Here is a 42154-nt window from a genome sequence, read left to right on the forward strand (position 1 = left end):
GCGGCGGTGGTTGAATGATGAATTTGACAGAATACCCGGATGGCAGCGCCGCATAGGGCTCGACCGGGCCGATCGGAAAATCGCCATTCCAGATATACGGCACTGACGGGTCGAATTTTGATTTCAGCAAAACGGATGTCGGCATGAACCGATCAGGCAAGGGCAGGAGTGGTAATTTGTAGGAAATACCCGGATCGAAACTCACCAAGTTCAATGGTGCCGATACGTGAATATTTATGTTTGGAAGTCCGACGCCCTCGTCGTATTCGGGGCCCTCGCGTTCAAACGGATCGTGATCGGTGCGCAGCCGGGCTTGCTCGGTAACCTGATTGAATGAACCAATAAAATGGGCAATTGCTTCAGTTGTGAGATCAAAGGCCATCTGATTGCCCCACCCGGTGGACAGTTAAATACACGTGATTGTTTTTGGTTTGACGGTGGCCTGCGCGACCAAGGTCGCGCAGGCTTTTTCTTCATTCGGACAATGACTTACGTCATGTCGTCTTCGCCCACCAAGGTCGAGGAGAGCGAGCCGCCGACAACGGTCATGTCAACCGTGTTGCCCAGGATGTTGGCACCCTGCACGATATCCATGTTGAAGGCCGAGGTATCGACAACGGCGGATGCCTGGGCTTCCGACAGGCCGTTGACGTAGCCGTCATCGCCGTTGTGGGAGCCCCACATCCCGCCGTGGCCGGCTGCACCGCCATCGCCGGAGGTGGCATTGCCGGCTGATCCGCCGCTACCACCAACCGCAAGGGCTTTGCCGCCCATGGCCATGCCGCCACCGGCCATGCCACCGTCGCCGCCCATGGCAAAGGCTTTGCCGCCATGGCCGCCGTCGCCGCCTTCGCCGTAGCCGCCGCCGACACCGATGCCGTGGCCGGCACCAAAGCCGAGGCCTTCGCCACCGGTGGCGTTACCGGTATTGCCGCTGTTGCCGCCGTCGCCGCCAGATCCGGCACCTCCGGCCGCGCCGGCACCGCCTGCGCCACCATCACCGGCATCGCCAGCCGCCGCGTCCGCCGCGGCATCTGCTGCGGCGTCAGCCGCAAATCCGGCCAGGCCGCCGCCGCCGGCTGCAGCGGCCGCTGCAGCACCGTGGGCCGCCGCAGCTCCGCTTCCGCCGGTCGCGCCGGGCGCGCCGTCGCCGCCTTCGGCACCATCACCGCCATCGCCGGTACCACCGGTACCCGTGGAGCTGTGGTTGTTGCCCTCTGCGCCAACGCCGACGCCGACACCCAGGCCGCCAAGGCCTACGCCGGTGCCGCTCCCGGCGCCGCCGTCGTCGCCGTCGCCGCCTTTGGCCATCGTGTGGCCGCCATTGGCACCGTGTCCACCGCCTGCAACGGCACCGCCGGCGAAGGCCGCGGTATGACCGCCATTGCCGCCGTTGGTGGAGGCACCACCGCCACCTTCACCACCTTCCGGCTGGGCTTCGATGCCCTCGTCGGACGTCGCGGTGCCGCCATGGGCACTGCCCTGCTGCTGGAAGTTGGAATTGTTGTGGACCTGCGGGTTGCTGAGCTCGTCATTGTCGTGCAGCGTCGCCGACTGGGCAATGACCGTTCCGGCATCGTTGCCGCTACCGTTCAGCGCACCTTCGAGAACATCCTTCAGGCTGATGTCGTTTCCGGCACCGTTCGAGTAGTTCACCGAACCACCCTTCTGGGCCATCAGGATATCGCCGGTCGAGCTGCCCCCGGACAGATCGAAATCGGCGAAATCGTCGTCAGAAGGCAGCCCATCGAGGCCAACACCCACGTCCACTTTCACGTCAGTTTTCACGTCAGTTTTCACGTCAGTGTCGTTGACGTTTTTCGCGTAATTGTACGCATCATTGTCCGCAGTGTTGTACGCATCATTGTCCGCAGTGTTGTGCGCATCATTGTCCGCAGTGTTGTGCGCATCATTGTCCGCAGTGTTGTGCGCATCGTTGTCGGCGGTGTTGAGCGCATCATTGTCCGCGGTGTTGTTTGCGGTGTTGTCGTTGTCAATGTCGTTGTCAATTTCGTTGTCAATGTCGTTGTCATTGACGTTGTCATTGTCATTGTCATTCTTGTTGACGTTTTTGGAACCCTTGCCGCCACTGACGTTGGGACCGACGCCGACAACGTTGCCGGCACCGAAAAGGATATTGTTGTTTTTGAACACACTCATTGGATTTTCTCCATGTGAGGCATCCGATCGTCACCGCTCTGTTACAAGTGACATGGTTTCGGATGCGATTGGTTTCCAGTTGTTTTCGTGATCGGGCCTCGATGACGAAAACTCGGTCATCGCAAAGCCCGTTGTCTCAAGATGAATCGTCCCTGGTTGCTCCCTTTCCTTTCTCGGGGGCAGGAGCATCCGAAGAGCGTGGTGCTTCAGGCAGGAGCCGGCGGTTTCCAGTTGAGAAATCCGGCAAGGCCCAGCGCGATCCCTTCGGCAATTGCTGTCCCCCGTTTGGGTCTGCACAACTTCGTGCACCTCAAAGGATGAGAGGGAATCAGGCCGCGAAAATAGCCAACACTTCGGAATAGATATGAAAGTGAGGAGAAAGATTATTAATTCCATGAGATTAAATGGGAGCGATTCGTACCTTCGTACTATGCGCTCTGAACCTCAGGAATACCTGGACTAGCCAGATTGGAGGGGGCAGGGACGTACCCAAAAGGATTAGATATACAACTTCCGGATGAATTATATCGATCAATTGGTTAAAAAAACGACGGCGGAAGCCGTTCAATCGTTGTTATGAACCTGCTTCAATGCTACGATCCTCGTTCTCTACCAGATCAATATCGAGATTGATTTCGGCAAAACCCATCGAGCGGTGCAGAGTTTTGTTTGGGGGGCATTGCAATGGGTCAGTTGGATGACGCGTGGGGTCATTCCTCCACCGAGTATCTAAGCGTGGGCCGTTCATCACGGGGCGTCATAGCGCTGGTTTCCGGCAACCAGACGTTTTCGGAGCGGCTTTGCCGCGTGACCGAAGCGGAAGTCGACAAGGTCGAGGTCAGTCGTCACGACTCCGTCGACCAGGTGATCGAAACCTTGCCGATGTGGCGTGAACGATTGCGCCTGGTCGTACTTGACGAAACCGCGGCCGGAAAACTCGACACCGCTGTTTCGAGCTGGGTGCAAGACCAGTCCGCCGCAAGGATTGCCTGCGCCTATTGCGACGTCGACCGGGTCCGGCAAGTGTTTGCCAACGGCTGTTACCCGGCCGCGATTTCGAGCTTCTTTCCGCTCAACCTGAGTTTCGATGCCTGGATCTCGATGCTGAAGCTGTGCCTTTCGCGGCATACCTACGTGGCGACCGAACTGATCGAGGCGCTCTCCACGCTGCCGGGACTCCAGGGCGCACCGCCGAACCGGGCCAAGGCGTTCGCGAATGCAGAATCCGCATCCTGGCCGTCTTCGGGAAACAACCTGAACCGGCTGACACAGCGCGAGATCGAGGTTCTGAAACATGTGGCGGAAGGCTATCAGAACAAGGTGATCGCGGCCAAGCTGGGGCTTTCGGAGAACACGGTGAAACTGCACATGCACCACGTCATTACCAAGCTGGGTGTGCACAACCGGACGGAAGCTGCAATGATCTATGCCACCGCGAAAACCTGAAACCCCGCCGCAAGGCAAGGAAGCGGCCCTGCGGGAAATGTTTCTGCGCGTGGGGCAACTGAACTTCAACTGGACCAATACCGAAAGCCTGTTCATCCACCTGATCGCCGGACTTGCGGACGTCGACAAGGACGTGGCGATTGTCATCTTCCTCACCCTGAACACCACGAGCGCCCGGCTCGACCTGGTTGACCGGCTGGCCAAGTTGTCACGCACACCGCAGGCGCAACGCGACGCAATCCTCGAACTGACAACGCGCTTTCGCAAGGAATCCTCGCTGCGCAACAAGTACAATCACTGTATCTATTCCTTCGATCCCGAAGGTGGCCAGCTGAACACCATCATGATGCGGATCGCCGACCGCAAGAACCGCATCCTGGTCGGCAAGCAGGAAGTGGCGGATGCGCAAGAGGTCGCCAACATCGACGCGACGATCGAACGCCTGAAGCAACTCAACCTCGATATCTGGCAAACGGTCGCCCGTTTCGGATACCCGATCTGACCCGCAGAGGCCCCGAGCGCTGCCGGCAATCAGGGGTTCAGCCGGCTCGTGGCGCTTGGCCGAACATGCCCGCGCCACCAGCTTTGCACCGCTTGCCGGGCAGCGAGGCCACGCCACGACGCGACCCGCGAAACCGGCGCGTATCGGACCGCCCTCCGGGTGGGAACAGGGGAACGCCCTGCCAAACGCGAATGCGATGAAACCTGGCCCGCGCCCTCGTCGCGGTCTCGGTTCTGAATGCTTGGTGGAAATGGAGGCGAGTACCGGAATCGAACCGGTGTGCACGGATTTGCAATCCGCTGCGTAACCACTCCGCCAACTCGCCGAAGTTGGCGCGGATGTAGCCCAAGCGTGGCGGCTTCGCAAGAGCCGTGATCTGTCGCCGGGATGCCTCGGTACCAGGCGCAGGCGACAGGGCGTGTTGCGGGCGGCCCGGAATCGTGGCAAGACAACGTCATCCGCGTCAAAGGCAATCCGGCAGGTTCCGACATGAGCGATTTCCAGGCCCTTCGAACCATGATGGTCGATACTCAGGTGAGGCCTTCGGATGTGACCAGATACCCCGTGATCGGGGCGATGCTGGCGGTGCCTCGCGAGGCTTTTGTGCCGGATGGACTGCGCGCTGCGGCCTATGCCGATACGGCGGTCGATCTTGGTGCCGGCCGTGCCATGCTCGAACCCCGCACCTTCGCCAAGATGCTCGACGCGCTCGAAATCGGCTCCGGGGAACTGGTTCTCGATCTGGGCTGCGGACTTGGCTATTCGGCGGCGGTGATCGCGCGCATGGTGGATTTCGTTGTCGCGCTGGAACAGGACGAGGCGATGGCTGCCGAGGCCGAAACCCGCCTCGGGGCGCAAGGTGTTGACAATGTGGCTGTCATTTCGGGCCGCCTTCGCGATGGCGACGCAAAGCACGGGCCCTATGATGCGATCGTCGTCGAGGGCGGTGTGGAGAGGCTGCCCGCGGGACTCGTCGATCAGCTCAAGGACGGAGGCCGGATCGCGGCGATCTTTGCCGACAACCGGGCCGGCGCATTGCGGATCGGGCAGAAATGGGGCGACCATGTCGATTGGCGCTTTGCCTTCAACGCGACCGCCCCGGTGTTGCCCGGTTTTGAAAAAGTGACGGAATTTGCGCTGTAGCGCGTTAAGCATCGCGTGCGATCAATGCCGGTGCCTGAGGGACGTTTGGAATGCGAAAGACATTGAGACGGATTGCTGCCGCGGCGCTGACATCGGCGCTGCTCCTCGCCCCGGTGGCTTCAAGCGCCGAAAGCCTGTCTGACGCGCTGGTTTCGGCCTACCGCAACTCCGGCCTGCTCGACCAGCAACGCGCGCTCCTGCGGGTGCGCGACGAAGACGTGGCGGTGGCCGTGGCCGCCACCCGCCCGGTGCTGAATTACGCGCTGAGTTCGACCTGGAACCTGAACAACAGCGGGGGCGTGGTGACGACCTCGCTCACCAACAGCCTCACGCTGTCGTCCAGCCTCACGATCTACGATTTCGGCCGTAGCCAGATGCGCATCGACCTCGCGCGTGAAAACGTGCTGATGACGCGCGATGCGCTGGTCGGGGTCGAGCAGAACGTGCTGCTGCGCGCCGTTCGCGCCTTCCTCGATGTGCGCTCGGCGCACGAAACCGCGTTGCTTCAGGCCAACAACGTGCGGCTGATCACCCAGGAACTGCGCGCGGCGCGGGATCGGTTCGAAGTCGGCGAGATCACCCAGACCGACGTGTCGCTGGCCGAAGCCGCCCTGGCGGCGGCAAAAAGCGCCGAGGCGTCGGCCCGCGGCCAACTGATGGTCGCGCGCGAGGAATACAAGGCTGCGATCGGCCATTATCCAGACGGGTTGCAGGTGCCGCCGGCTGCGCCGCTCGCCGCGCGCAGCCTCGACGAAGCCAAGGCGATGGCCCGCAGCCGTCATCCCGATGTGCTCTCGGCCCGCCGTTCGGTCACCGTGGCGGAAATGTCGACCGAGCTTGCCCGCCGCGCGATGCTGCCCACCCTGTCGGCCGAAGCAAGGCTTGGCGCCAGCATCACCGATCCGTTGAACATACCCGGCACGACCGCGTCGCGGACCGCGCAGGCGGGAGTGACCCTGTCGGGGCCGATCTACCAGGGTGGCAAGCTGTCTGCGCTTTTCCGCCAGGCGAAGGCGCAGACCGAGGCTTCCAGGGCCGCGCTGCACATCGCGGCGCAGGGCGTTGAACAGGAGGTTGCCAATGCCTGGGCGCAGCTTGCGGTGGCGCAAGCCAGTCTGCAAGCCTCCGATCAGCAGATCCGCGCCAACCAGGTTGCGCTGCGCGGGGCGCGCGAGGAGCAATCGCTTGGCACCCGCACCACGCTCGACGTTCTGAACTACGAACAGGATCTTCTTGACGCGCAAGCGGCAAGGATCCGCTCTCAGGCCGACCAGTATCTCTCGGTTTACAGCCTGCTCGCGGCAATGGGGATGCTGACCGCCGATCACCTCAAGCTCGGGATCGCCACCTATGATCCGGAGGCATATTTCCGCGCGGTGAAAGATGCGCCGGTGTTCGAGGTGAGCCCGCAGGGCGAGCGTCTCGATTCCGTGCTGGAGGCGCTCGGGCGCAAATAATCCCGGGTTTTCGATACTTGTTAAGGGTTTGTTTGCCAAACCGTTGTGTGATGGCGGGGCTCTGGCTATTGTGCCTGACAAGGTAAACAAGGAATCTGCGATGTCCGAACCCGTCTCTAATGCTGAAATCGAGGATGTCCTGTCGTCGATCCGCCGCCTCGTTTCGGAGAATGCCGGGGCGGCGCGGCGGGAAGCGTCCGGGCAGGATGCACCTGAAAAGCTCGTGCTGACGCCGGCGTTCCGCGTTGACGAAGGCGAAGAAGAAGACAAGCCCGGGGAAGCGCCCCAGCGTGACGCCGACGTGGTGACCTTCGATGGCCACGGCTGGAGCGATGGCGGCCCTGAGGCGGTGGAAGAAATGGTTGCCGCCGTTGTCGAGGATGGCCCCGGCATTCAATTTGAAGACATGGCGCAAGAGGTGGATGATTTGGCGGATGCTTCCGAACAGGCCGGTCCGGCGCCCGCGGGCCCCGAGACGGCAGACACCAGCGTCAAGTCGGAGCTCGAACGCCGGATCGCCGAGCTTGAAGCGGTGATCGCGCGCAGTGCGACCGAGTTCGAACCCGATGGCGGAGAAGATGCGCCCGGGCCCGAAGCCGTGATGTTCCAGCACAATATGAGCCCGAAAGAAGATCCCGTTGCGGTGGATGCGGATGACGCCGGTTCTGGCGCAGACACGCCGGCCGAGGTGTCTGCCGAGCCCGAGGTGTCTGCCGAGCCCGAAGCGACGGCCGCGCCGGAAGCATCGGCAGAGGAGGCGGCACCCCGCGAAGAGGAAGTGCCGGACGCTGCCTGGGCGGCGAAAGCCCCGATCGAGACGGCGGTGTCCCCGGAGGCCGAACCCCCCGCGGACGAACCGATCGACATCGCCGAACCCGCCGTTGCGATGGCCTTCGATGATGCGGCAGACATGGCGGACCCGGCCGATGCCTGGGAGGATGTCGGGACCGATGAGATCGACGCCGATGACGGCGGAGACGAAGAGGCCTTGATTGACGAAGAAGCCTTGCGTGAAATGGTTGCCCGCATGGTGCGCGAGGAATTGCAGGGCTCGGTGGGCGAACGGATCACCCATAACGTGCGCCGCATGGTCCGCCGCGAAATCGCCCGCGCCCTTGCCTTGCAGGACTTCGAGTAAATACGGTCTGGCGCGGCCGCCGTTCTCATCGCGCAAGCCGCCCGGCCGCGTTCATGGCGGTGGGCACGGGTCAAGCACCGAAGCGCGATCTTGGGCCTCGGGTCAGGTTTGCCGCACAAGGTTTGAAGGGTGTGCCGGTTGCGCCGCCGCGGCGCGCCCTGCCGGTTCGACCGAGCCGCGCACCTTGCATCCTGCGGCAACTCTCAGATCTTCCGCGCCAATCCCAGCAGGGCGTCAAGATCGAGATGCGCCTCGAGGTGATCGGCAAGCTCATCGAGCGTGAGATCGAGCGTTTCGGAATAGGCGAAGTCCGAGGCTCCCGCGCCTAGCCGCGCAAGGAAGGCGCGGCGGAAGGCGTCGGACGCAAAAAGCCCGTGCAGGTATGTGCCCATCACCCGCCCGTTGCTGCTCGCCGCCCCCTCGATGCGCCCGTCGAACCCGAGCCAGCCGCGCGCCCGGTCCGGCCCGTCGGTCTGGCCCAGATGGATCTCGTAACCTTCGACGATATCGCCGGTCGGCAGATAGGTGGCGGTTTTGAGCGCCAGCGTCTTGGCCGGCTCGAGCCGGGTTGCCACATCGAGATGTCCAAGGCCCGGCACATGGCCCGGCGCGCCCTCGATCCCGTCCGGGTCTGCGATCCCGGAGCCAAGCATCTGGTAGCCGCCACAAACCCCCATAACATGCCCGCCGCGCCGGATATGCGCGGCCAGGTCGATGTCCCAGCCGTTGCGGCGGAAATCGGCAAGATCTGAGATCGTGCTTTTCGATCCCGGGATCAGCACCAGATCGGCGTCGCCGGGCAGCGGACGTCCCGGCTCGATGATGGTCACCTGCACTTCGGGCTCGGCGACCAGCGGGTCGAGGTCGTCGAAATTGGCGATCCGGGCGAGCCGCGGCACCGCCACCTTGATCGGTCCACCCCGGCGCAGGCTGGCAAGATCCATTACATCTTCCGCCGGCAACCGCCAGGCTTCGGAAAACCACGGCAGAACGCCGAGATCCTGCCAGCCGGTGCGGCTGACGATCTCGCTGCGCCCATCGTCGAACAGGCTGACGTCGCCGCGAAACTTGTTCACGACGAAGCCGCGAATGCGGTCGCGATCGGTGGCGGGCAGGATCGCGTTGGTGCCGACAAGCTGGGCAATCACGCCGCCCCGGTCGATGTCGCCGACCAGGACCACGGGCAGATTGGCCGCTGCGGCAAACCCCATGTTGGCGATGTCACCGTCGCGCAGATTGATTTCGGCGGGGCTTCCCGCCCCCTCGACCAGCACGAGATCGGCGCTTTCGGCGAGCCGGTGGAAGCTCTCCATCACGCGCGGCATCAACTCGGCCTTGGCCCGGCCATAGTCGCGCGCGCGCATCGTGGCAAAGCGCTTGCCTTGCACGATCACCTGCGCGCCAATCTCGGTTTCGGGTTTGAGCAGCACCGGGTTCATGTCGATCACCGGGTCACGCCCGGCAGCGCGGGCCTGCAGGGCCTGCGCGCGGCCAATCTCGCCGCCATCGACGGTGACGGCGGCGTTGTTCGACATGTTCTGCGGCTTGAAGGGAGCCACGCTGATCCCCCGCCGCCGCGCTGCCCGGGCAATGCCGGCGACGAGCAGGGACTTGCCCACGTTCGAGCCTGCGCCCTGAATCATGATCGACCGTGTCATGGCGTCCTCCCGCAGCGAGACTACCCTTGGACCCTGAAAAAGAAAAGCGCGCCACAGTGGCGCGCCTTTCAAAATCCTGGTGTCACTCGCGTCGGGTCAGGCCGCTTCGGCAGCCTCCGCGGCGTGGCGACGTTCGCTTTCCTCGCGCGACAGCGCGACCGAGGTGCGCACACCGTTGGAAACGAAATCCATCAGGCCCTTCACCACACGCTCGTTCGGGTCGATCCCGGCGCAGGAAAGCACCTCGCGGCCATCGCGCGAACGCGCCCAGCGGGCAATCTGCTCGGGGCCGTTGCCGTACTTCTTGTCATCGGAAATCGCATCATCGAGCGCCGCCAGAACGACGGCGGCGAAAAGCTTGCGCGCACGGTTGCCCTGTTCGTGGTTGAACGCGGTACCGTCTACAGTGTCAAACATTCGGCGTCCTTTGGTTTTCTTGCTCTTGTGCTTTCGGGCGGTCTGGCCAATATGGCGATTCCTCACCGATTCGATATCCCCTCTGGCGCATGCCTGCCATGCTTTGAGCGCATACCTGACTGGTGAGAAGCACCAGATATGGCCTGCTTGCCTCGGGCCAATCGTCAAGATATAGGTGCCGACAACTCAACATCAACCTTTCGACATGGTTTCGTCACATGCCCAAGATCAACGGAAACGAAATACGCCCCGGCAACGTGCTGGAGCATAACGGTGGCCTCTGGGTGGCCGTGAAGGTCGATCACGTCAAGCCCGGCAAGGGTGGCGCCTTCGCCCAGGTCGAAATGAAGAACCTGCGCAATGGCTCCAAGCTCAACGAACGCTTCCGCTCCGCCGACAAGGTCGAGCGTGTGCGCCTCGAACAGAAAGACATGCAGTTTCTCTACGAGACTGACGGCATGCTGGTATTCATGGATACCGAAACCTTCGACCAGGTCGAGCTTGCGGCCGATATTCTCGGCGAACGCCGCCCGTTCCTGCAAGACGGCATGACGATCCAGGTCGAGTTCCACGAGGCCGAGGCGCTGAGCGCAGCGCTGCCGCAAAAGGTCACCTGCACCATCGTCGAGACCGAGCCGGTGGTGAAGGGCCAGACCGCGGCCAACAGCTTCAAGCCCGCGCTCCTCGACAACGGCGTGCGCGTGACCGTGCCGCCCTTCGTCGGACCCGGCGAAGCGATCGTGGTGAACACCGAAACCATGGAATACTCCGAACGCGCCTGACGGCGCGATCGCAGACAGACCATGAAAGCCCCGGCCCCCGCGCCGGGGTTTTTCACATCCGCAGGGCCGCGAGAAAGCGCTCAGCCATCGCATGATAGCCCGCGCCGAACAGCCGGACATGCACCAGCGCGGGAAATAGCGAATAGACCGCGCGCCGTTTCTGCCATCCCGGCGCAAGCGGTCCGTAGGCCTCGGCAAAGCCCGGGCCGGGGCCGCCGAAAAGGTGCAGCATGGCCAGATCCACCTCGCCGTCGCCGTGGTAGCAGGCCGGGTCGATCAGGAAAAACCGGCCGCGGGGGCCCGCAAGCAGGTTTCCCGACCACAGATCGCCGTGCAAAAGCGCCGGGGGCGGGGCTTCGGGCAGGAGGTCGGAAAGCCGCTCCGCCAGCCGCTCGACGCGGATCGCGAGGGCAGGCGGCAGGTGGGGGAGAAAGGGCCGCAGCCTGCGCTCGGCCCAGAACGTCGGCCAATCGGGCGCGGGCGTATTGGCAATCGCCACCGGGCCGAACGCATAGTCCTCGGGCCAGCCATAGCCTGCGCCGGTGCGGGCGTGGAGCATGGCAAGGTCGCGTCCGAATGTCGCCCAAGCGTCATCTCTTGGGGCGGTCTCGTCAAGCGCCTCCATCAGCAGCACATCGCCCGCGACGCCCAAAACCCGTGGGGCCGGCGCGCCGGCCTCGGTGATGGCGGCCAGCATCCGCGCCTCGCGCGCCACCATCGGCCCGGACTTGGCCACCACCTCGCGTCCGTCGTCGAGGCAAAGGCGCACCACGTCCGACAGATCGCCGCCGTGCAGCTTTTGCCTGGTTGCCGGTGGCGCGCCCAGAACCGCGATGCATGCCGCGCTCAGGGCGTCCATGTCACCGTGGAGTCGCCCGCGTGCATCGGCCCCTTGGCGCGGTCGAACCGCAGGTAGGCGATGGCCTTGTCGCCCGCAACCGTGGTGAGTCGCCCGGCGTCCTTGCCGTCTTCGGTGGTGATCGCGGTGCCGGGCGCGGCGGTTCCGGTGACATCGACGGTGACGAAGCCCTTGCGCAGTTCGGTCTTGTGCTTCATCCGCGCCGTCACCTCCTGTCCAACGTAGCAGCCCTTGCGGAAATCGACGCCGTGCAGGCGTTCAAACCCGGCTTCAAGGATGAATGTGTCGGGGCCAAGCTCCGTGCCGGTCTCGGGAATGCAGTGTGCGACCCGGATCGCATCCCAGTCGATCTCGGGGGCATCGCCCGGCGTGTCGGTATAGAGCCGCCAGCCGAGCGCCGGGTGACGCGGATCACCCCAGGCCCCGGCGGGCTTGTTTTCGATTCCACGAATCACGTATTTCTGAGTTTCTTCGAGGGTCACTTTCGCCCTCAACTTGTACATATTCAACCTTTTCACCAGATCGGCGGCCAAGCTGGCATCGACGTCGAGCAGCATGGCATCGCCCTCCGGGGCGAGGAAGAAATCGGCGATGTACTTGCCCTGCGGCGTCAGCATCGCGGCATAGGTGATCTGGTTGCCGCCCGTCAGATTGTTCGACACCAGCCCTTGCAGGAACGACACGCGATCCTCGCCGCTGATCCTCAGAACGTTCCGGTTTGCCTGCGTTTCGCCCATGGTGGCCTCCTGTTGCGCGTCCCTGACAATATAGGGGCGAGGAGCCGTGAGGGAAGCCGGGGTGATTGACGCGGGCGGGCCCCGGGCCTAACGCTGTCTGGCCCAGATCAGGAGATTGCGATGACGCTTGCCCACGGCCGCCCCTACCTTGCCATTCCCGGCCCGTCGGTGATGCCCGACCGGGTGCTGAACGCGATGCACCAGCCCGCGCCCAACATCTACGAGGGCGCGCTCATCGACATGGTGTCGGCGCTGGTGCCCGACCTCAAGGCGGTGGCGCGCACGGCCGGTCACGTGGCGATCTACATCGCCAACGGCCACGGCGCCTGGGAGGCGGCGGCGGCCAACGTTGTCCGGCCCGGCGAAAAGATCCTGCTGCTCGTCACCGGCCGGTTCGGAACCGGCTGGGGGGAGGTCTTCGCCCGGCAGGGCGTCGAGGTGCAGGCGCTCGATTTCGGTCGGCGCGCAACGGTGGACCTGGCCCAGGTCGAGGCCGCGCTGGCGGCAGATAAATCCCACAAGATCAAGGCGGTGGCGGTGGTGCATGTCGATACCGCCACCAGCGTCAAGAACGATATCGCCGCGATTCGCGCGGTGCTTGACCGGGCCGACCATCCGGCGCTGCTGATGGTCGATTGCATCGCCTCGCTGGCGGTTGACCGCTTCGAGATGGACGCCTGGGGCGTCGACGTGATGGTGGCCGCGAGCCAGAAGGGGCTGATGACCCCGCCGGGTCTTGCCTTCGTGTTCTTCAACGACAAGGCGGCGGCGCGGCAGGTGCGGCCCGCCAGTCTCTACTGGGATTGGGCCCCGCGCGCGAACCCGGCGCTGTTCTACCAGTATTTCGGAGGCACCGCGCCGACCCATCACCTGCTCGGTCTGCGCGCCGCGCTCGACATGATCGCCGAGGAGGGCGGGATCGAGGCGGTCTGGGCCCGGCACGAGAAACTCGCCCGCGCGGCCTGGGCGGCGTTCGAGGCCTGGGGGCGCGAGGGGCCGATGGAGTTGAACATCGCCGACCCCGCGCTGCGCTCTCACGCCGTGACCGCGTTGCGGATCGGGGGCGACGATGGCGCGCGGTTGCGCGCCTGGGTCGAGCACAAGGCCGGGCTCACCCTCGGGATCGGTCTGGGCATGGCCGAGCCGGGCGATCCGGCGTTCCACGGGTTCTTCCGCCTCGGTCACATGGGGCACATCAACGCGCACATGATGATGGGGGCGCTCGGTGTGATCGAAGCGGGCTTGGTGGCGCTGGAAATTGCCCACGGCAAGGGTGCGCTGGAAGCGGCGGCGAAGGTGATCGCGGAGGCTTGAGACCCCGTCCTTGATTCACTTTTCGAACAACTTGGCCTGAAACTGTTGGATCAGGCCCAATATTCTTTCACTAATCCTGCTTTTCCCGCGCTGCCGCCAACGCCTTCGGAAGCGCCGCTTCGAACAGGTCGAGCATCACCGGCGTTCCGGCAGACACGCGAATGCAGCGATCGAGCGGGGCCACCCCGGGCATCCGCACGAAAACGTCGCGCTCGGCCAGTTCCGCGAGCACCCGGCGGGCCAGCGCGCCATCGCCACCGCAATCGAGTGCGACGAAGTTGGTCGCCGACGGCAGCGGCTTGAGGCCACAGGCGGCGGCGATCTCGGCAATCCGCCCGCGCGCGACCGACACCTTGGCACGCACCTCCGAGAGCCAGCTCTCGTCGGCCAGCGCCGCCAGCGCCCCGGCCTGGCTTACCCGCGACAGGCCAAAATGGTTGCGCACCTTGTCGAAGGCCGCGATCAACTCCGGTGCGCCCACCGCGTACCCCACCCGCGCCCCGGCGAGGCCATGGGCCTTGGAGAAGGTGCGCAACCGGATCACCCTCGCGTCGTCGGGGTCGATCTCGGGCGCTGTGCCGTTGGGCGCGAACTCGATATAGGCCTCGTCGAGCACAAGCAGCGTGCCCTCGGGCAGCGCCTCGATCATCGCCGCGATCCGCTCCGCGCCGTGCCAGGTGCCCATCGGATTGTCGGGGTTGGCGATATAGACGAGCTTTGCCCCGGTCTCGCGCGCCGCCGCGATCAGCGCGTCGGGGTCTTCGCGGTCGTCCGCATAGGGCACCGTGACAAGATCGCCGCCAAAGCCGGTGACGTGGTAATTGAAGGTCGGGTAGGCGCCCAGCGAGGTCACCACCGTGTCGCCCGGGGCGACGGTGAGCCGCACGAGGTTGCCCAGGAGCCCGTCAATCCCCTCGCCGATGGTCAGGTGTTGCGGGCCGACGCCGAGCCGCGACGACAGCGCCGCCTTCAGCTCGAAGCTCTCCGAATCGCCGTATTTCCAAGTCTCGCCCGCGGCTTCGCGCATCGCCGCCACGGACCGGGGGGAGGGGCCGAACACGCTCTCGTTGGCCCCGAGCCGGGCGCGGAACGGATGCCCCCGGGCGCGCTCCAGCGCTTCGGGGCCGACAAAGGGCACGGCTGCGGGGAGCGAAACGATCAGCGGGGTGAAACGGGGGCCATGGGTCATGTCCGCATTTCGCCAGAAAGCGGGGCGGGGAGCAAGGGGCGCAATGCTTGCCGGCGAGCCGCGTGACGTTCTATTCTGGCAAAAAGGCATCGGGGCGGGGCAGCGGATATGAAGGCGATGGCAATCGGGCGTCTTGCCTTGGCGGCGCTGGTCTCCTTTGCTGCCGCCGGTGCGGGCGCACAGGGCCGCAGCTTCAGCGCCGAGGGCTCCGACACGATCATGGGCCTTGGCGCGCGTCACATCGCCATGGGCGGCACCGGCACCGCCACCGCCAATGATCCTCACGCGGTGTTCTACAATCCCGCGCGGCTCGCGGGCGTGGACGAGGTGATCGTCACCGGCACCCGCCAGCTCGACGCCACGCTCCGGCCTTACAGTTTCATCGGGGCGACCCTGCCGGTCTCGATGTTTTCCGACGCGGGCCTCGATCTCACCTTCGGTGTCGCGCGCTACAACCGGGTGCATGCCCGCTCCAGCGGCGCTTTCGGTGCCGACGAATTCGAGAGCATCTTCCTGCGCCTGCTGCTGCCCGGGATCTCCGGCACCTTCGACGGCGATATCGATTCCAAAACCCTGGTGAACCGCTTTGCCGTCGGCCTCCGCCACGAATCGGTTCCGGGCCTCAGCATCGGTGCCAATATCGACTGGATCGACTGCAAGACCGAAACCTGCGGCGTGCACGGCACCTCGAACGGCTATGAGAGCCGGTCGGTGCACGCCACCGCGCTCAGTTTCGGGCTGAGCGCAAGCTACGCAGTGTCCGACCGTCTGACGATTGCCGCCTCGATGACGGATATCAACACCACGCTGGACGTCACCACCATCGTGACCGATGCCGCCGGCACCCGTCCGGGCGGATTTCGGGCCAAGTTGCCGCGCAAGCTGAACGTCGAGGCGGCCTACGCGATGTCCGACCGGCTGCTCTTCGCGGCGGGCTACCAGAAATTCTGGGGCAGCTACGGGGATTACGCGCTCAACTTCGAGACCGCCCACGCCGGGGTGGAATGGGCGCGCAGCGAAGCGCAGACATGGCGGGCCGGGTTCTGGGCGCCGCTAGAGCTTTCGGCGACCAACGGGCTGAATGTCACCCCGCCGTTCCCGGTGGCGCCGACGCTGGGTATGGGCTGGCGCTGGGGCAATCTCACTGCCGATGCCGCGCTCTATGCCCACCCGATCATGACGATGCACCGCGACGCTCCGGCGGTTTCGGCCGACCTCACGCTGAGTTACCGGTTCTGAATGCGCGAAAACCTGTTTCGGGAACGCCGGAGGCCTGCCGATCGGTGTCCGCCCGCTTGACCTTCGCGCGCCCACGCCGCAGGTTGCCGCAAACCTGAAAGGCACGACCTTGGCCAAGAGCACCGCCCCGTTTTCGCGTTTTGAATGGATGATCGCCTGGCGCTACCTGCGCGCGCGCCGCGCCGAGGGCGGCGTGAGCGTGATGACATGGATCAGCCTTGTCGGCATCACCCTCGCGGTGGCCGCGCTGATCATCACGCTTGCGGTGCGCACCGGGTTTCGCGAGGAATTCGTCGATACCATCCTCGGCGCCAACGCCCATGTAACCGTCTATTCGCGGATGCACATCAACGAGACCGGACAGGCGAGCCGGGGGGTAGAGGATTACGACCTCTGGGCCGAACGGATCGCCGGCGTGCCCGGGGTGACCCGGGCCGCGCCCCTGGTCAAGGGCCAGGTCATGGCCAACAAGGGTGCCACCAACGCGGGCGTTCAGATCTTCGGCATCCGCCCTGCCGACCTCGCCACGATCCCGCGTATCGCCAACCCGGACGACAGTATCGGCAGCCTCGACGATTTCGGCCGGGGCATCGCGATCGGCTCGGGCGTGGCGCGCGAACTGGGCGTGAGCCTTGGCGACCGAATCCGGCTGATCTCGCCTGACGGGGTGAAAACCGCCTTCGGGACGACACCCCGGGTGAATGCCTACGAGGTGGTCTATATCTTCACCGCCGGGCGATGGGACATCGACCAGACGCGGGTTTACCTGCCCTTTGACGAGGCGCAGAGCTTCTTCAACAAGGAGGGGCTGGCCGACGAGATCGAGGTGATGGTGTCCGAGCCTGAGGAGATCGACCGGCTGACCGGCCCGATCGTCGCGGCCGTGGGGCAGACCGCGGCAATCTGGACATGGCAGGATTCTGCCGGGTCGTTCCTGCGCGCGCTCGAAATGGAGGACAACGTGATGTTCGTCATCCTCAGCGTGCTGGTGCTGATCGCCTCGATGAACATCATCTCGGGGCTGGTGATGCTGGTGAAGAACAAGGGCCGCGATATCGGCATCCTGCGCACCATGGGACTGACCGAAGGCTCGGTCTTGCGGGTGTTCTTCCTGGTCGGGGCCTCGACCGGGCTGGTCGGCACCGCCTTCGGGGTGGTGCTGGGGGTGCTCTTCGCCGTCTACATCGACCCGATCTTCGCGGTCGTCGATTTCTTCTCGGGCGGCGGGGTCTGGGATCCGTCGGTGCGCGGCATCTACAACCTGCCCGCCAAGGTGGAACTGGCCGACGTGGGTTCGGCGGTGGCGCTCTCGCTCACGCTCTCCTTCCTCGTGACGCTGTTTCCCGCCCGCCGGGCGGCGCGGATGAACCCGGTGGAGGCGCTGCGCTATGAGTGAGGCGGTGCTGGTGCTCGAGGACGTCGAGAAGGTCTACAACCGGGGCAAGCCCGGCGAGGTCAACGTGCTGCGGGGCGCCTCGCTCAGTCTCGAACCCGGCGAGGTGGTGGCGCTGGTGGCACCCTCGGGGGCGGGCAAGTCGACGCTCCTGCACATCGCCGGCCTGCTCGACACGCCCAATGCCGGCCGGGTGCGGATTGCCGGAGACGACATGACCGACGCCTCCGACCGCGCTCGAACCCGGGTGCGGCGCGAGAAAGTGGGGTTCATCTACCAGTTCCACCACTTGCTCCCGGAGTTCAGCGCGCTCGAAAACGTGGTGTTGCCGCAGCTTGCCAATGGCGCGGGCACCGGCACGGCACGGGCGCGCGGCGAGTTGCTGCTCGATCGCGTCGGCGTCGGTCCGCGTGCCGCGCATCGACCGGCCGAACTTTCGGGTGGCGAACAGCAGCGGGTGGCGTTCTGCCGGGCGCTCGCCAATGCGCCGCGCCTTCTTCTGGCCGACGAACCCACCGGCAACCTCGATCCCGAAACCTCCGAGACGGTGTTCGCCGCGCTGATGGATCTGGTGCGCGAAACCGGGCTGGCGGCGCTGATCGCCACCCACAATCTCGAACTGGCCGCGCGGATGGATCGGGTGCTGCGGCTCGGCAACGGTGCGATCACCACGGCGTGACGCGCGCCAAATCCGGTTGATCTTCCGATATTTGCCCCTAAGCATGAGGCGGGGATATTGGGATGTCTGTAAGATGAAGTTTGTTGCCAGCCGAATTGTATCTACCGCCCGCCTTGGAATTCTGACCGTCGCGGCGCTCGCCGCCTTCGCCACCGCCGTTCCGGCGAGCGAACGCCTCTCGACCTCGAACCGCTCGAACCAGATCGTGATCCGCGTCGATGTGTCCGACCAGGAGATGACCGTGATGCAGGCCGGGCGACGGCTTTATTCATGGCCGGTGTCGACCGCCAAGCGGGGCAAGATCACGCCATCGGGCACCTACCAGCCGCAATGGTTTTCGCGAAATCATCGCTCTTCGCTCTATGACGACGCGCCGATGCCCTTCGCGATCTTCTACGATGGCAATTATGCCATTCACGGCACCTATTCCACCGGCCAGCTCGGCCGCCCGGCCTCGAACGGCTGCGTGCGCCTGCACCCGGAGAACGCGCGCACGCTCTACGAGATGGTTTATGCGCTGGGCAAGGAAAACACATATGTCGTGGTGCAGGAGTAGGCCGCGGGCGTGACGTGGTCATGGGCATCGATGCGCTGCCCGTGATCGCCGCCAACGCCTGCCGGGCAGGTCTTGCGGCAGGGGTGTGAATTGGATCGGACGAGTGTGGTGTCGTTGCAGGCACAGGGAGCAACGGAATGACTTTTTTGCATAAAATGGCCGTATTCGCGCTGACCCTTGGCCTGCTCGCCGGTTGTGACGTGCCGCCGGAGGCCTCCACCGATGCGGGCGAGACGACCACCAGCACGTCTGGCAGCGGCCAGACGCTGCCGCCGCCACCGGTCGCCGAGCGGGTGCAGCCCTTGCCGTCGCCGGGGCCCGACAAGGTGCTCGCCGTGGTCGATATATCCGAGCAGCGGGTGACCGCGGTGCGCGGCTATGGCGATGGTCGCCCGCCGGAAACCCACCATTGGGTGGCCTCCACCGGGATCGACCGCAAGCCCACGCCGCTCGGGGCCTATTACCCCGATTTCCTTTCGCCCAAACACGTCTCGTCAATCTACCACGTGCCGATGCCGTGGTCGGTTTTCTTCAACGGCAATATCGCCATTCACGGCGACCCCGACACCCGGATGCTCGGCGAGCGGGCTTCGAACGGCTGCGTGCGGCTGCACCCGGATCAGGCGGAGGTATTCTACCGTATGGTGGAAGAGGTGGGGCTGAGGAACACGTCGATCATCGTGCGGGAATGACGCAGCGGGCCGGTCGGGCGTGACCGCCGCGCGGACACCGGTCAGGGCACCGCGAAGGTGGCCGTCGCGGTGGCCACTTCCTTGCCGGAGGGTTCGGCGGTGAGCACGGCGCGGGCGAAGATCAGCGCCTTGCCCGCACGCACGAGGGTGGCGGTGCACTCCACCCGCTCCCCGCTCGCCGGTCGCAGGAACTGCACGTCGAGGTTGGTGGTCGCGACCGGGCGGAATTCGCGGAAATGCCCGCAGCAGGCGATCACCATGGCGGTGTCGGCCAGCGTGGCCAGCGCCTGACCCGAGACGATGCCACCGACCCGGGCGATCGCCGGGGTGATCGGGATCGTCAGCACCGCGCCGGTGCAGGCCATGCGCTCGACGCGCGGCTCCAGCGCACGTACCCAGTCGGCAAAGTAGGTTTCAAGCCAGCTATTGGCGATTTCGGGATCCATGCATCGAGCCTGCGCCGTGGCGCGCCTGCGCGCAAGCCTGTTTGTCGTCGTCTTGCCCGTGGCGAAGGCCGACCGGATGGGATAGTCTGCGAAAAAACACGAGGTGATGGCATGAAATTGCGAGCGGCATTCCTGGGGCTATTGGTGCTGGCGGCCTGCGAGGAGGAACCGCTGACCGGGGCGGGGCTCTACGCCGCTTATTGCGCCAGTTGCCACGGGGCCGATGCGCGTGGCGGGTCGGTGCCGATCGACGGTGTGCTCGCACCCGACCTCACCGTGCTGGCCAAGAACAACCGCGGCGTCTACCCGGCGGTTTACGTGATGGCCACGATCGACGGCTACGCCCGCGACGAAACCCACGGCGCGATGCCGGTTTTCGGCGGATTGCTGGAAGAACCGATCGAAACCTGGGTCGATCCCGACGGTGTCCCGACGCCAACGCCGCGGGCGCTGATCCTGCTCAACGAATACCTGACGGGTCAGCAGGTGGAATGACGCCCACGCCCGGTGCCACGCTGCGCCGAATCATCGGGCTCAGCGCGATCACCACGAGGCCCACCGAGAACAGGCACCAGATTGCCGGCATCTCGTTCGGGTTGTCGGTCAGCAGCCACGCAAGGGCCGGGCCGAACAGCGCATGGAAGATCACCAGACGCCAGGCACCGTAGACCAGCGGCAACACGAACACCGCGAGAAGGTAGGTGGGAAACTCGACCAGCCGGGCGAACCCGTCGCCAAGCAATGCGCCCCAGAGGTCGTTGAGCGGCACCTGCCAGCCAAGGTGCCAGTTGCCCGAGATCGTGCACCATTGCGGGCCGCAAAGCACGTTGCCGGGCTGGCAGGGTCCGGCCCAGTCGAAGGGAACGAGTTGAAGCAGGATCACCGCGCTGGCGGTGGCGGCGGCAGCATAGACAAAGGCGCGCAGGCGCGGCGAAATTTCGCGCGCCACCAGTGCCATGGCAAAGGCGTTGATGAAGATCGGCTGCAACGCGATGTGCAGATAGCTCAGCGCCGTGATCGACTTGTTCGAGGTCAGGCTGCACTCGTCGATCACCAGGTAGCCGGCCGCCTGAAGCCCCTCCATGACGGTGAAGAAGGCCAGCGTGACCGGGATCGCGGCAGGCTCGCCGCGCCGCAGGGTAACAAATGTTGCCGCTGCACCGAGCCCGACCATGGCCAGCGAGGCCCCTTCGCTCCAGCACATGCGCCCGGCTCCCGTCTTGTTGTCGCCTGATCACCGAATAGATGGTTCGGTGCCGCCGCGAAACCATGGATGTGGTCGAAAACGCCGCAAGCGCCATTTCGGCAGCACAAACGCCGGGGAACAGGCCGGCTTTGCAAAAATTCGTCCATCCGGACAAAAATTGACGTCTACCCCTTGCCATGCCGCGTGCTAAGCTTTGCCATGGCCGCCGGGGGAATCGCTGCCGCAGGGTTGAGGTTTGCCTTTGTTCGCGGGTCTTTAACCGGCCACGCCTCACGTCTGGGCGGGGTATGACAAGGAGGGTTACATGACGTTTCTGACCAAAACCGGGCTTGCCGCTGCGCTGCTCGTGGGTTCCGTATCGGCCGCCTCGGCGTTCACCGCCTGCCAGGTGACCGATACCGGCGGCATCGACGACGCCGGCTTCAACCAGACCGCCTGGAAGGGCGTGCAGGATTCGATCGAGGAATATGGCATCGAGGGCCGTTTCCTCGAAAGCCAGGCCGAAGCCGATTACGAGGCGAACCTGAACTCGCTGCTGGGGTCCTGCGACGTGATCGTCACCGTGGGCTTCCTGATGGGGGATGCCACCGCCGCGGCGGCCGCCGCCAACCCCGACCAGAAATACTCGATCGTCGACTTCGCCTATGATCCGACGATCCCGAACGTCGTCGGCCAGGTCTACGCCACCGACCAGGCCGCCTTCCTCGCGGGTTACCTCGCGGCCGGGATGACGGAAACCGGCGTGCTCGGCACCTTCGGCGGCATCAACATCCCGCCGGTGACGATCTTCATGGACGGTTTCGTGCATGGTGCCAACCACTACAACAGCGTGCACGGCACCGAGGTGAGCGTTCTGGGCTGGAACCCGGAAAGCAAGGAAGGCCTCTTCACCGGCAACTTCGACAGCCTCGACGATGGCCGCGCCTTCGCGCAGAACCTCTATGACGAGGGTGCCGACATCGTGCTGCCGGTGGCTGGCCCCGTCGGCCTCGGCTCGGCCTCGCTCGCCAACGAGCTCGGCACCGACGAGTTGAAGATCATCGGCGTCGATGCCGACCAGACCCAGACCGACCCCGACCGGGCCCATGTCTACCTCACCTCGGTGCTCAAGCGGATGGACGCGACGGTGCAGGCCGTGATCAAGGCGGCGATGGATGACACCTTCGAGGGCGGCCTGATCGTCGGCACGCTGGAGAACGGCGGCGTCGGCCTTGCCCCGTTCGGCGCTTTCGAAGACGCGGTTCCGGCCGAACTGAAGGCCGAGATCGAGGAAATCCGCGCCGCGATCATCGACGGCTCGCTGACGATCGGCGGCTGATCCAGCAAAACCTGCGCCGCCGGCCCAACGTGGTCGGCGGCGTTCTTGTCCGAGTGGGGAGGGCAGTGCCATGGACGTCGAACTGCGCGGCATCACCAAGCGCTTCGGCCCGGTCGTGGCCAACGACAACGTCAACATGATGATCCGCGGCGGCGAGGTGCTCGGGCTCCTCGGCGAGAATGGCGCGGGCAAATCGACGATGATGAACATCCTCTCGGGGCTCTATTCCCCCGACGAGGGCGAGATCCTGATCGACGGCAAACCGGTCAGCTTTGATGGTCCCGGCGACGGGATCGCGGCAGGGATCGGCATGGTGCACCAGCATTTCATGCTCGTGCCGGTCTTCACCGTGGCCGAAAACGTGGTGCTCGGGGTCGAACCGACCGGCCCGCTCGGCTATCTCGACCTGAAGAAGGCGCGTGCCCAGGTCGACGCGATCAACAAGCAATACGGGTTGCACGTGCCCGCCGACGCCCTGATCGAAGACCTCCCCGTGGGCATCCAGCAGCGGGTCGAGATTCTCAAGGTGCTGTTTCGCGAAGCCGATGTGCTGATCCTCGACGAGCCCACCGCCGTGCTCACGCCGCAGGAGGTGGAAGAGTTTTTCGCCATCGTCAACTCGCTCAAGGAAGCGGGCAAGGCGATCGTCTTCATCACCCACAAGCTGCACGAGATCCTCGCGATCTCCGACCGGATCAACGTGCTGCGCCAGGGTCGGATCACCGGCGAGGGCGACCCCAAGACCCTCGACGAAGCGAAGCTTGCCGAGATGATGGTGGGCCGCCCGGTGAGCTTCACCGTCAGCAAGGGCGCGGGCACCCGTGGTCGCGTCATGCTGGAAATGTCGGACGTCATCATGCTCGACGTCACCGATGAACGCCTGCTGGACCACGTGTCGCTCAAGGTGCATTCTGGCGAGGTTGTCGGTGTCGCGGGGGTTCAGGGCAACGGCCAGACCGAACTTGTCGAGGCGATCACCGGGCTGGAACGGGTGGCTTCCGGCAAGATCATTTTCGACGGCGAAGACATCACCCATGCCTCGGTGCGCGACCGCCACCGGCGCGGCATGGCGCATATCCCCGAAGACCGCCACCGCGACGGCATGATCTCGCCCTTCACGATCGCGGAAAACATGGTTCTGAATTCCTATTACGAGCCGACCTACACCCGCGGCATGGCCATCGACTGGAGCGCGGTGCAGGAAACGGCGGCGAAATACTGCCTCGATTTCGACGTGCGCACGCCGTCGGTCTTCCTGCCCGCGGGCAACCTCTCGGGCGGCAACCAGCAGAAGATGGTGGTGGCGCGTGAGCTGGAACGCCAGACCAAGCTGGTGGTGGCCTCGCAACCCACCCGCGGGCTTGACGTGGGGTCGATCGAATACATCCACGCGCGCCTGATCGATGCGCGCGACGAAGGCGACGGCGTGCTGATCGTCTCCTCCGAACTCGACGAGATCATGGGGCTGGCCGACCGGATCCTCGTGATGTTCGAGGGCCGGATCGTGGCCGAGTTCGACAACACCGATGGCAAGGCCGACCGCAACGCGGTGGGCCTTGCGATGGCCGGCGCGCATCAGGGGGCAGCGGCATGACCGACGGCAAGGATCTCCAGAAGGTCAACGAAGACATGCGCAAACTGCTTGCGCGCGCCGCCTTCGGACGCGGCAACTTCGAAGATCTCTTCGTCGTGCCGGTTTTCGCCGTGGTGGCCGCGCTGGTGCTCGGGGCACTGATCATGCTGGCCACGGGCGTCGACCTGCCGACCATCGGCCGCAGCTTCGTGGCGCTCGCGGTGGGCTCGGCGGGCTCGCTCAACGCGGTCTCGGAAACGCTCACGGCGGCGATTCCGCTGGTGCTCGCGGGCCTCGGCCTCGGGCTTGGCTTTCGCGCGGGGCTGTTCAACATCGGTGCCGAGGGCCAGCTTCTGCTCGGCGGCACCGCGGCGGTGGTGTTCACCTTCAGCTTCCCCAGCCTGCCGTTCCCGATCCTGATGCTGTTCGGGTTGCTCACCGGCGCGCTCGTGGGCGCGGCCTATGCCTCGATCGCGGGCATCCTCAAGGCCACCACTGGGGCGCACGAGGTGATCACCACGATCATGCTCAACCTGATCAGCATCCGCCTGCTCGAATACATCCTGCGCCAGCCCTACATCCAACGCGAGGGCCGCGCCGACCCGGTGTCGAAGTCGGTGCCCGACGCGGGCCAGTTGCCGCGCCTGCTCGACTGGCTCGACCCCAACCTCAGGCTGCACGCCGGTGTTTTCCTGATGCTGCTGGCGGTGGCCTTCGTCTGGTGGCTGCTGTTTCGCTCCAAGATCGGCTTTGCCTTCCGCGCCTCGGGGGCCAACCCCGATGCCGCGCGCTATGCGGGGATGCGCTCGGGGCTCGTGATCGTCGCCGCGATGGCCACGGCGGGCGCGCTTGCCGGGCTTGCCGGGGCGGCGCAGGTACAGGGCGTTCTGGGCCGTGCCTCGCCCGGCTTCTCGGCGCAGATGGGGTTCGATGCCATCGCGCTGGCGCTGCTTGGCCGTTCGCATCCTGTCGGCATCCTGTTCGCGGGCATCCTGTTTGGCGGACTGGAGGCCGGCGGGCGTCAGATGCAGGTGGATGCCGGAGTGTCGATCGACCTGATCAGCATCATCCAGGCCCTGATCATCGTGTTCATCGCGGCCCCTCTGCTGGTGCGCGCGATCTTCCCGTGGGGCTTTCGCAAGATCACAAAAGGGGGCAAGGCATGAGCGCCGTGACGACCGACACAAGCGCCGAGAAGATTGCCAGCGCCAAGGCCCGCCAGGCCCGGATCACCGGTGCCGTCCTGATCGGCCTTTCGCTCGTCGTGCTGTTCCTGCTCGACGTGGCGGCGGGCCAGGTGGCCACCTTCAAGCTCTCGCGCCCGCGTGATGTCTGGGTCGCGCCCGATCTCGTGGTGCCAGGTGCCTTCAACACCGTCGCCGCGGCGCTGCTCGCCTTCCTCGGCGTGCGCCAGTTCCTGCGCGGTGGCGGGCGGTGGACGTCGCTCTCCCTCGGGATTGGCATTGCCCTCGTGATCGTGGCTTTCCTGGTATGGGCCACCGCGGGCAAGAGCTTTTCGCTCTCCGGCATGTTGCAGGCCACCATGGTGCGCGCGGTGCCGATTGCTCTGGGCGGGCTTGCGGGCGTGCTCTCCGAACGGGTGGCCGTGGTCAATATCGCGATCGAGGGCATGCTGCTTGCCGGGGCCTTCACCGGGGCCCTGATGGGCTCGCTGCTCGGCGGCTGGGGCGGGCTGGTGATGGCGGTTCTGGTGGGCGGCATGTTCGGCATGATGCTCGCCGCCCTCGTGGTGACCTTCCGAATGGACCAGATCATTGCCGGCGTGGTGATCAATCTGTTCGTTCTGGGGTTGACCAGTTATGTCACCAGCCAGGTTTTCGCCCATAACCGGCACCTCAACAATGCCGAGATCTTCCGCTCTTGGAAGATCCCGATCCTGGGCGACATTCCGGTGATCGGCCCGATGCTGTTCAACCAGAACCTCTTTGTCTACGGCGCGCTGATACTGGTCGGGGTGACAACCTATTACCTGTTCCACACCAAGGGCGGGCTGCGGGCGCGTGCGGTGGGCGAGCATCCGCGCGCGGCCGACACCCTCGGGATCGATGTCTATTTCACCCGCTACTTGCACGTCACCCTGGCCGGGATGGTCGCGGGCTTCGGCGGGGCCTGGTTCACGCTCGGTTCGGTCGGGCGCTTCGATGAGAACATGACCGGGGGGCGGGGCTTCATCGGCCTTGCGGCGATGATCTTCGGTCGTTGGCATCCGGTCGGCGCATTGTCGGCGGCGCTGATTTTCGGTTTTGCGGATTCGCTGCAACAGAAGCTCGCGCTGCTCAACACACCGATCCCGTCGGAGTTCCTCGCCATGGCGCCCTATATCGCCACGATCATCGTGGTCGCCGGGCTGATTGGCAGGGCGCGCCCGCCCGCGGCGGACGGCAAGCCCTACGTCAAGGAATAGAGGCTCACGGGGCGGTGTGTTTACACCGCACGCCGCCCCGGCCATGCGTCGGCACATAACCGCACCTGCGGCCGGCGCACGCGGTGCGAGGCGGCGAGGCCAGGCCAATCACGGGGCGCAGAACAGCCATGACCGACGCAGACCGCCGCTTTCTCACCACCCTGTTCGAGGCCGCCGTGGCCAGTGCCGACCCGGTGCGCGCGCTCGCGCCGCACATGCCGGCGCGGCCCGGCGGGCGCACCGTGGTGATCGGCGCGGGCAAGGGCGCGGCCCAGCTTGCAGCGGCTTTCGAGACGCATTGGGGCAGCCCCGTGGAGGGCGTTGTTGTCACCCGCTACGGCTACGCCTGTGCGACGCACAACATCCGGGTTATCGAAGCTGCCCACCCGGTGCCGGACGAGAACGGCCTTGCCGCCGCACGGGCCCTGCTCGACGCGGTGGCCGACCTGACCGCCGAGGATCTCGTCGTCGCGCTTGTCACCGGCGGCGGCTCGGCGCTGCTGCCTGCGCCGCCAGAGGGTTTCGGGCTTGCCGACGAACAGGCCCTGAACGCGGCGCTGCTTGCCTCCGGCGCGCCGATCTCCGCGATGAACGCGATCCGCAAACAGTTTTCCCGCATCAAGGGTGGCCGCCTCGCCGCCGCCGCGTATCCCGCCCGCGTCGTCACCCTGATCGTGTCGGACGTGCCGGGCGACGATCCGGCGCAGGTTGCTTCCGGCCCGACGGTGCCCGACGCCTCCGGCCCGCGCGAGGCGCTGGCGGCAATCGAGGCCCATGGCATTGCACTGCCCGACCGGGTCCGCGCCCATATCGCGGAGACCATGCCGCCCGCGCCGGACGATCCGCGCTTCGCCGCCAACAGCACCACCGTGATCGCCTCCGCCGCGCAGGCCCTGGACGCGGCGGCCCGCGTCGCCGAGGCGCAGGGGGTGACGCCCGCGATCCTGTCGGATGCGATCGAAGGCGAGGCGCGCGAGGTTGGCAAGGTCATGGCCGCGCTCGCCCGCGAGGTGGCGACGCGAGACCGCCCCCTTACCCGGCCCGTGGTGCTGCTTTCGGGCGGTGAAACCACGGTGACGCTGAAAGGGCAGGGCAAGGGCGGGCGCAACAGCGAGTTCCTGCTTTCTCTCGCACGCGGGATCGAGGGGCTCGCGGTCTCGGCCCTCGCCGCCGATACCGACGGCATCGACGGCAGCGAAGACAACGCCGGTGCCTTTGCCGATGGCACCAGCGCCGCCCGGCTGCGTGCGGCGGGCCTCGACCCGGCCGCGCTCCTCGCCGACAACGATGCCTGGAGCGCCTTTCACGCGCTGGGCGATCTGTTCACGCCGGGGCCGACCGGCACCAACGTGAACGATTTTCGCGCGATCCTCATGCGCTGAGCGCGTTACTGCGCCGGCCGTTCGGCCCAGCCCGCGAAGATTTTCTCCAGCGCGACCACCACGTAGTAGAGCAGGATGCCGAGCACCGCGAGGGCGATCAGAACGGCGAACATCAGCGGGTAGTCCGAGTTGGTCTTGCCGGAATCGAACAGCGCGCCGAGGCCGCGGCCGTGGGGGCTGACGATCTCCATCAGGTTGGTGCCGATGAAGGCCAGCGTCACCGCCACCTTCATCGCCCCGAAGAACTCCGGCAGGGTCTTGGGCAGGGCGATCTTCCAGAAGATCGTCGATTGCGAGGCACCGAGCGAGCGCAGGATATCGCGGTATTCGGGCTCCAGCGTCGAAAGCCCGATCGAGACCGAAACCGCGATCGGGAAGAACGAGATCATGAAGGCGATCAGCACGGTGTTGAAATCATGCGCGCCCACGAACATCAGCGCCACGATCGGCACGACGGTGGCCTTGGGGATCGCGTTGAAACCCACCAGCAGCGGATAAAGCGCATCGCGCATCACCCGGCTGAACCCCATGATCATCCCGAACCCGGTGCCCACCACCACCGCGAGCAAGAGCCCGACCACGGTGCGCCAGAGGGTTTGCCAGCTCATGGTGACGAACAAATCCCAATGCTTGATGTAGGCAGGCAGCAGATCGGAGGGTGCGGCCATCTTGTATTTCGGCCAGCCCGCGGCCCAGACCACGGCCTCCCAGATCAAAAGGAAGATGATCATCGCAGCGGTTGGCACCATGACTTTGCCGAGGTTCTGGTTCATCAGGCGGCCTCCCCCTCGGCGGGCGCGCGGCCCTGGGCGATCTCGATCTGGTGGCGCAGGATGGCAAGCATTTCGGCGGCTTCCGGCGTGTAGAGATGTTCGAGGTCGCGCGGGCCAGTGTCCGGCACATCAAGCAGGTATTGCGTGCGGGCAGGCCGGCCCGAGAGCACCACCACCTGGTCGGCGAGAAAGATCGCCTCGCGCAGATCATGGGTGATCAGCACCCCGGTGAAGGGCTCGTTTTCCTTCACCTTGTGCATGGTCTGCCAGAGGTCTTCGCGGGTGAAAGCATCGAGCGCGCCGAACGGCTCGTCGAGGATCAGCACCTCGGGCTTGTGCACCAGCGCCCGGCACAGCGAGGCGCGCTGGCGCATGCCGCCGGAGAGTTCCGAGGGCCGCTTGTCCTCGAAGCCTTCGAGGCCGACGAGGTGCAACAGGTAGCGCGCGCGGTCCTCGCACTCGGCCTTCGACAGCGTGTTGGGCACGATTTCGAGCGGCAGGATCACGTTTTGCAGGATCGAGCGCCATTCGAGCAGAACCGGGTTCTGGAATGCCATGCCCACGGTGGCGCGCGGGCCGGTGACGACCTCGCCATGCAGCATCACCTTGCCCTCGTCGGGCTTCATCAGCCCCGAGATCAGCCGGGTGAGGGTGGACTTGCCACAGCCCGAGGGGCCGACAACGGCGCTGAAGCCGCCCTCGTCGAGCGACATTTCCAGCCCGTCGAGCACCGGGAGCGGGCCCGAGGGTGTCTTGTAGGCGTGGCGCACGCCTTCGATCCTGATCATCGGAAACATCTGCTCATCCCCGCCTGTCGTTTGTTGAACAGGCCGCGCCGGGTTTGGCCCCGGCGCGGCCCAGATTGGTCACTTCAGCGCAAAGCCGCCTTCGGGCAGGTAGGCGTCGGAGAAGTAGAGGTCCGCGTCGGGCTCGGTCTGGAACTCGTAGGTGAGCTTGATCTGTTCCAGCGAATTGGCGAAGCGGGCATCGTCGATCCCGCCGAAGCCGTTTTCGAGCGTCCAGTCGGTGACGACGTTGGCATCGAGGGACAGTTCAAGGCGGCGCAGCTCCAGGTCCGCGTCGGCGGCGGGGTTGCGTTCGATCAGGCTCGGGATCGTCGCCGCCGGGTCGGCCGCCGCGTCGGCCCAGCCCTTGGCGATCGCGGCGAGGAAGCCTTCGATCAGCTCGGGATTCTCGGTGGCGAAATCGGTGTTGACGATGATCGCGTTGCCGTAGAGGTCGACGCCGTAATCGGCCATCAGCAGGGTCACCAGATCATCCTCCGGCACGCCGAGGCGGGCGGCGTTGAGGTAGGAGGTGAACGAAAAGCCGGTGATCGCGGCGACGTTGCCTTCGGCCAGCATCGGTTCGCGGGTCGGAAAGCCCACCGGCTCGACCGTGATCGCGTCGACGTCGAGATCATTCTCGGCCGCGAAGATGGGGAATTGCGCCCAGGCCCCGTCGGGCGGCGGGGCACCGAGCACACGGCCTTCGAGGTCGGCCGGGGTCTCGATGCCGAGCGACTTGCGCCCGATCACCGCGAAGGGCGGCTTGTCGTAGATCATCATCACGGCGGTCACCGGCGCGCCGGGGTTCTGGTCGAGGAACTTGATCAGCGAGTTGATGTCGGCAAAGCCGACCGGGAACGAGCCGGTGGCCACCTTCGGGATCGCGTCGAGCGAGCCGGAGCCCGCGGCGATTTCCACTTCGAGCCCGGCATCGGCGAAATAGCCCTTGTCGATGGCGACGAAATAGGGCGCGGCGGGGCCTTCGAATTTCCAGTCGAGGGCAAAGGGCATGGCGGTTTGGGCCGCGGCGGCGGTGGCGAGGCTGGCAGCCAGAACGCCGGCGAGGGCAAAGGATTTATAGGCCAAGATGGATCTCCTTGTTTTGACTTAGTCCGGCGGAGTTAAGCATGGGGCACGCGTCTGCGCCAAGCCCCTGCGTATCCCGGCCGGTCAAATGGCATCGGTGCCGTGGTCTTGGGCAGGCGGCGGGTGCGCTGCCTGTTTCTTGCGCGATCCGCTACAAGAGCCCCGGCAGGAACAGCACCAGCGCAGGCACCGCGATCACCAGCGCGACGACGAAAATGTCGGCGATGATGAACGGAACCACGCCCTTGAACACCTGCACCGTGGTGACGTGGGCCGCCGCCACGTTTCGGATCACGAAGACGTTCAACCCCACCGGCGGGGTGATCATGCCCACCTCCAGGAGCTTCACCACCAGTACCCCGAACCAGACCAGCGAGATATCCTGCGCGCCCAGCACCGGCAGAAAGACCGGCAGGGTGATCAGCATCGCGCCGAACGGCTCCATGAAGGTGCCGAGGATCAGGTAGATCGCCACGATGATCAGCATCAGCATCACATAGCTCAGATCGGCCCCGGCCACCGCCTGTCCAATGAAGCCCTGAAGCCCAGAGAGGCCGAGGAAGCGCGTGAACATGGTGGCGCCGATACCGATGATCAGGAGCGAACCGGTCGTGGTGACGGTTTCGATCAGCGCGCGCGACACCGCCCTGCGGGTGAGCGTGCCGGTCAGCGCGGCGATCACGATGGTGCCGAGGGCACCGACGGCCCCGGCCTCGGTTGCGGTGAACAGGCCCGAGAACAGCCCGCCGAAGACCAGCAGCACCAGTGCGGAAACCGGCAGCAGCTTGACGAACACGCGCGCGCCGCCGCCGCGTTCCACCTCGGCGCGGCGCGGGATCAGGTCGGGCCGGGCGAAGCTGATGATGAGCACGACGATGGCATAGGAAACCGCGGTGAGAATGCCGATGGACAGCCCGCCGAGAAACACCTTGGTGACGGATGTTTCGGCGATAATGCCGTAGATGATCATCAGGATCGACGGCGGGATCAGGGCCCCGATGGTGCCGCCCGCCGCGATCGAGCCGGCCGCGATCGAGGGCCGGTAGCCCGCGCGCACCATCTCGGGAATGGCGATCCGCCCCATCGCGGCGGCGGTGGCCACCGAGGAGCCGGAGACCGAGGCAAAGGCCGAGCAGGCGAAGATCGACGAGATCGCGAGCCCGCCGGGCAGCCGCGCGAGCAGCACCTTGGCGGCGTCGAAGAGCCCGCCGGTCATCCCGCTGTGGAAGGCCACGAAACCCATCAGCAGGAACATCGGCACCGCGCTCATCGTCCAGCTTGCAACGAAGGAATAGGGGGTGTTCTGCAGGATGCCCATCGCGGGTTTCAGCCCGATCATCGCCCAGATGCCGGAGAACGACACGATGATGAGGGCCAGCGCCACAGGCAGGCGCAGCACCAGCAGCAGTCCAAGGGCCGCGACGCCCCACAGCCCGATCTCAACGCTCATGAATGGCCTCCTCGATCGGCGTGCCTATGGCGGGAAACATGCGTCCGAGCGCGAGCAGGACGCAGGCGAAAGCGGCGAGGGTGAAGCCGACGGGGGCGAAGTAGAACGAATGCCACACCGCCATCTTGTAATCCGCGATCTCGACGAGGGTGCCGACCCGGGTTTCGCGCATCGCCTTGCCCCAGTTGGTCCAGGCCAGCAGCCCGTAGACCACCGAGGCGAGCAGCATCACGCCAACGTCGGAAACGCGCTTGGCGCGCGACGAAAGCGCGAAGTCGAGCAGTTCCACCGAGATCATGTCGCGCCGCATCTCGAGCCATGCCAGCGGCAGGAAGGCAAGCGCGGTCATGTAGTAGCGCGCGACGATCTCGGGAACGGTGTTCATCGAGAGACGAAACGCGTTGCGCAGGATCACGTCGAGGCTGATGTGCAGCATCATCGCGACCACGGCGAGTGCGCCGATATAGCCGAGCGCCTTGGCCACGAGGGCGGCGAGCTTGACGAGGCGTTGCATTGGAATGTCCCGAAAGGATGAACCCGGCCCGCCGATGAGGGTGGGCCGGGGTGAGGCAGCTTACTGCCCGTAGGTGGCGAGATCGACCTTGGCCCAGATCTCGTCCCAGGCGCGGGCGGCAAGGGCTTCCGGGTCTTCACCCACTTCTTCGACGATCGCTTCCCACTTCTCGACCAGTGCCGCAAACTCCGCCGAGAGCGGGTTTTCGGCGGCCTTGGCGGCCACGTCGGCCGCGGCGAAAGCTTCGGACGCGGCGAGGAAATCGGCCTCGGGCGTGATCACCTCGATATCGCTGTTGGCCTCGACCGCGGCGCGCGCCTCGGCCGGAAGCTGGAAGGCCCAGCGGTCGGTGAGTTGCGGGTCGCCCCGGTTGGCGGCTTTCACGAACTGGGTGCGCTGCTCCATCGACATGTCGTTCCAGGTGTCGAGCGCGGTGGTGAAGTTCGAGGTCACGTGGTAGGTGCCGAGCGGCACGTCGGTGACGTATTTCGCCACGTCGACCAGGCGGTAGGAGAGCATGTCGACGATCGAGGCCATGGTGCCGTCGATCGTGCCCTGGCTCATCGCCTCGAAGGTGTCGCCCACCGGCAGGTTCACCGGGGTGGCACCGAAGTTCTCGGCCCAGCGCGAGTAGGGCGCGCCGCCTGAACGAAGGCGCAGGCCGCGCAGGTCGTCCGCATTGCGCACCGGCTTGGTGGTGAGCAGAACGTAGACGTCCGACGAACCGGCCCCGAGGAACACCGCGCCGAATTCCTTGAACTCTTCCTGGCAGGGTGCGCAGGTGACGCCGAACTCGGTCATCGCCCAGGCCATCGCGTGCGGGCTGCGGCCGAGCAGTGCGAGGTCGCCTGCCACGCCGGTTTGCGGGAAATCGGCGGCGAAGTAGAGCGGCAGGGCGTTGCCGACGTTGGCGAGCCCGCTCTGCAGCGCGTCCTTCATCTGCGGCAGCGAGACCACCTCCGGGCCGAGCACCGTGCCGGTCATCGCGCCGCCGGATTCCTCTTCGAGGAAAGTGGCGAACTTCTGGTACATGTAGTTGGCCGGGTGTGGCCCCGGCGCGGCCGGTGCCAGCAGCAGGTCTTGTGCCTGCGCGGCCCCGGAGATCGAGAGCGAGGCCGCAACCGCGAGTCCCGCGAGTTTGAACATTCGTGTCATTTTCAATCCTCCCTTGTTATCGCCCCTCAGAGACCGAACAGCCTCCGAGCGTTTTCTTTCAGGATGAGCGGGCGCACCTCATCCCGAAACGGTGCGGTTTCGAAATCGGCCAGCCAGCGGTCGGGGGTGATCGCCGGCCAGTCGGACCCGAACAACATCTTCTTCTTCAGCAGTGAATTCGCGTATTTGACCAGGATCTCGGGGAAATACTTCGGGCTCCAGCCCGAGAGGTCGATATAGACGTTGGGCTTGTGCTGGGCCACGCTCAGCGCCTCCTCCTGCCAGGGGAAGGCGGGGTGGGCCATGATGATCCGCAGGTCGGGAAAATCGACGGCGATATCGTCGATGTTCATCGGGTTGGAATACTTCAGCCGCATCCCCATGCCGCCGCGCATCCCCGAACCCACGCCGGTTTGCCCGGTGTGGAACAGCGCCACCACGCCCTCCTCCTCGAGCACTTCGTAGAACGGGTAGGCCATCGGGTCGTTCGGCCAGAAGCCCTGGAACGTCGGGTGAAACTTGAAGCCGCGCACGCCGAAATCGCGGATCAGCCGGCGCGCCTCGCGGGCCGCCATCTTGCCTTTCCACGGGTCGATCGAGGCGAAGGGAATGAGGATATCGTCGTTCGCGGCGCAGATCTCGGCGACTTCCTCGTTGGAATAGCGCCGAAATCCGGTTTCGCGCTCGGCATCGACCGGGAAGATCACCGCGCCGATCCGCCGCTCGCGGTAATAGGCGGCCGTCTCCTGCACCGTGGGCAGCATCCCCTCGGCCCCGGCGGGATTGCGAAAATAGGCCGCCATGCCCTCCTGGAACTCGTTGTAGCCGTCGTCGCGGGCGTGGTTGCAGGGCTCCTCGGCGTGGGTGTGCACGTCGATGGCGATCAGGTTGTCGATGTCGAGGCTCATGGCCGTGCCTCCGTTATGCCGGTGAATTTGCGCAGGAGCACCGCGAATTGCTCGAACTCGTCGTCGTCGAGCCGCGACCGCTCCGCCTTGTGAAAGTTGATCAACTCGTCGCGGTTTCTTTGCACGAAGGCCTTGCCGCTGCTGGTGAGCATCAGTCGCACCGAGCGGCGGTCGTCGGTCGGGGTGATCCGGCTGACGTATCCTGCGGCCACCAGCCGGGCGACGAGCTTGGTCATGTGCGCCGGCTTGATGTGCAAGGCCCGCGCGATGGTGCCCTGCCTCAGCCCGGGGTTGAGATGGATCACCCAGAGCACGGTGAACTCTCCCGGCTTCATGTCATGCGCCGACAGGGCTTCGTAGAACTCCTCAAACACCTGCACCTGCGCGATCCGCAACAAGAAACCGAGCGAGCCGGCCATTTCGCCAAGCTCGATGCGGTCGTCGTCGATCGCGGCGGCGGTCTGGGTCATGCTTCGCTCCCGGGGCGGGTGACCTTGCCGGCCTTCTTCTGCAAAAAGGCGTTGAGCCGTTCTTCGGCTTCCGGGCTGGTGGCGGTGAAGGAGGCGATGAAACTTTCCACGAACAGCCCGTCGTCGGTGCCCATGTCCTGGATCCGGGGCAGGGCGTTGATGATCGCGTAGTTCGAGATTTCGGCGTTGGTGGCGGCGCGCGCGGCCAGTTCCACCGCGCGTTCCAGCGCCATGCCCTCGGGCACGACATATTGCACCAGGTTCCAGCGCTCGGCGGTCTCCACGTCGATCGCGCGTCCGGTCAGCATCATGTCGGTCATCCGCGCCAGCCCCATCAGCCGGGCCGAGCGCACCGAAGCACCGCCGCCCACGAAGATGCCGCGCTGGCCTTCGGGCAAGGCGAAAAACGCGGTGCTGTCGGCCACCCGCACCTGCAGCGAGGAGGCCAGTTCCAGCCCGCCGCCCACCACCGCGCCGTGCAGCGCGCCGAACCATGGCAGCTTGCCGCGATGCAGCCAGCCAAACACCTCGTGCCAGCGGCGCGAGCCGTGCACGCCCTCGAAAGGGGTTTTCTTCACATGTTCGGCAAGGTCGAGCCCGGCGCAGAAATGCGGACCATGGCCATGAATCACCCCGGCCTTGGCCTCTGCCTCGGCGCGGCGGATCGCACCGGCAAGCTCCTCGATGAAGGCATCCGAGATCGCGTTGCGTTTCTCGGGGCGGTTCAGCCCGAGCACAGCGACATCGCCTATGAGTTCATAGGTCAGGTAATCCATCAGCTTCCTCCCGCGCGACTTCTGTGAGTCGCTCTCCTGTTTTCACTATCTCGGGAAATAGTTTCCGCGTAAACTATTTTCTGCAAGAGAGTCGGCCGCAGAGCCGAAAGGGAGGATCCATGACCAAGCCGAGATTGCGGCCCGTAACACTGTGGAACGCCGAGATCCTGTGGGAAACCCGGCCCGACGGGGCGATGGAGGTGCGCCAGGCGGCCCCGCTGGGCGATCATCCGGCGACGATGTCGGAGCGGATCGAGCACTGGGCGCGCGAGCGGCCCGAGACCACCTGGATGGCCGAACGCGGCCCCGGCGGGGGCGACTGGCAGCGGGTGAGCTACGCCGAACTGCTCGCCGATGTCCGCGCCATCGGCCAGGCGCTGCTCGATCTGGATCTGTCGGTCGACCGCCCGCTGGTCATTCTCTCGGGCAACTCGATCCCGCATGCGCTGGTGGCGCTGGGCGCGCAATACGTGGGCATTCCCTCCGCCGCGCTGGCACCGGCCTATTCGCTGCTGTCCAAAGACCACGGCAAGCTCAAGAGCATCCGCGACCAGATCACCCCGGGCGCGGTCTTCGCCGACGATCTCGACAATTTCGCGTCCGCCATCGACGCGGTCTTTGCCGATCTGCCCCGCCTCGGGGTGAGCGGGCCGGGGGCCGACTGGCCGGGCCTGCTCGCCACGCCCGTGACCGGGGCCGTGGCCGCCGCCCGCGCCGCCACCGGGCCCGATACCGTGGCCAAGTTCATGTTCACCTCCGGCACCACCGGCAACCCCAAGGCGGTGATCCAGACCCAGCGCATGCTCACCGCCAACATGGAGCAGGTCACCGATTGCTATGCCTACCTGCGCGACGAACCGCCGGTGATCCTCGACTGGGCACCATGGAACCACGTCGCCGCCGGCAACCTGATCTTCAACGTGGCGATCTACAACGGCGGCACGTTCCATATCGACGGCGGCCGCCCCACGCCCGACGGCATGAAGGAGACCATTCGCAATCTGCGCGAGATCGCCACCAACTGGTATTGGAACGTGCCCGCGGGCTTCGACATGCTGCTCGAAGCCATGGCCGCCGACCGCGCGCTGGCCGCGCACTTCTTCCGCGATCTCAAGATCATGTATTACGCCGGCGCGGCGATGGCCCAGCACACCTGGGACGCGCTCAAACAGGCCGCGATCGACACCACCGGCGAAGAGATCCTGCTCGCCACCGGGCTCGGTGCGACCGAGACCGCGCCGTTTGCGCTGTTCCAGACCGAGCCGCAGGCCAGCCCCGGCAACATCGGCATTCCGGCCAAGGGGTTGACGCTCAAGCTCGTGCCCAACGACGGCAAGTGGGAGGCGCGGATCAAGGGACCGAACGTCACGCCGGGGTACTGGCGCGACGAAAAGCTGACGGCGGAGGCCTTCGACGAGGAGGGCTACTACAAGCTCGGCGATGCGCTGCGCTTCGCGGTCGAGGGCGATCCCTCGAAGGGTTTCTTCTTCGATGGCCGGGTGGCGGAAAACTTCAAGATGTCGACCGGCACATGGGTGGCCGTGGGGGCGCTGCGCGCCAAGCTCACCGACGCGCTCGGCGGGCTCGCGCGCGACGCGGTGATCGTCGGCGAGGGCGAAGATCACCTCGGCGCGCTTCTGGTGCCGTTCCGCCCCGCCTGCGAGCGCGTCGTGCCCGGGGGCGAGGCGATGGACGACGCCACGCTCTTCGCCCACCCCGATCTGCGCGCCGAGATCGCGCAGCGGCTAGCGGCGTATAACGCCACCGCAACGGGGTCGTCGCTGCGCATCCCGCGGGTGATCGTGATGGTCGAGCCGCTCGATCTCGACCGCGGCGAGGTGACCGACAAGGGATCGGTCAACCAGCGCGCGGTGCGCAGCCACCGCCCGCACCTGGTGGCGATGCTCTACGCGGGCGATCCGCGCGTGATCCGGGAGCAGCGGCCGGGTTGATCCGCCCTTTCCGGTTTGCAATGGCTGCCGGTTTCGGTCGCGGTTTCGCGGGAGTGACATCCCCTTCGCTCGCCTGTTGGGTCTCCCTGTGCCCGCATGGGCCGCCAAGCGCCAAAGCGCGAATGAGCCTTAGCCACAAACGCGACATAATGTCGCCGCTTTCATTGACAACGCGTCAAGATTCGGTGTTGGGTGGGGCAGGATGGAGCACGAACGCTTCTGCCTTGACGCAGGAGGATTTTTTTATGTCATCAAACACGCCCTTATTTTACAGATCGGTCGTTCCGCTTGACGTGAATCGCCACAAGGCCCTGCGGATTTCGCGACCGGACAGCCCGCTTGAGTTTGCCCGCACCGCGAACGTGATCCCGGCGCTGGTCGATGAATTCGAGCTTGCCCTTGCCGAACTGCCAATCGCCTTCCTGCCGGGTGCCGAGCAGCCGTCGGCGGTTTTTGTCACCGGGGCCGCACCGGGGACCAACGCGTTCATCTCGGAAGACGGGCTTTGGAAGGGTGCCTATGTGCCCGCCTATCTGCGGCGCTACCCGTTCATCATCGGCGATGTGAACGAGGGCGAATCCATCCTTTGCATCGACGAGTCCTACGAGGGCCTTGGCGAGGAGGCGGGAGAACGGTTGTTCTCCGACACCGGGAGCCAGGAAGAACCCCTGGCGCAGGCCCTGACCCTCGCGCAAAGCTATCGCGATGCCGCGGCAAAGACCGAAACCTTCTGCGCGATGCTCCACGACTACGACCTTCTCCAACCCGCCACGCTCGACACCACTGCCCCTGACGGGTCGAAGTCGGTCGTCTATGGTCTCCTGATCATCAACGAGGACGCCCTCGCAGCGCTGTCCGGAGATCAGCTTCAGGCCCTGAACGAGGCTGGATTTCTCAAGGCAATCTATACCCAGATTGCAAGCCTGCGGTCAGTCGAAAAACTGAACCCGGCGGCCCCCGTCGAAGAAGCCGCCAAGGGCAAGAAATCTGCCTGACGTTTGATCGGGTTATCCGTTTTTCGAGTGATCGGTTTTTCTGTGCGTTTTAAGTGACCAATTTTTCAAACTTAATCTGGAGTTTCAGATGCCTGCTGCCAATTTTTTTCGTGCAATTCTTGCCATTTCTCTGACCGCCGTGATCGGGGTTTTTGCTCCGGTTTCTGCGGTGATGGCCCAGGCCTCTGCAACGCTCGATGCAACCGAAACCGCCGAAGCCGAACTCAAGGGGTTCCGCTCGGCAAGGTTCGGCATGGACGAGGAAGCGGTGCTCGAAGCGATCAAGGCCGATTTCGGACTTGAAGGCGAGGCGGTGAACATCGGTTCCAACACGGTCGAGCGCACCAGGGTCATCACCATTTCAGTGCCCGACATCCTGCCCGACGGCGGCACCGCGCAGGTTTCCTACATATTCGGCTACAAGAGCAAGACTCTGATCCAGGTCGGTATCCTCTGGTCGGCGGCCACCGACGAGACGATCACCGACGCCACGCTTTATGCGAACGGCGACCTCCTGCGCTCCTACCTCGCTTCCGCGGGCTACCGTTCCGACACGATCACGCGCGATGTCGTGCTCGACAATGGCGTGTTGCTGTTCCGTGGTTCGGATGCCTCGGGGCACACCGCGATCCTGCTCCTTCAGGGGCGGTTCGAGGGGGATGACAGCAATCTGACATTGCTGCCCGAAGCCCTGACTCTGCTCTACGCCGTGAATCCGGATGATCCGGATATTCTCACGATATCACCGGGGGATTTCTGATGGGCAAGCACAGCAGTCTTCTTCATGTCGAATACCTCCGTCACGAAAGGGCGCGCCAGAGGCGCGCCTTCTTCAATCAATTCGTTCTCAAGGCGAGCCCGCTCGTGCTGGGTGCGCTCGTCAACGCAGGATTGCCCGAAAAGGCCGAAGCCCAGGCGGTAAACCTCAACCCCTCGTCCAATAACATCATTGCCGACGGGCGGACGCGCACCAAGATCACAACCTCCGGGACGCACTCCAAGATTTCCACCGATACCGTTTCCAAGGGTGTGGGATTCAACAGTTTTTCCGATTTCCAGCAGGCGGCTGGCACGCGGGTTGATCTGATGGTTCCCGATGCAGCGGGCAGCCTTGTCAACATGGTTTCGAACGGTGCCGTGGTCATCAACGGCGAGTTGAATGCCTTCAAGGATGGCTCGATCGGGGGAAACATCTTCTTTTCCTCACCCGACGGGTTCATCGTTGGCCAGAACGGGCGGGTCAACGTTGGTTCGCTGACGGTGAACACCCCGACAAACGAGTTCCTCGACCGCGTCATCGGGGCCGACGGCACCGTCAACGACTCCGTTGCCCGCCAGTTGATGCGCGGCGAGATCCCGGTTTCGCCCAATGGCCACATCGCGATCCAGGGCAAGGTCAATGCGAAAGGGTCGATCACCCTTCAGGGCCAGACCGTGGCGATCACTGGCGACAGCGGGCCGATTACCGGCGAAGATTTCGGCCATCGCAAGATGTTCGAATCCTCCGTCAACATGCAAGGCATGGTCGAGGGCGGCGCCCTCGTCTCCTCCGGCGGGCGGATCGCCATCGTCGCCAAGGGCGGCTCGCGGATCAATGGCCGGGTGGACGCCAGCGCGCCGACAGCGGCCAGCAAGGGCGGCGAGGTCTCGATCACCGGTGGCGACATCGCCGTGGGCAGCGATGCAACCGTTTCCGCCGATGGCGATGCGGGCGGCGAGATCGTCGTATTCGCTGATGGCACTCTCGTGGCCCAGGATGGCGCGACGTTCAGCGCCGCCGGCCTCGGCGCGGGCGACGGCGGCTTTATTGAGCTTTCGGGCCGTGACGCGCATATCGGCTCGGTGAATCTCGATCTTTCCTCGGTTTCGGGCCGCGCGGGCACCTTCCTTGTCGATCCGTACAACCTCTATGTCGGCGGCGTTTCCGACGATTCTGGAACATCCGACGACGCCAGCATCTCCACCAATATCGTCTCCAATGGCGCGAGCATTCGGCTTGAGGCCGACAATTCGATCACCATCGTCTCTGGCGGTAAACTGGACTCGCGCGAGCTGGATGGGGCTGGGGATTCGATCGGAGATTCCGGCGACATCACGCTGGAAGCGCCCCAGATCACGCTGGAAGACGGTTCCAAGGTGCTGGCCGGGGTTACCACCGGGTCGGCCTTCACCGGCGGCGACGTTCTTCTCGAAGCGATCCGCACCGATGGCGGAGAGACGCTGATCACCATCGGCAACGGCGGGACGGCGGGGCCCGAACTGACCGGGCGCGACATCACGCTGACGGCAAGCTCCACGGTGAACCAGGCCAGCCTTGGGCTGGCGCTGCCGACCGCCACCGCGCGGATCATCGCAAACAGCGGGACGATCGAGGCCTCCGGCACCTTCACCGCCACGGCCACCGCCACCGGCAATGGCGGGACGTCGCTGCTGCCGCTTGGCGTGGTTGTCACCAACGTGACCTCCGAGGTCGATATCAAGGGCAGCACCGATCTGACCGCCGCGGCGGTCGATCTCGACGCGACCTCCTCGGTGGAATCCTCCATCCTGACCCAATCGCTTGCCCCGGCCAATTCCTCCGCCGATGGCGCGGTTGCCGTGTCGACCATCAACAGCACCGCCATTGCCCGCGTCGGCGGGTCGGCCACGCTCGACGTCACGGGCGACACCGAGATCAACGCCAGCAACACGGTGAAATCCACCTCCGATGCAACCCCGCAGGCCGCGGCCTTCGGCGCAAGCGTCGGCGTCAGCATCATCAACGCCGTCACCACTGCCGAGATCGTCGGCGACGCGGATGTGTCGACCGGCACGCTTGCCATGGACGCCACCACCAGCACCGAGACGACCGTGAAGGCGGTTGCCGGTGCGGGCGGGGCAACCACGCCTTCCCCGGGCAGCGAGGCCACCACTTACCTGAGCGACCCGAATTACGGCGGACAGGCCACGACCGGCGACGGCGGCGTTTCGGTCGCCGGGGCATTGGCGATCTCCGATCTGAACTCGACCACCAATGCGCGGATCAACTCGAGCAAGACGACAATCGTCACCGGCGACCTCAGCGTATCGACGAATTCCGGCAACAAGGCCAATGTGACCGCCGACGCCTCGACCGTCGACTCGGAAACGGGCGTGGGCGTTGCGCTCGGGATCAACATCGCCAAGGTGGTGAACGACGCGGTGATCTCCAGCGCGGTCGACGCGGGCAGCGCGACGCTGTCCGCCACGCGCCCGACCGCTGGCAATGTCTTCACCACCTCGGCAACGTCCGGCGCGGGCGCCTCGAACGTCGGGGTTGCCGGGTCCTTCGCGCTCAACCTCATCGACACGCAGTCCGTCGCCCGCCTGGGCGGAGCCTCCGTCGTGACGATCTCCGGTAGTGGCGCGGTTTCCCTCACCTCCGACAACGCAACCGATTCCACCGCCAACGCGCTTCCGACCGATACCGCCGCAACCGGCGATACCGTTGGTGTTGGCGCAGGCATTGCCATGAACATCGTGGCCAACCGCTCCTATGCGGATGTGGCGAACGGCGGCACTCTGACCGGCGCGGACGATCTCACGCTCTCGGCCTC

40 protein-coding genes and 1 tRNA gene (1 of these 41 only partly in view) are annotated in these 42154 nt (G+C 65.3%); 22 read left to right on the top strand and 19 right to left on the bottom strand.

Translation table 11 applies throughout. From position 1 onward, the window contains the following. Positions 1–382, bottom strand: the 5' end (the start) of a protein-coding gene (locus B9Y97_RS13865; RefSeq protein WP_139828314.1) for a hypothetical protein. 1538 nt of this gene lie to the left of the window's left edge; the window shows 382 of its 1920 coding nt (coding positions 1–382); it begins with the start codon at positions 380–382; the stop codon falls past the left edge of the window. A 107-nt stretch (positions 383–489) separates the two neighbouring features. Further along, positions 490–2160 carry a hypothetical protein gene (locus B9Y97_RS13870; RefSeq protein WP_085527298.1) on the bottom strand — a complete coding sequence of 557 codons (1671 nt, stop codon included), beginning with the start codon at positions 2158–2160 and terminating at the stop codon, positions 490–492. A 669-nt stretch (positions 2161–2829) separates the two neighbouring features. Between B9Y97_RS13870 and B9Y97_RS13875 the strand changes: the two genes are divergently transcribed. Both B9Y97_RS13875 and B9Y97_RS13880 read left to right on the top strand, forming a co-directional pair. Continuing rightward, entirely contained in the window at positions 2830–3606 is a 777-nt protein-coding gene (locus B9Y97_RS13875) for a helix-turn-helix transcriptional regulator (protein ID WP_139828315.1), read from the top strand. A gap of 37 nt (positions 3607–3643) precedes the next feature. Then, positions 3644–4108 carry a hypothetical protein gene (locus B9Y97_RS13880; protein ID WP_085528277.1) on the top strand — a complete coding sequence of 155 codons (465 nt, stop codon included), beginning with the start codon at positions 3644–3646 and terminating at the stop codon, positions 4106–4108. Positions 4109–4359: 251 nt separating this feature from the next. Here the strand turns inward: B9Y97_RS13880 and B9Y97_RS13885 are convergent. Further along, positions 4360–4433: transfer RNA gene (locus tag B9Y97_RS13885), tRNA-Cys, on the bottom strand. 164 nt (positions 4434–4597) lie between these two features. Here B9Y97_RS13885 and B9Y97_RS13890 point away from each other — a divergent pair. The 3 genes from B9Y97_RS13890 to B9Y97_RS13900 all read left to right on the top strand — a co-directional run bounded on the left by B9Y97_RS13890 (position 4598) and on the right by B9Y97_RS13900 (position 7846). Next, positions 4598–5251 (top strand): protein-L-isoaspartate O-methyltransferase family protein, encoded by a 654-nt coding sequence (locus B9Y97_RS13890; protein ID WP_085527300.1) that lies wholly within the window; start codon positions 4598–4600, stop codon positions 5249–5251. A 50-nt stretch (positions 5252–5301) separates the two neighbouring features. After that, complete coding sequence (locus B9Y97_RS13895; protein ID WP_085527301.1) at positions 5302–6708, top strand: TolC family outer membrane protein; 1407 nt, start codon at positions 5302–5304, stop codon at positions 6706–6708. A 100-nt stretch (positions 6709–6808) separates the two neighbouring features. Further along, on the top strand, positions 6809–7846 hold the full coding sequence (locus B9Y97_RS13900) for a hypothetical protein (RefSeq protein WP_085527302.1): 1038 nt from the start codon (positions 6809–6811) through the stop codon (positions 7844–7846). A 203-nt stretch (positions 7847–8049) separates the two neighbouring features. On the opposite strand, the gene B9Y97_RS13905 is transcribed toward B9Y97_RS13900, so the two are convergent. Together B9Y97_RS13905 and B9Y97_RS13910 are read right to left on the bottom strand one after the other, a co-directional pair. Continuing rightward, positions 8050–9504, bottom strand: coding sequence for a cobyric acid synthase (locus B9Y97_RS13905; protein ID WP_085527303.1), 1455 nt, complete (start codon positions 9502–9504; stop codon positions 8050–8052). A 96-nt stretch (positions 9505–9600) separates the two neighbouring features. Continuing rightward, positions 9601–9921: a DUF6280 family protein gene (locus tag B9Y97_RS13910; protein WP_085527304.1), complete on the bottom strand. Its 321-nt coding sequence runs from the start codon at positions 9919–9921 to the stop codon at positions 9601–9603. Between the two features lie 218 nt (positions 9922–10139). On the opposite strand from B9Y97_RS13910, the gene efp reads away from it, so the two are divergent. Next, positions 10140–10703 carry an elongation factor P gene (gene efp, locus B9Y97_RS13915; RefSeq protein WP_085527305.1) on the top strand — a complete coding sequence of 188 codons (564 nt, stop codon included), beginning with the start codon at positions 10140–10142 and terminating at the stop codon, positions 10701–10703. 52 nt (positions 10704–10755) lie between these two features. On the opposite strand, the gene B9Y97_RS13920 is transcribed toward efp, so the two are convergent. Both B9Y97_RS13920 and B9Y97_RS13925 read right to left on the bottom strand, forming a co-directional pair. Next, positions 10756–11562 (bottom strand): fructosamine kinase family protein, encoded by an 807-nt coding sequence (locus tag B9Y97_RS13920; protein ID WP_085527306.1) that lies wholly within the window; start codon positions 11560–11562, stop codon positions 10756–10758. Beyond that, on the bottom strand, positions 11550–12299 hold the full coding sequence (locus B9Y97_RS13925; RefSeq protein WP_085527307.1) for a CAF17-like 4Fe-4S cluster assembly/insertion protein YgfZ: 750 nt from the start codon (positions 12297–12299) through the stop codon (positions 11550–11552). The genes B9Y97_RS13920 and B9Y97_RS13925 overlap by 13 nt, the downstream gene beginning before the upstream one ends. A 120-nt stretch (positions 12300–12419) precedes the next feature. On the opposite strand from B9Y97_RS13925, the gene B9Y97_RS13930 reads away from it, so the two are divergent. Continuing rightward, positions 12420–13613: a pyridoxal-phosphate-dependent aminotransferase family protein gene (locus B9Y97_RS13930; protein ID WP_085527308.1), complete on the top strand. Its 1194-nt coding sequence runs from the start codon at positions 12420–12422 to the stop codon at positions 13611–13613. A gap of 70 nt (positions 13614–13683) precedes the next feature. Here the strand turns inward: B9Y97_RS13930 and B9Y97_RS13935 are convergent, their stop codons facing one another. Beyond that, positions 13684–14802, bottom strand: coding sequence for a pyridoxal phosphate-dependent aminotransferase (locus B9Y97_RS13935; protein WP_085527309.1), 1119 nt, complete (start codon positions 14800–14802; stop codon positions 13684–13686). A gap of 108 nt (positions 14803–14910) precedes the next feature. Between B9Y97_RS13935 and B9Y97_RS13940 the strand changes: the two genes are divergently transcribed. The 5 genes from B9Y97_RS13940 (at position 14911) to B9Y97_RS13960 (ending at position 19361) form a co-directional block, all read left to right on the top strand. Continuing rightward, positions 14911–16041, top strand: a complete 1131-nt coding sequence (locus B9Y97_RS13940; RefSeq protein ID WP_085527310.1) for a PorV/PorQ family protein — start codon at positions 14911–14913, stop codon at positions 16039–16041. A gap of 109 nt (positions 16042–16150) precedes the next feature. Further along, on the top strand, positions 16151–17437 hold the full coding sequence (locus B9Y97_RS13945) for a lipoprotein-releasing ABC transporter permease subunit (protein WP_085527311.1): 1287 nt from the start codon (positions 16151–16153) through the stop codon (positions 17435–17437). Next, a complete protein-coding gene (locus B9Y97_RS13950) occupies positions 17430–18113 on the top strand; it encodes an ABC transporter ATP-binding protein (RefSeq protein ID WP_085527312.1) in 684 nt (227 codons plus the stop codon). Before B9Y97_RS13945 ends, B9Y97_RS13950 begins: the two co-directional genes overlap by 8 nt. A gap of 73 nt (positions 18114–18186) precedes the next feature. Beyond that, on the top strand, positions 18187–18669 hold the full coding sequence (locus B9Y97_RS13955) for a L,D-transpeptidase (protein WP_085527313.1): 483 nt from the start codon (positions 18187–18189) through the stop codon (positions 18667–18669). 137 nt (positions 18670–18806) lie between these two features. Further along, complete coding sequence (locus B9Y97_RS13960; protein ID WP_085527314.1) at positions 18807–19361, top strand: L,D-transpeptidase; 555 nt, start codon at positions 18807–18809, stop codon at positions 19359–19361. A 41-nt stretch (positions 19362–19402) separates the two neighbouring features. Here the strand turns inward: B9Y97_RS13960 and B9Y97_RS13965 are convergent, their stop codons facing one another. Beyond that, a complete protein-coding gene (locus tag B9Y97_RS13965; protein ID WP_085527315.1) occupies positions 19403–19807 on the bottom strand; it encodes a PaaI family thioesterase in 405 nt (134 codons plus the stop codon). Between the two features lie 111 nt (positions 19808–19918). Here B9Y97_RS13965 and B9Y97_RS13970 point away from each other — a divergent pair, with 111 nt between their 5' ends. Continuing rightward, positions 19919–20302, top strand: coding sequence for a c-type cytochrome (locus tag B9Y97_RS13970; RefSeq protein WP_085527316.1), 384 nt, complete (start codon positions 19919–19921; stop codon positions 20300–20302). Here the strand turns inward: B9Y97_RS13970 and B9Y97_RS13975 are convergent. Beyond that, positions 20268–21011: a DUF5765 domain-containing protein gene (locus tag B9Y97_RS13975; protein ID WP_085527317.1), complete on the bottom strand. Its 744-nt coding sequence runs from the start codon at positions 21009–21011 to the stop codon at positions 20268–20270. The two genes, B9Y97_RS13970 and B9Y97_RS13975, sit on opposite strands and share 35 nt — an antisense overlap. A 307-nt stretch (positions 21012–21318) precedes the next feature. Here B9Y97_RS13975 and B9Y97_RS13980 point away from each other — a divergent pair, with 307 nt between their 5' ends. The 5 genes from B9Y97_RS13980 (at position 21319) to B9Y97_RS14000 (ending at position 27712) form a co-directional block, all read left to right on the top strand. Then, positions 21319–22332 carry a BMP family lipoprotein gene (locus tag B9Y97_RS13980; protein WP_085527318.1) on the top strand — a complete coding sequence of 338 codons (1014 nt, stop codon included), beginning with the start codon at positions 21319–21321 and terminating at the stop codon, positions 22330–22332. Between the two features lie 70 nt (positions 22333–22402). Further along, a complete protein-coding gene (locus B9Y97_RS13985; RefSeq protein WP_085527319.1) occupies positions 22403–23926 on the top strand; it encodes an ABC transporter ATP-binding protein in 1524 nt (507 codons plus the stop codon). Then, positions 23923–25071, top strand: coding sequence for an ABC transporter permease (locus tag B9Y97_RS13990; RefSeq protein ID WP_085527320.1), 1149 nt, complete (start codon positions 23923–23925; stop codon positions 25069–25071). The genes B9Y97_RS13985 and B9Y97_RS13990 overlap by 4 nt, the downstream gene beginning before the upstream one ends. Further along, complete coding sequence (locus B9Y97_RS13995; RefSeq protein ID WP_085527321.1) at positions 25068–26330, top strand: ABC transporter permease; 1263 nt, start codon at positions 25068–25070, stop codon at positions 26328–26330. Before B9Y97_RS13990 ends, B9Y97_RS13995 begins: the two co-directional genes overlap by 4 nt. Before the next feature lie 128 nt (positions 26331–26458). Then, on the top strand, positions 26459–27712 hold the full coding sequence (locus B9Y97_RS14000; protein WP_085527322.1) for a glycerate kinase type-2 family protein: 1254 nt from the start codon (positions 26459–26461) through the stop codon (positions 27710–27712). A gap of 5 nt (positions 27713–27717) precedes the next feature. On the opposite strand, the gene B9Y97_RS14005 is transcribed toward B9Y97_RS14000, so the two are convergent. The 9 genes from B9Y97_RS14005 to B9Y97_RS14045 all read right to left on the bottom strand — a co-directional run bounded on the left by B9Y97_RS14005 (position 27718) and on the right by B9Y97_RS14045 (position 35632). Continuing rightward, a complete protein-coding gene (locus tag B9Y97_RS14005; protein ID WP_085527323.1) occupies positions 27718–28485 on the bottom strand; it encodes an ABC transporter permease in 768 nt (255 codons plus the stop codon). After that, positions 28485–29282 (bottom strand): ABC transporter ATP-binding protein, encoded by a 798-nt coding sequence (locus B9Y97_RS14010; RefSeq protein WP_085527324.1) that lies wholly within the window; start codon positions 29280–29282, stop codon positions 28485–28487. Before B9Y97_RS14010 ends, B9Y97_RS14005 begins: the two co-directional genes overlap by 1 nt. Positions 29283–29351: 69 nt before the next feature. Continuing rightward, complete coding sequence (locus B9Y97_RS14015) at positions 29352–30359, bottom strand: ABC transporter substrate-binding protein (RefSeq protein ID WP_085527325.1); 1008 nt, start codon at positions 30357–30359, stop codon at positions 29352–29354. A gap of 151 nt (positions 30360–30510) precedes the next feature. Continuing rightward, positions 30511–31809, bottom strand: coding sequence for a TRAP transporter large permease (locus tag B9Y97_RS14020; RefSeq protein WP_085527326.1), 1299 nt, complete (start codon positions 31807–31809; stop codon positions 30511–30513). After that, entirely contained in the window at positions 31799–32323 is a 525-nt protein-coding gene (locus tag B9Y97_RS14025) for a TRAP transporter small permease (RefSeq protein ID WP_085527327.1), read from the bottom strand. The genes B9Y97_RS14020 and B9Y97_RS14025 overlap by 11 nt, the downstream gene beginning before the upstream one ends. Before the next feature lie 60 nt (positions 32324–32383). After that, positions 32384–33478: a TRAP transporter substrate-binding protein DctP gene (gene dctP / locus B9Y97_RS14030; protein WP_085527328.1), complete on the bottom strand. Its 1095-nt coding sequence runs from the start codon at positions 33476–33478 to the stop codon at positions 32384–32386. Positions 33479–33504: 26 nt separating this feature from the next. Then, positions 33505–34386, bottom strand: a complete 882-nt coding sequence (locus B9Y97_RS14035; protein ID WP_085527329.1) for an amidohydrolase family protein — start codon at positions 34384–34386, stop codon at positions 33505–33507. After that, the gene (locus B9Y97_RS14040; protein WP_085527330.1) at positions 34383–34856 is read right to left on the bottom strand and encodes a MarR family winged helix-turn-helix transcriptional regulator; all 474 of its coding nucleotides are present in this window, start codon (positions 34854–34856) and stop codon (positions 34383–34385) included. Before B9Y97_RS14040 ends, B9Y97_RS14035 begins: the two co-directional genes overlap by 4 nt. After that, the gene (locus B9Y97_RS14045; RefSeq protein WP_085527331.1) at positions 34853–35632 is read right to left on the bottom strand and encodes a crotonase/enoyl-CoA hydratase family protein; all 780 of its coding nucleotides are present in this window, start codon (positions 35630–35632) and stop codon (positions 34853–34855) included. Before B9Y97_RS14045 ends, B9Y97_RS14040 begins: the two co-directional genes overlap by 4 nt. Positions 35633–35751: 119 nt before the next feature. Here B9Y97_RS14045 and B9Y97_RS14050 point away from each other — a divergent pair, with 119 nt between their 5' ends. The 4 genes from B9Y97_RS14050 to B9Y97_RS18170 all read left to right on the top strand — a co-directional run. Continuing rightward, complete coding sequence (locus B9Y97_RS14050; RefSeq protein ID WP_085527332.1) at positions 35752–37584, top strand: feruloyl-CoA synthase; 1833 nt, start codon at positions 35752–35754, stop codon at positions 37582–37584. Positions 37585–37877: 293 nt separating this feature from the next. Then, the gene (locus B9Y97_RS14055; RefSeq protein WP_176224379.1) at positions 37878–38579 is read left to right on the top strand and encodes a SapC family protein; all 702 of its coding nucleotides are present in this window, start codon (positions 37878–37880) and stop codon (positions 38577–38579) included. Positions 38580–38751: 172 nt separating this feature from the next. Further along, positions 38752–39339 carry a hypothetical protein gene (locus B9Y97_RS14060; protein WP_139828316.1) on the top strand — a complete coding sequence of 196 codons (588 nt, stop codon included), beginning with the start codon at positions 38752–38754 and terminating at the stop codon, positions 39337–39339. Beyond that, a partial coding sequence (locus B9Y97_RS18170) for a leukotoxin LktA family filamentous adhesin (RefSeq protein WP_176224380.1) occupies positions 39339–42154 on the top strand: 2816 nt, incomplete at its 3' end. The genes B9Y97_RS14060 and B9Y97_RS18170, both read left to right, overlap by 1 nt.

Origin of the sequence: Maritimibacter sp. HL-12 (genome assembly GCF_900177545.1) — a bacterium.
GTDB lineage: Bacteria > Pseudomonadota > Alphaproteobacteria > Rhodobacterales > Rhodobacteraceae > Sinisalibacter.

What these genes read in the sequence shown, in the direction of transcription:
- B9Y97_RS13870 (WP_085527298.1), bottom strand. Translation starts at nt 2,160, where the DNA reads ATGAGTGTGTTCAAAAACAACAATATCCTTTTCGGTGCCGGCAACGTT.
- B9Y97_RS13880 (WP_085528277.1), top strand. Translation starts at nt 3,644, where the DNA reads ATGTTTCTGCGCGTGGGGCAACTGAACTTCAACTGGACCAATACCGAA.
- B9Y97_RS13890 (WP_085527300.1), top strand. Translation starts at nt 4,598, where the DNA reads ATGAGCGATTTCCAGGCCCTTCGAACCATGATGGTCGATACTCAGGTG.
- B9Y97_RS13895 (WP_085527301.1), top strand. Translation starts at nt 5,302, where the DNA reads ATGCGAAAGACATTGAGACGGATTGCTGCCGCGGCGCTGACATCGGCG.
- B9Y97_RS13900 (WP_085527302.1), top strand. Translation starts at nt 6,809, where the DNA reads ATGTCCGAACCCGTCTCTAATGCTGAAATCGAGGATGTCCTGTCGTCG.
- B9Y97_RS13905 (WP_085527303.1), bottom strand. Translation starts at nt 9,504, where the DNA reads ATGACACGGTCGATCATGATTCAGGGCGCAGGCTCGAACGTGGGCAAG.
- B9Y97_RS13910 (WP_085527304.1), bottom strand. Translation starts at nt 9,921, where the DNA reads ATGTTTGACACTGTAGACGGTACCGCGTTCAACCACGAACAGGGCAAC.
- efp (WP_085527305.1), top strand. Translation starts at nt 10,140, where the DNA reads ATGCCCAAGATCAACGGAAACGAAATACGCCCCGGCAACGTGCTGGAG.
- B9Y97_RS13920 (WP_085527306.1), bottom strand. Translation starts at nt 11,562, where the DNA reads ATGGACGCCCTGAGCGCGGCATGCATCGCGGTTCTGGGCGCGCCACCG.
- B9Y97_RS13925 (WP_085527307.1), bottom strand. Translation starts at nt 12,299, where the DNA reads ATGGGCGAAACGCAGGCAAACCGGAACGTTCTGAGGATCAGCGGCGAG.
- B9Y97_RS13930 (WP_085527308.1), top strand. Translation starts at nt 12,420, where the DNA reads ATGACGCTTGCCCACGGCCGCCCCTACCTTGCCATTCCCGGCCCGTCG.
- B9Y97_RS13935 (WP_085527309.1), bottom strand. Translation starts at nt 14,802, where the DNA reads ATGACCCATGGCCCCCGTTTCACCCCGCTGATCGTTTCGCTCCCCGCA.
- B9Y97_RS13940 (WP_085527310.1), top strand. Translation starts at nt 14,911, where the DNA reads ATGAAGGCGATGGCAATCGGGCGTCTTGCCTTGGCGGCGCTGGTCTCC.
- B9Y97_RS13950 (WP_085527312.1), top strand. Translation starts at nt 17,430, where the DNA reads ATGAGTGAGGCGGTGCTGGTGCTCGAGGACGTCGAGAAGGTCTACAAC.
- B9Y97_RS13955 (WP_085527313.1), top strand. Translation starts at nt 18,187, where the DNA reads ATGAAGTTTGTTGCCAGCCGAATTGTATCTACCGCCCGCCTTGGAATT.
- B9Y97_RS13960 (WP_085527314.1), top strand. Translation starts at nt 18,807, where the DNA reads ATGACTTTTTTGCATAAAATGGCCGTATTCGCGCTGACCCTTGGCCTG.
- B9Y97_RS13965 (WP_085527315.1), bottom strand. Translation starts at nt 19,807, where the DNA reads ATGGATCCCGAAATCGCCAATAGCTGGCTTGAAACCTACTTTGCCGAC.
- B9Y97_RS13970 (WP_085527316.1), top strand. Translation starts at nt 19,919, where the DNA reads ATGAAATTGCGAGCGGCATTCCTGGGGCTATTGGTGCTGGCGGCCTGC.
- B9Y97_RS13975 (WP_085527317.1), bottom strand. Translation starts at nt 21,011, where the DNA reads ATGTGCTGGAGCGAAGGGGCCTCGCTGGCCATGGTCGGGCTCGGTGCA.
- B9Y97_RS13980 (WP_085527318.1), top strand. Translation starts at nt 21,319, where the DNA reads ATGACGTTTCTGACCAAAACCGGGCTTGCCGCTGCGCTGCTCGTGGGT.
- B9Y97_RS13985 (WP_085527319.1), top strand. Translation starts at nt 22,403, where the DNA reads ATGGACGTCGAACTGCGCGGCATCACCAAGCGCTTCGGCCCGGTCGTG.
- B9Y97_RS13990 (WP_085527320.1), top strand. Translation starts at nt 23,923, where the DNA reads ATGACCGACGGCAAGGATCTCCAGAAGGTCAACGAAGACATGCGCAAA.
- B9Y97_RS13995 (WP_085527321.1), top strand. Translation starts at nt 25,068, where the DNA reads ATGAGCGCCGTGACGACCGACACAAGCGCCGAGAAGATTGCCAGCGCC.
- B9Y97_RS14000 (WP_085527322.1), top strand. Translation starts at nt 26,459, where the DNA reads ATGACCGACGCAGACCGCCGCTTTCTCACCACCCTGTTCGAGGCCGCC.
- B9Y97_RS14005 (WP_085527323.1), bottom strand. Translation starts at nt 28,485, where the DNA reads ATGAACCAGAACCTCGGCAAAGTCATGGTGCCAACCGCTGCGATGATC.
- B9Y97_RS14010 (WP_085527324.1), bottom strand. Translation starts at nt 29,282, where the DNA reads ATGTTTCCGATGATCAGGATCGAAGGCGTGCGCCACGCCTACAAGACA.
- B9Y97_RS14020 (WP_085527326.1), bottom strand. Translation starts at nt 31,809, where the DNA reads ATGAGCGTTGAGATCGGGCTGTGGGGCGTCGCGGCCCTTGGACTGCTG.
- B9Y97_RS14025 (WP_085527327.1), bottom strand. Translation starts at nt 32,323, where the DNA reads ATGCAACGCCTCGTCAAGCTCGCCGCCCTCGTGGCCAAGGCGCTCGGC.
- dctP (WP_085527328.1), bottom strand. Translation starts at nt 33,478, where the DNA reads ATGACACGAATGTTCAAACTCGCGGGACTCGCGGTTGCGGCCTCGCTC.
- B9Y97_RS14035 (WP_085527329.1), bottom strand. Translation starts at nt 34,386, where the DNA reads ATGAGCCTCGACATCGACAACCTGATCGCCATCGACGTGCACACCCAC.
- B9Y97_RS14040 (WP_085527330.1), bottom strand. Translation starts at nt 34,856, where the DNA reads ATGACCCAGACCGCCGCCGCGATCGACGACGACCGCATCGAGCTTGGC.
- B9Y97_RS14045 (WP_085527331.1), bottom strand. Translation starts at nt 35,632, where the DNA reads ATGGATTACCTGACCTATGAACTCATAGGCGATGTCGCTGTGCTCGGG.
- B9Y97_RS14050 (WP_085527332.1), top strand. Translation starts at nt 35,752, where the DNA reads ATGACCAAGCCGAGATTGCGGCCCGTAACACTGTGGAACGCCGAGATC.
- B9Y97_RS14060 (WP_139828316.1), top strand. Translation starts at nt 38,752, where the DNA reads ATGGCCCAGGCCTCTGCAACGCTCGATGCAACCGAAACCGCCGAAGCC.